The sequence below is a fragment of the Methylocystis sp. L43 genome, from assembly GCF_015709525.1.
Classification (GTDB): domain Bacteria; phylum Pseudomonadota; class Alphaproteobacteria; order Rhizobiales; family Beijerinckiaceae; genus Methylocystis.
In genome coordinates, this window is sequence record NZ_JADNRA010000034.1 from 1 (window position 1) to 54,877 (window position 54,877).

A 54,877-nucleotide genomic window follows, 5' to 3' on the forward strand; every position below is an offset into this window, starting at 1 on the left:
CGCCGCCACAGCCGACAGTCTCACGCGCCATCTCGCCTGGCTCGACAAGGAGATCGAAGCGCTCGAGGACGGCATTCGCGCCGCCATTGCCGCCGACGAGTCCTTGCGCAAAGCCGAGCGGCGTCTGCGAAGCGTGCCCGGCATTGGTCCCGTCGCCGCCGTCACCTTGTTGGCGCTGATGCCAGAACTTGGGCGCCGCTCGCCAAAAGCCATTGCGGCGCTCGCAGGGCTTGCGCCCTTCAACAACGATAGTGGAAAGCGTCGTGGTCAGCGCATGATCAAAGGCGGGCGGACGCGTGTGCGCAAAGCCCTCTACATGGCGGCGCTGGCCGCCGCCAATTCGAAGACGCGTTTGGGCGATTTTGCCCGCAAACTACGCGCCGCCGGAAAACCGCCAAAACTGGTTCTCATTGCGCTCGCACGAAAAATCCTCGTTATTCTCAATGCCATCTGCCGCGAAAATGCGTCCTTCGCATGCTAACCAATACACAGTTGCCCGATCGCGCGCGTTGCGCGCGTCGGCAATGACATCCGAGCCGTGCAAAGAGAATCGTGTCACGCGCGAATTGCCGACATTCGCTCGCTATCTTCGCGACAATTCGGTCAGCATTCCGCGCAGCGGCTGAAAGTCGAAGCGCACCTCATGGCGCCCTTCCGGAATCGCGACGGCCCGGAACATGACATTCGCGCGCAGAATCGGCGCTTCCACGCCGTCGAGGTTCGCGAACCACCACGGATGCCAGACATCGTGCAAAACAAGCCAGCCTCCGCCCGGAGGCGCGCTGGCCTCGGCGACGACGCGGTCGTTCTCGTAGGAGAGGATTTTCGCCGTCGCCGGCGGCGCATTTTTGCGCGTATGGCAAATCGGCGGCGTCTCCAGGAGCACCGTCTCGCGATAGTCCGCCTCCGGCCACTCGCCGCTCTTCGTCATCGCCGCGAAATCGACGTGGATGGCGCAGGTTGCGAGTATGACGCGCGGCATGGCGCGGGGATTTTCGTAAATGTGAACGTCGCCGATGCGCGTGAGTTCGACGAAGTCGCCCGACTTGTAATTCTCATCGATCTCTTCAATGGGCACGCCGGTCGCGATAAATCGCAGGCCGAGCATGTCCGACAGGATTGAGCGATAGGCAGGATAGAGCTTGGAAAACTGGCGCTGCTCGGGAAGCGCAAGATGATCTCCGGCGCCGGTTACGTCTTCGAAGAGCCGCAGCCGGATGGGATTGTAACCGAGAACATGATCGAAGCCGTGGACGAGCGACGCGTTCGGCCAATGAAAATCGATCGCCGCAAGTTCGACGCGGTCGCGACGATCGGGCCCCGCCGTCTCCTTGAGCTTCCCGCGCAGATAGGCGATCACCGGATCCTTGCCGTCGACCCGCAAGGCGTCGAACTGTTCAGGCGGCAAGGCCGTCGATTCATTTGGTCCATTGCCGATCGTAAGATCGACGCTCATCAGCGTGGCGACCGCGGCGAGCAGATAGGGGCCGCGCAGCAGCCTGTCGCGAGTCGCGAGGATTAGCGCGATAGCGAGCGCGGCAAAAATCGCGCTTGTCGCGAGCGGCCAGGAGGCTTGGTTGAGATGGCCCTTCACGCCCGCGACAAGCAGCGCGACCGCGAACAGCGCGGCGACGGCGCCGATAAGCCAAGCCGTACGCGGCGTGGCCTCGCCCCGCTCAACGAGATTGAAGCCATAGCCGGCGAGGATCGCGAGCGTCGCGCCGAGCAAGAATGTCGCGTCGGCCGGCCGGCGCCAGAGGTCGACGCCCGGCAGATGATAGAAGAAGGCGAAGACCGGCGTGTAGCGGCCCAGGGCGTAGAGGGCGAAAAACAGCGCGGCGGCGGCGAAGAAGCGGATTTCCTTATTCGACAGGAAGCGCCTGCCCAGCGCCGCGATCAACGATACGAGCGTCAGTTCGCCCATGTAAACATTGGACATGTTGCGCGCGAGGTAAAGGTCGCGCTCGCCGACCGGGGGGCCCCAGAAGTTTTTGAGCGGGCCGTCCGTTCCGAACATATTGGCGGAGATCAGCGTCCAGAAGGAGCCCGGCGGCAACGAGCCCTTGAATGCGCCGTCGAGATCGATCTCGGGTCGGTTCGAATGCGCGGCGAGCTCCAGCGTGAACGCGAGCGGCACGGCGATGATCGTCAAACCGACAAGCGCGCCGGCCGCGAGCGGCGTGACCGCGCTGAGTTTGGGCGATTCATCGGTAGCGACGCGATAGGCGGCATAAGCGGAAAGCATCAGCACGCCTAGGAACGCGACCTGGTCCCGTCCCAGCACCAGCAGTGCGGCGGCGGCGCCAGCCGCGGCGCCGTACAGCGCCGAGCGCCGATCGAGCCCCCGCGCCAGCAGCCACAGCGTGACCGGCAGCCAGGCGAGACTCATGATCTGGCCGACATGCTGAATGCGCCATGCCGCCGAGCCGCCAAAAGCGAACGCGAGCGCAGCGAGCAATCCTCCAGCGGCGCTCCAGCCGCGATCGCGAAAATAGGCGATGAGCGCAAGGCCGCCCATGGCCAGCATGGCGAAGACGATCGCGTCGGCCAGGACGAAGGACGGCTCGGGAACGAGCGCCGCCGCCAGCAGGAAAAACGGAGAGAAGATCAGCGATTGCGGATCGGCGATCTGCGGCATCCCCGCAAAGACGTGCGGCGTCCAGAACGGCGACTGGCCGCTGTGTAGCGCATGGGCGAGAAAGGCGAATTGCGGAAAAAAATGCGCTTTCGCGTCCCAGGGAATGGTGACGCGCCCGGAAAGCCAGGGAAAGGCGAGCGCCAGCGCGCAGACGAGGAAGAACGCCGCCGCGAGGGCGTAGGGCTGACCTTCCGGGCGGCCGGCGCTTCTACCGATTCGTTGCATGGCCACAGTTCTAGCGGCTCCAGGCCGTGGCTCAAAGCCGCGCTTCAGGCGCCCGCCTGAGGCCGAAGCGCGCAGCGAGCGCGTCGATATCAACCGCCGCACGGCGCTTGTCATCCGATTCCAGCAGGAGGCGCAACCCCATGCCGCGCAGCATGTCGATAAAGGCGATGATATCGGGGTCGTCGGCCGTCCGGCCGAAGAGCGGCGCGAGCTGCTCGGCCACGCCTCGGGCGTGCGCGGCGAGCGTCGCGCGAATATCCGATTGGTCGCTTACCTGAGCCACAACGCTCAAGAAGAAGCGCATCCTGTTGCGCTCGAACATGAGCGCGCGCACCGCTTCGACAGGATCGACGTCGCTTCCGATCGAACCGCGCTTGGGCTTATGCGCCTGCGCATGCGACGCCTCGAGCGTCGCGGCGAGCAAATCCGTCTTACGCGGAAAATAATAGGTCAAATGCGACTGCCGCAGTCCGGCCGCAGCGGCGACGCGGGTTTGGGTCAGCGCAGAGACGCCTTCCTTCCTCAGGATTTTGAGCGCAGCGTCCAGAATGCGCTGACGCGCGCTTTTTTCCACCATCGCCATTCGCGTTCATTCAACCTTCGCCGCGCCAGCGTCGTATCAAAAAAAACGCGCCGCGGAAACGCCCCCGATGCTTGCGTCCAATTTGGTGTTATACCAATTTCACGCAGCACGCTGACGTTGGAGAGGATTGATGAGATTATTTCTTATTGGGATGATCAGCGCGGCGGCGTGCCTGAGCGCGCGCGCCGACGACGGATCAGAGGCGGCGCGGCGCCTGCTCTTCGAAACGTTCGACAGGCCTGAAACGCGCCTTTTCGTAGATGCTGTCGTCGTGGAAGGCGACTCCGCCGTCGCCGACTGGCGCCAGGGCGAACTCGGCGGCCGGGCGTTTCTTACGCGCAAGGGCGATGCGTGGAGCATCTCGCTTTGCGCCGGCGACGCCTTGAAAGACAGCGCCACGCTGGAAAAGCTCGGCGTTTCGAAAGCAAATGCTGAGGCGCTTTCAAAACGGCTGGCGGCCGAGGAGACGCGGCTCTCCTCCGACGTCGTCGAGCGTTTCTCCCGATTTGACGGCATGGCCGCCGTCGAAGCGGATGGGAGCCATTCGCCGCTCGACCCGCATCACAAGCCCATTCCCTGACTGTCGCTCACTGTTGCGGCGGAGCAACAGCACGCGAAAATGCGTCTCTCAGCCTGACCGAAGCGTTGCCGCGCCAAGTTTGGTATATTACCAATATTGAGGTTCGGCGCTCTCGCCGCCCCTCCTTTCACGCCTTCGGCGAGACGCAGCCACAAGGATCCGAGACAAGATGGCGGCCCTTGCGAGAACGCCTCGCTCGATGATTTTGCGGCGCATCGGGGTTCTTTGCATCGCGCTGCTTGTCGCGCTCGCGGCGGTTTCATCCTCGGCGCCGGCGCATGCCGCGCGTCCCGGGACGGCCGTGCACTGTCCGGACACTTCCCAACCTGCGCCGACGAAGCATCCGTGTGGCGGCGAGCAATGCTGCTCGCTCTGCGGTCACAGCCAGAAAGAGCTGGTTTTTCCCTTTTTCGCGTCCGTATCTGGCGCCATCGCCTATGCGCCATCCCGCGCCGCAAGGCGCGCGTTCTGCGCAATTCAGACGCCGGTCATAAAAAACGTCCGCGCACATTCGCGCGCCGCGCCGCGCGCGCCGCCCCGCTTCTCCTGATCGCGACAGTCTTCCCTTAACGATCACGCGGCGAGACGCCGCTCAGGAGATTTCCATGTTCCGGACCGGTTTGCTGCGCGGCGCCTGCGCCGTCGCACTCGTTCTTTCGCTCGCGGATTCGAGCGCCTTTGCGCAACAGAGTCTGCCGACCATCGACATCGGCGGCGCCAAGCCGCGCGTCGTCGGACACGGCGGCGGTCGCGCGCCGTCTACGGCGACAGCGCCAGCCGCCCCCGCCACATGGACGCAAACCGGCGGCGGCGGCTCGCTCACAGTGCCGTCAGTCGCCCAGCAACGCCGCGAACTCGAGCGCACCGTCGGCTCGGTCGCCTTCGTCGACGCCAATACGCCCGAGATTCAAACCCGCTACGTTCACGATCTGCGTGATGCGCTCAAGGACGTACCCGGCGTCTATGTCGAAAGCCGCTATGGACAGGAACTGCGTCTTTCGATCCGCGGCTCAAATCTGACGCGCGACTTCCATCTGCGTGGACTGGAGCTGCTGCAGGACGGCATTCCGATGAACTACGCCGACGGCGGCGGCGATATGTATCAGATCGATCCCAAATATTTTCGCGCGATCGAAGTTATGAAAGGCGGCAACGCCCTCGCCTATGGCTCTTCGACGCTCGGCGGCGCCATTAATTTCATCTCGCCCACCGCCTATACGGCGCTCGCGCCGAACATGGCGTCGCTCGAGGGCGGCAGTTATGGGACCGTGCGCGGGCAAGCGCAGATGTCGCGCATCATCGGCAATTTCGATTTTCTCATCAACGGCACGTTCACCCATGCCGACAATTACAGAAAACATTCGACGACCGACTACACGCAGCTCAACGGCAATCTCGGCTATCGCTTCTCCAATGATCTCGAGACGCGATTCTATTTCGGCGTCTATGACACGTGGCAGTTGCTGCCGGGACAACTCAATCAGTTCGACGCGCGCAACAATCCGCGACTGTCGCTGCCGCCGTATCCGCCGGGTTTCGGACCGGACGGCTTTGGCGCCAATCAGGCGCGCAACGTCAAGAACTGGCGCATTTCGAATAAGACCACGATCCTGAGCGAGTTCGGCCGCATCGACCTCAACAGCTGGTACACGCACAATTATCTCTATCATCCGATTTTCGTGGTCATCGAACAGGAAGGCGGAACCTGGGGATTCACGCCGCGCCTCACCTCGAATTTCCTCGTCGACGGCCATCCCAATGAACTCATCCTTGGCGGCCGCGCCTGGGGCGGATCGTCGAGCGATAATTGGGCCGACAACTACAATGGCATGCGGCTCAATCCCTATGGCGGGATCCCTGCGAATTTCGCCAATGCGCAGTTCTCCTTTCCGCCCTATTCTTTCAACGGACTCGCGCAATTTGGCGCGGCGAATTCCTGCTTTGGCTTCTGCGGCCTGTTCATCAATCCCGGATTGGATCCGCGTCTCCGGAATAATCGCGCGACGGCGCTCAATCTCGAAGCCTATTTCGAGGACCGCCTGCACATCACGCCGCAGCTCATCTTCATGTTCGGCGCCAAGCTTTTCGCCGATACGCGGCGCTACGCGGTTCTCGGCGGCATTCCCTTCGAGCCTGTTCCCGGCGTTTCGGACCAAGTCTACCGCGGCATCGTGCCCAAGGTCGGTCTGATGTACGAACCGACGCCAGACATTCAGTTCTTCGCCGACATGACCGGAAGCCGCGACGTGCCGGACTTCATCGACCTCACGCAAGGCGTGTTTCCGCCGCCGCGCGACGGAACGAAATTCACGCCGCTCGCGGCGCAGAAAGCCTGGACCGGGGAGCTCGGCGCGCGCGGCAGATGGGACCGCTACACCTGGGACGTGACCTTCTACCATTCGGAACTGCAGGACGAACTCTTAAAATTCACCACCAATCCCGGCCTCGGCATTCCGGCGACGACCTTCAACGCCAAACGCACCATGCACCAGGGCGTCGAATTCGCTGCGAGCGCCGAACTCTTGCGCGATATTTTCGCGCCGGATGCGGGCGACGCGCTGAAGCTGTCGCAGGTCTGGACCTGGAACGATTTCCGCTTCGTCGGCGATCGCGACTTCGGCGACAATACGCTGGCCGGCATTCCGCGCCACGTCTTGCGCACCACGCTGTCCTATTGGCGGCCCGACGGCCTCTATCTGGCGCCGCAGATGGATTGGGTTCCGGCGGGCGCTTACGTCGACTACGCCAATACGCTGCAGGCGCCGGGCTATGTCTTGCTGGGCGTCCAGGCGGGCATGAAGCTGCCCTATGGTCTCTCGTTCTTTGTCGAGGCGCGCAATCTGACCAATCGCCACTATATCAGCGACGTGACCACGATCGTCGACGCCCGCGGTCTCGATCCGCGGGTCTTCTATCCGGGCATGGGGCGGGTGATCTACGGAGGCTTGCGCCTCGCGTTCTAGCTCGGCGAGTTTGGGCGATCGGCGCGACGAGCCATATATAGGGCTGGCGCGCCGGCCGCCTTCGCCGGTCCGATCAGGGCGCAATCCTTGTCGATTGACACGACGCTGGAAAATCTCGCCGCTGGGCGGACAAGCGCGCCGATGCTGCGCGTCGAGGGCCTGCAAAAATCCTATCCGACGCCGCAGGGCCGCATTCCCGTGCTGCGCGGCGTGGACTTCACGCTCGCCGCCGGCGCCAGCCTGGCGCTGACCGGCGAATCCGGCAGCGGCAAGAGCACGCTGCTCCATCTGGTCGGCGCGCTCGACGACGCCGACTCCGGCGAGGTCGTTCTCGACGGCGTCGCGCTGACGCGGCTGTCGGAGAATGCGCGGGCCGCGATCCGGCGGGAGAAGATCGGCGTCGTCTTTCAGCAGTTCAATTTAATCCCGAGCCTGACCGTCGGCGAAAACTTAGGTTTCCAGGCGCGACTTGCTGGGCGCTACGAACCGGCGTGGCAGGAAGAGCTCACCGCCCGCCTCGGCCTTGCGACGCTCGCCGCTCGCTATCCCGAGGAGCTGTCCGGCGGGCAGCAGCAGCGCGTCGCCATCGGCCGCGCCCTCGCCGTACGCCCCAGGCTTCTGCTCGCGGACGAACCGACCGGCAATCTCGACGAAGCGACCGGCGACGCCGTCATGGCGCTCGCGCTCGACCTCGTCGCCGCGACCGGCTGCGCCTTTCTGATGGCGACGCACAGCGAACGCCTCGCGGCGCGGCTGCAACGCCGCGTGCGGCTGGAGGCCGGTCTTCTGGCGACGCAATGAAAGAGACGCTCTGGACGCTCGCCGCGCTGATCAGCCACTGGCGCCGACGGCCGGGCAATCTCGCGACGCTCGTGCTCGGCCTCGCCATCGCCACGGCGCTCTGGAGCGGCGTGCAGGCGCTGAACGCTCAAGCGCGCGACAGTTATGACGCCGCGACGAACGCGATTTCGGGCGGCGGCGCAAGAACGCTCGTCGCCGCTCGCGGCGGCCTGTTTGACCAGCAGCTCTTCGTGAGACTGCGTCGCGCCGGCGTCGACGTCTCGCCATTGCTGGAAGGCGTCGTCCGAATTGGCGAAAAGAATATCCGGATCATTGGCGTCGAACCGCTGTCGCTGCCGCGCCGCTCGCCGATCGCCGACAGGCGGGCGCGAACGGATGTGATCGAAGATTTCTTTTCCGGTCCGGGCCGCGGCTTTGCCGCGCCGCAGACCTTGCGCCGGCTCGATCTCGCCGAGGGGGCGCAGCCACGAACCGAGCGCGGCCAGCAACTGCCGCCGCTTGCGGCGCTCGCCGAAGCGCCGCCCGGCGCGGTCATCGTCGACATCGGCGTCGCGCAGCGCCTGCTCGATCGACCCGGTAAACTCTCGCGTCTCGTTATCCTCGATGAGGAGATATTCGACGAGGCGCGGCTTAAGCCAATCGCCGGCGATGCGCTGCGGCTGGTCGCGCCGGATGATGATAGCGATCTCGCCCGCCTGACCGACAGTTTTCACCTCAATCTCACCGCCTTCGGCTTTCTTGCGTTCCTGGTCGGACTGTTCATCGTGCACGCCGCTTACGGCCTCGCCTTCGAACAACGGCTGGCGACGCTGCGCACCCTACGCGCGCTCGGCGTTGGGCCACCCCATCTCGTCGCGGCGATGGGCTTCGAAATCGCCGTCCTGACGCTCCTCGCGGGAGGCGCGGGCGTCCTCGGCGGTCACGCCATCGCGCAGGCGCTTCTGCCGGATGTCGCAAAAAGTCTCGAGAGCCTCTACGGCGCGCAAATCTCCGATCGCCTTGCGCTCGATGCGCGCTGGTGGCTCTCCGGCCTCGCGATGGCGGGCGCCGGCGCGGCGCTTGCGGCGGCGAGCGGCTTGACGAAAGCATTGCGGCTGCCGGCGCTGTCGTTGGCGCGTCCCATGGCCTGGCGCGGCGCGCATCACCGCTATCTGCGACGGCAGGCGGCGCTCGCGGCGCTTGCCCTTATCGCGGCGGCCGGCGCATACGGCTTTGGCGAAGGACTCGCGTCAGGCTTCGCGATCATCGGCTTGGCGCTTCTTGCCGCGGCTCTTTTCTTGCCCGTTGGACTTGCCGGCGTCCTGGCGCTCGGCGAGCGTTTCGCGCGCCGGCCGCTCGCCCGCTGGTTCTTCGCCGACGGACGCCAGGAAATTTCCGGTCTTTCGCTTGCGCTAATGGCGCTACTGGTTGCGCTTGCGACCAACATCGGCGTCGGCGGCATGGTCGAGGGCTTTCGCCAGACGTTCGATCGCTGGCTCGACGCGCGCCTCGTCGCCGAGGTCTATTTCGAGGCGGCGACGCCCGCCGACGCGCGCGACATCGAGGCGTGGGCGCGCACGCAGCCCGACATCGCCGCGATCCTGCCTATCTGGCGCGCGAAGACGCGCATCGGCGGATGGCCCGTCGACGTCCTCGGCATGACGCCTCACGAAACCTATACGGCGCATTTTCCCTTGCTCGACGCCACGCCGGACATGTGGACGGCGCTGCACGCGCAGGACGCCGTCCTCGTCAGCGAGCAATTGGCGCGCCGTCTCGGTCTGACGGTCGGCGAGACGCTCGACATACCGACGTCGGGGCGAGACTGGCCCGCGCGCATCGTCGGCGTCTTTCCCGATTACGGCAATCCGAAGGGCCAACTGCGCATCGATCACGAAAAGCTGACGCGCTATTTCGACGACGCTTCCGGCGTGCATTACAGCCTGCGCGTCGATCCGGGCGCCACGACGCGCGTCATCGAAAACATGGAGCAGCGCTTTGGCGGAAAAATCACGCGCATCGTCGATCAAGCGGAAGTCAAAAAGCTGTCGACGGACATTTTCGAGCGCACATTCGCCGTCACGACGGCGTTAAACACGCTCACGCTGATCGTATCCGGCGTCGCGCTTTTCGCCAGCCTGCTGACGCTCAGCGACATGCGGCGCGCCCGCATCGCGCCAGTTTGGGCCCTAGGCGCGACGCGGCAAAAGCTCGCGGCGCTGGAAATGGCGCGGGTCGTGGCGTTCGCCGCCGGCGCCGCGGCTTTCGCGATCCCGCTTGGGCTGTTCATGACTTGGTGCCTTGTCGCGATCGTCAATGTCGCCGCCTTCGGATGGCGACTCCCGTTCCATATGTTTCCGGCGCAATGGCTTGTGGTTTCCTGCATCGCGCTCGGCGCCGCCGTCTTTGCGGCGATGATTCCCGTCGCCAGGCTCGCCCGCGCCGCGCCGACCGGCCTGCTCAGGGTCTTCTCGAATGAACGCTAGGACCCCGAAGGCTTCTCCCGAACGAAGCTCGGCCATTTCGAGGCGATCCGCGCTTCTTCTCGCGCTGTCGTCGAGCGGCGCGCTGGCGCAGGGTTTTGGCGGACTTGGCGCGACGGCGCCCGGCTTTGCGATTCCCCGACCTGGAACGCAGCTCGCTTTTCCAAGAGACCACGGCGCGCATTCCGATTTTCGCACCGAATGGTGGTACGTCACCGCAAATCTAAACGGCGATGACGGCGCCGCATATGGCGTGCAGTGGACGCTTTTTCGCTTTGCACTGCAGCCGAACGCGGCGCGGGCCGGCTGGGAGGACCGCACCATATGGATGGGCCATGCGGCCGCGACGAGCGCCAATGAACATCTCTTCGCGCAGAAATTCGCACGCGGCGGAATTGGACAGGCAGGCGTCGAGGCGGCGCCCTTTCGCGCCTATCTCGACGACTGGGTCCTTGAAACGCGCGACGATTCCGCTGACGCCGGAATCGAGCGGCTGCGCGTTTCCGCGGGGGACAGAAATTTCACCTATGCGCTCGACCTGACAGCGTCGGGGCCGGTCGTATTGCAAGGCGAAGCCGGCTACAGCCGCAAATCCGAGGCTGGACAGGCGTCCTATTATTACAGCCAGCCGTTCTTCACGGCGCAAGGCTCTGTCGCGCTCCATGGCCGCAAAATGCAAGTCTCCGGCCGCGCCTGGATGGATCGCGAATGGTCGAGTCAGCCGCTGGGCCCCGATCAAAAAGGCTGGGACTGGTTTTCGTTGCACCTCGAGGGCGGCGCCAAGCTGATGCTGTATCGCATGCGCAGCGTCGAGGCGGCGTCGTTTCTCTTTGGAAATTGGATCGACCCCGAGGGCGCAACGTCGATGCTCCCGCGCGACGACATCGTGCTCGAGCCTTTGGAGACGACGCGCATCGCTGATCGTGACGTGCCGATCCGCTGGCGCGTGAAGATCAAAAGCCGCGGCGTCGACGTCATCACGCAGCCTCTAAACCCGAGAAGCTGGATGGGAACCGATTTCGCCTATTGGGAAGGTCCGATCCGCTTTACCGGTTCGCACAGCGGCGAGGGCTATCTTGAAATGACGGGCTATTGAGATTCCGCGGCTGTGCGAAAAAAGTTCATAAGAACGCCTCGCGTGTCGCGAAGCTTCTTCAAATGCACGGCGGCGAGCTCCGACAGCCGCCGTTCGCCCGCCCGCGTGATGACGACGAGCGATCTACGACGGTCGGTCGGGTCGGTCTTCCGCCTGACAAGCTTCGCCTGCGCCAGACGCGAAACCAGCTCCGCCGCGCTGTGATCGCGAATCATCAGCTGCTCGGCGAGTTCGCCGACGCTAATGTGTTTTGCGCCGCGATAGGTGCGCACCACCAGAAGCGCCTGATACCATTGAACGGTCACGCCATGGTCCGCGGCGACCTGTTCGCTGAAGGCCAAAAACCTTCGCAAGGCGGAGCGAAATTGCGCGAGCGCGGCCAAGTCGTCTTCACTTGGCGCCTTGCGTGGGGTCCCTTGCGGCTGATCGCAGAGAGTCAAATGAAACCCCTTACTTCCCGAGTCGTTCTCGCGCTGGGCGACTCATTTGGAGTGAAGAAATAATGCTCGCGCGGCGCCGACAGGTCAATTCCGGTCAGCGTCAAAGCGCGCTTATAATTGCGCGATGAAGTCGTCAATCTTTGCAAAAAAAGCACTTGGATCAACGGCTTCTCCTCTGCTGAGGCGCGCAAGCGCCGCCCGACGACGCGGCGAGTGCGGCGTCGAATAGTCGCGAACCGCTTGCAGCCATCCAAGACCGTCGAGCGGATCGACATAGTCGATCGCGTCGCCGCCGACTTCGCGGAAGGCCTCGATGTCGGAGGCGACGACGGGCGTTCCCGCCGCAAGCGCTTCGGCGACGGGCAAACCGAAGCCTTCTGCGAAAGAGGGCATGAGCAGCGCACGGGCGCCGGCAAGCAGGCTACGCAGTCCCGGCGTGGAAAGCCCGCCTGCCTCAATGACGTGAGGGCGCAAGGCGGCGCTTCGTTCCAGCATTTCGATCGCGGCGGCGCTGAGCCAGCCCCGCTTGCCGACGATGATGAGCTTCGGCGGAGCGGGATCTCGCGCCAACACACGCCAGACGTTCAGCAACGTCGAAAGATTCTTGCGCGGTTCGATCGTGCCGCAAACAACGAAATAGTTGACGCCGTCAAGCGCCGCCGGCGGCTCGGCGCGCGAAGAAAAGACCGGCGATACGGGCAAGCGGGCGACGCAGATCGGAAGTTCCGGCCTTCCGCATTCAGCGGCGAATTGACGAAGGCGCCCGGCGACGGCTTGCGAACCGACGACGGCGCCTGCGCCGTAGCGGCAGACATTGCTCATGCGTCTGGGGTGCAGCATCGCTTCTCTCGCGCGAAAGAACTCCGGCGCCTCAATCGGAAGGAGGTCGTGGACGAAGAAGACAGGCTTTATATCCGGCCGCGCTGTGAGCCAGCGCACATACCAGCTTCGATCGACGAGAAATTGCGTGACGTTGAAATAGATCGCGCCGTGCGGCGCCTCGCGCGTTGGCCTTCCAAGATAAGGCGCCCAACGCCGCATCGCATGCCAGTTCCGCTCAAGGAAAGAGAGAGTCGGCGCTCTTTTGACGCGCGTCATCGCGGCCTGAGCCGAGCCGTTGGACAGAAGCGCCGCGACGACGGCGCGATAGACGTCGTCCTGTCCGGCGTCGCTGTCTTCGCGCCAGAGACTTTCGACGCCTTCGATTGTCTCGAGCGCGCTGTCGGGGTCGGCAAGGCGCGGGCCGACCGCCGTGCAAATGAGCGCCCCTCGCTGGCCTTGGTCGCGCGCAAGAAAATGCCTGGCGAGCGCGAAATCGACGCGATCAATGCCATTCGGCGCCGCATTCAGCGCGCGTGTCACGATCCGCGTGACGTCATAGATGACGGGGCTGCGCGCCGCGTCAGTCGCCCTCGCCGTCAGTTGCGGCACTTCGTCTCGTCCAAACGACATCGCCACATCTCTATCGCGTCATTGGCCTCTCGAACGGCGCGTTCCGTCTCTCGTTCGAGACACTCGCGATAGCGAAAAACCATTTTCGTAAAGAGCTGCATCTCCTCGTCGCACGCGGCCATCGCCAATGCGGCGGCGGATGTCTCGATGCAGGTGGGGCGTGACGGCGGCGCGCAATAGGTGAAGCCGCGCATGGCTTGCGCGGCGAGCGGCTGCGCAGGCGTCAGGAAAGCAGCCGCGGTCGCAAGCGCCGCGCTGCACATGCTCATCCCGGAGAGCCGCATCGAACCCACGCCGGTTCTAAGAGCGTCTCCCGATCACATGCAATCATGTGATCGATAAGGCATCGCTCAAAGTCAAAATGCTGGAGCAGGATCTTATCGAAAAAATCGGTCACCTTTTTTGGAACCTGCTCTACGCGCCGCGGCTGGCGAACCAACGCACCGCATCCGCCACCGCATCGGCTGGCGGCCGCGTCTTGTAGCCAAGCGTGCGGCGCGCCTTGGAATCGTCGAAGAACATGCGTTTCCCTGAAAGCCGCAAGCTCTCCCGATTGAGAAACGGCTCCGAACCGGCGAAGCGCGCGACGATTTCATTGGCGTAGGCGAGCGGCATGAGCGGCCAGCGCGGCAATTTCGCCCATGGCGGCGGCCGCCCCGTGATGCGCGATATTTCAACGAGCAGGTCGCGCAAAGTCAGATTCTCGCCTCCAAGAATATAGCGCTCGCCGATCTCGCCGACTTTCATCGCGGCGACGTGGCCTGCGGCGACGTCCTCCACATGAACGATGTTGAGGCCAGTGTCGACATAGGCCGGCATGCCGCCGCGCATCGCCTCGCAGACAATCCTGCCGGTTGGCGTCGGCCGGACGTCGCCGGAGCCAAGCGGCGCAGAGGGGCACACGATGACGGCAGGCAGTCCTTCATCCCGGATCATGCCTTCGACCAGCCGCTCGGAAAGGACTTTGCTGAGCTTGTACGCGCCGATCGCCCGTTCTGGAACCAACCGGTTGGATTCAGTGCAGGGCGCCGAATCGGGATCAAGCGTCGCGACGCTGCTCGTATGCACGACGCGCTGCACGCCGGCCCGCAGCGCCTCGCGCATGACGATCTCCGTCCCGCTCACATTGACGCGCATCACCGGTTCTGGATCGGGAGCCCAAAGGCGATAATTCGCTGCAAGGTGAAAGAGAGAGGAGACGCCGGCCATGGCGCGCCGGACGCTCTCGCGATCAGTGACGTCGCCTTCGACGATCTCGCAATCCGACGGCACATTGCCGCGCGGACTCGATCCCCGCAGGAGCGCGCGTACGCAGAATCCTTCCGCCAGCAAATGTCGCGCGACGGCGCCGCCGATGAACCCGCTAGCGCCCGTGACCAGTACCGTTCCGCGAGAACCCATGCCCCTTCCCTGCCCCAGCGCCAGCGTCCCCAAAGAACTCAGGCTCCTTCGCTTCTCTTTGCTGATGGAATCGACCGACCTTGCCGCTTCACGGAAAACGGGCGGCGACCCACTGAAGTCTGGATCGCGCCATGCGCCCGTCAGCGGCCGTCAGTTCGTGGCAGGCTCTATCAAGCTCTGATCATCCACGTCCAACATGGATGGCTCCAACATGGATGACTCGTGCGCCGCCAATACTGGTTGAAGCGATTCCACGAATTCGCGCTCCTCGCGCTGCATCCGCGTAAGATCCTTCTGTATGACGACGACGAAACCGAGGAAGGTCAACCCCGACAGGCCGCCAATCACGATATCCAGCACCGCGAAGCCATAAGCCTGCCCCGTCACAACGCTGGGTCCGAGCAAGGCCGCCAAAAGCGCCCAACACGCGACGAGGAGTCGAAACTCCGTCGCGCCCATGCCGCCATAAGACAGCCGGTGCACCCGCTCCGTGACGACCCTCAGATAGGTGTAGGAACTCATCAGAAGATAGAGCGAGAGCACCAGCAGCGACGAGCCGACCGTGAAATAAGGCGATACGCCGAGGCCGACGACGATCAGAGTCTGAGCGATGAGATCGGACGAATGGTCGATGAAGTAGCCATAATGCGGCCGTTCGATTGATCGATGCCGCGCCAGCGTGCCATCGAGAGAATCGCCGAACCAGTTGAGAAACAGGCCTCCAACGACCAGGACGAGAAATCCGTTGGACCAGTGACAACCAATGAAGCCGAGCAGAGTCAGGCCCGCGCCGCACAATCCGATCGCTGTTAGATGATCCGGGGTCGCCCAGTCTGGCAAACGCCGCACCAAAGCCAACAGCACAGCGCGCTCTTTGAGCGCGAGAAAACTTTGGTTGATGCGCTGATTGGCCACGACAACCCCTCAAAAGCGTTCAACAAGTCAGCGTCTGCGCAATTCCCGACGACGCTCAAGCGAACAACCGATCATATCCCAGCCATGTTACGGATGAAACAGGCAAAACGATGACATATTCAGAACTTAACCGGCATTAACCCAAAATCAAAAGCTGTAATGCACCGGCATTTTTGGTCTCGATTGCGAAGCAAGCATTGTGCCTATCAGTACAAAACTCGGGTGACGGCGACGCCCTGAACTGCGGGTTGCCCAAGAGTGCCGACGAGTTGCATCAGCTTGCTGATGTCGGAGAACGGCGCGTTGCTGACGTAAAGAATGTCTTTGTCGCGAATGGCGAAGCGTCGCGCCGCGAACAGCGCTGCGGGTTCGCGGAGATTGAGATGATAGGCGACCGGCACCAGGCCAAGCGAAAGCAGACGCGGCGGGACCTGCGGATATTCACGCGCGAGACTTGCCGGCTCGTAGCGCAGAATGAAAACCCCGTCGGGGTCGGCGCGTGAATCAGTCAGGCCGCCCGCCCTGCCGATCGCCTCTTCGAGCGTGATTCCGCGCGCGTCGAATGCCACGACGGCGTTGGCGCCGGTCGCGCCCATGACGGTAAAGGTCTGCGGCGTGCGCTCGACGGTCAATATGTCGCCCGGTCGCAAATAGATGTCTTCGCGAGGGTTGACGAGCAGCGCTTGAATGGGCGCCCGCGCCGTGCGGTTGCCGCGCGTCAAGGTCACGAAGGTTTCGTGGACGGGCGAGCGATAGCCGCCGGCCGCGGCGATAACGTCCATGATGCGATCGCCGCCGAGCGTGAGCGGAACGCGCGAACCATTGGAGACTTCGCCGGTGACCGTGACGGCGTTGGTGATGTTGCGAGTCACATTGACCACGACCTGCGGTTCAATCGCCTTGCCGCGAAGCCGCTCAATGATGGCCGACTCGACTTCCTGCTGATTGCGGCCAGCGACTTGGATGCGGCCGGCGTAGGGCACGGTGACCGAACCGTCGCGCCCGACCATCTGGTCCGGAATCGCGGCGGATCGAGATCCAGGGCTCATCCGATCCGACACGGACGAGGAGAACAATCCGCCGGAAGCGGCCTCCCAAACCGTGATTTGAACCGAGTCGCCGATTCCGATCGCCTGGGCGGCGGCAGGCCGGTAATCGCCAAAGTAGCCCCTCAACGTCGGCGGCGCACGGCGGGCGAGCACGCCCAGCGAATTTGCGTCGATCTCGACGAGCCCGAAGCTCGGCTCCGGCGTCGTCAAGGTCGGCGCCACGCTCTCCACAATGTCCTTGCGAGACGGACCTGCGGCGGGAAAAATCGAGCACCCCGCCAGCTGCAATCCGAGAGCGAGCGCGAGGCAGAGCCGCAGCGGGGGGATGAATGCAATCGTCAAAGTCGCTCCAATATGCGCCCGCCGGCGCGAATTATTAAAACAGAAGAGGGAGCCTCCCAGAGACGCCGGGAGCTTGTGCGGGCATAGGCAATATGCCGGCTATATGGCGGAAATGCCACCAGTTTTCCGAATGATCGTAAAAATTTTACCAAAGCGTGCGGATGGTTAATTAAACTCGAGAATCGCCGCTTTTCAATCAGCTTCCTCGAATGTTCTCAGCGAGAGCGCGCGAACGCGGGCGTCTGGGAGACGCTCGAAGTCGGTCGCGTTGTGGCGCCGGCCTTCGGCGCCGCGAAACACGAAAACGCCGCCTCGCGTCACGATCAGATCGTTGTAGCGCAGGGTGGGATCGTCAAGGACCGCCATGAGCGGCTCCAAAGAGGTCGGCGCGCCAATCTGCGTTGGCCTTTCGACGCGCAGCTCGGATTCCGCGCGCGCGGCGAAGGCTTCATAGCGCTGCCTCGCCGCTTCGACTTTCAGACGCCAGGCCGTATCGGTCGCGGGCGCGTCTCTCGCTTCAAGAGCTGAAACAGCAAGGGAGCCGGCGCGTGCGCTGGCGCCTGCCCCAACGGCTCCAAGCAGAATTCCAATGACTGTCATTGTCAGGAAAGCGGGGCGCATGAAAGTAAATGCGCTCGCTTGGCGAAAGTTCCGCGCCTGCGTCGGCGCGACTATTCGTCTCTGCTTTGCGCCGCGGAAGCGGACGCGGCCGCGATCCGGCGCCCGTCCTTGAAGAGCTTGCCGAACAGGCCGAGGACCGCCACCAGCGCCAGCCCGATCACCGCGACGTCGATCGCCGGCAGGGGATCGTGCTGACTTGCGGGAACGCCGAGCGCGATCGCGGCAAAAGGCCAAAAGGCCAGAAGTATACGGAACTCCGTCACGCCCAGACCGATGTAGGCCATCTGCTGAACGTGGCGCGTCGCGGCGCGAATGTAGCCATAGGAGGAGAATAGCAAATAGCAGACGAGCACCGCCGCAGCAGCGCGCAGCGTCAGAAACGGCGAGAATCCGTAGGCGGCGATGAGCAGTATGTGCGAGAAGAGTTCAGAAACGTGATGCGACATGCCGGCGCCCGGCAGTTCGCCGCCGCGCAGCCGCGCAAGCGGAAGATCCGTCGTCAGGCCGAACCAGTTGATGAACATCGCCGGCGGCACGAGCCAGACCAACTCAGGCCACGAGCGGCAGCCGACCAGCGCAGCCGCAGCGAGCGCCGCGCCGACCGCGCCGATCATCGACAGATGCGCAGGCGTGATCCAACGTGGCTCGGCGCGCGCCATGCGTTGGACCAGGCGTTGTTCCGCGGCATAGAGGAAGCTCTGCCCGCGCCCGGGTGAACCGCCAAATAGCCGATTGGCCACCTCGCCAAAATTCATGCGCGCACGCCCTTAATTCTACGTGTCGGAAACGGCGCCGCAGCCGTCGACAATCTCAACATGCTGAAATCTACGCGCTTGCGGCGCTACTGCAAGTCGCCGATGATCTAGGGCCCTGGCGCCGCATTCAATCTGTCTCAGAAAATTCCCTCAAAACTTTGGCAGAGTTCGGCAGCGAGCCGATCCGGAGACCCTTATGTCGGAAAAGATCATCGTGTCGAGGGATCGCGGGGTGCTGCGCCTGCTGATGAACCGCCCCGAAAAGAAGAACGCTCTTGATCGCGATATGTATCGCGCATTGACCGCCGCTCTCGAAGCGTCGGCCGGCGACGAGACGGTGCGCGCCGTCGTCTTTTCCGGCGCCGGCGGGAATTTTACAGCCGGCAATGATCTCGCCGACTTTCGCGACTTTGCGCCTGACGCAGAGACGTTTCCCGCGCTGACCTTCGTTCGCGCGGCGGCGGCCTTCGAGAAGCCGCTCGTCGCCGCCGTCAGCGGCGACGCCGTTGGAATCGGCGCAACCCTGCTCTTCCATTGCGACCTCGTTTACGCCAGCCCAGAGGCGCGTTTCAAAATGCCGTTCATCGATCTCGCGCTGCCGCCGGAGGGTGGCGCCAGCCTGCTGGTCGCACAGCGGTTCGGAATGGCCAAAGCGTCCCAATATCTCCTGCTCGGCGAGAGTTTCGACGGCGCGGAAGCCCTCCGTCTCGGCCTTGTCAACGCTCTCGCCTCCCCGGAAGACGTCCTCGACCTCGCGATGGAGGCCGCGCGCCGCCTGGCGGCGAAACCCCACGAAGCGCTTCTCGCGGCGCGGCGGCTGATGCGCGGCGAGCCGAAGCACATACTGGCGCGCATCGACGCGGAAGCCGCGCTTTTCGCCAAGGCGCTGACGTCGCCCGAAGCGCGCGAGCGCTTCGCCGCCTTTTTCGCTTCGAAGTCGCGTTAGCCTTCAGCGCGGCGCGACCTGCGCCGCTTGCGTTGCGAACGCGCTTCTCCCAAATAATAGGTCGGACATACGCGCCCGCGCCGACAAAGGGCGGGCGCTCACATGGGCTGATGGGAAAATTATGCGCGATCCTTACGACGTTCTCGGCGTGCCCAAGTCGGCGAGTCACGCCGAAATCAAGAAGGCCTATCGCCAGCTCGCCAAGAAATTCCACCCCGACCGCAACAAGGACGACACGAAAGCCAAGGAGCGATTCACGGAAATCAACTCCGCCTATGAAATCGTCGGCGATGAGACGAAGAAGGCGCAGTTCGACAAGGGCGAGATCGGTCCGGACGGGAAACCCCGCTTCACCGGCTTCGAAGGTTTCGGCGCGGGCGGCGGCGCTGGTCCGGGCGGCTTCACCCGCGGCTGGCGAACGGGCGGCGCTCCTGGCGGCGGCGCGCCCGGCGGCGATCAGCATTTCGAGTTTCACTTCGGCAATGAGGCGCCCGGGGGCGGCGGGCGCGCGGGCTTCGACCCTTCGGACCTCTTCGCCGATCTCTTTGGCGCCGGCGGACGCCGTCGCGCCGGCCCGCAGCCGACCCGTGGCGACGACGTCGTCGCCACCGCCACCGTGCCGCTGGAAACGGTCGCGCACGGCGGCTCGGCGCGAGTCATTCTGCCCAGCGGACGCACGCTGGAAGTCAAAATTCCGGCGGGAATCGAAGACGGCAAGCAGATCCGGCTGCGCGGCCAGGGCCAGCCCGGCTCCATGGGGGGCGAACCCGGCGACGCGCTGATCACCGTGAAGGTCGCGCCCCATCCGCACTTCAAGCTGGATGGCCGCGATTTGCGGCTGGAGCTGCCGGTCACTGTTTATGAAGCCGCGCTCGGCGGACGCGTCGAGACCCCGACGCTGGATGGCAAGGTGGAGCTAAGCATTCCTCCGCACTCCAATAGCGGGCGCGTGCTGCGGCTGCGCGGCAAAGGCCTTCCGGCGACCGACGGCAAAATAGCCGGCGACCTCTATGTCTCGCTGAGGATCATGCTGCCGGAAACGGCGTCGAGCGATCTCGACGCGCGGATGCGCGAGTGGCGCGACGCGCAGCCCTATGATCCGCGCGCCAAAATGTCTTGAGGTCCTCGATTATTTGACCTCGGCGGGCGTCGTCGCGACTGCGGCGGCGGCCGCCTCGGCGGCGGCCTGCATCACGTCGGGCGCCAAGGCGCCAACGAGCACGAAGGCGAAGCCGCCAGCACGCCATTCTATGACCGAAACGCCTTGGCCGCGCTGGCCCGCCGGCGCGGCCAGGGCCTCCGCCCGCTCGAAATAAAGACCAACCCGCCCGCCATCGTCGCGCTCATAGACGAGAAACGCCGCCGGCGCCGCGACGCCGGGCGCGACGCGTCCGCCAAGCAGCCGCAATCCGACGCCGCTCAAATCCGGCAGGCGTGAAAACCCCACGCGCTCCTGAAGCCACGCGAGAAGTTCGCCGCGCCGGCTGGCCTCGACCTCCACGGGTCGCGGGTCAAGAATGTAGGTCGCGTAGGTCAAGCCGGCCCGTGCGGCATAGCTCGTGGCGGCGATGGCGCGCGTCGTCGGACTTTGCGCCGGGGGCCGGCTTGCCAGAAACAGCAACGCCGCCGCGGCGACGGCCGCTCCGGCGATGAGCGTCAGCAGCGTCGACGCGAGCGCCTGGCGCCGGCGGCTGGCGCGAATTTCATCGAGCTTGCGCGTCGGACGCGGCGCCGCGCCGGGTCGCCCCCAATGGATGGCGCCGGTTTCGATCGGCCCCTGACCGGCGGGCGGGGCCGGCGGGCGGGCGGCCGCCTCCCGCAGCGACGGAGGCGGCGTCTCGAGCGCCACCGGCTCGAAAGCGGCGCGCAGCGCCGCATTCTGTCGCCGCCAGCCTTCAACGAGCGCGGCGTCCTCGGGATGCTGCAGGAGATGGTCTTCGACCTTGCGCCGCCGCTCGGGGTCGAGTTCGCCATCGACGAGGGCGTGCAAATCGGCTTCTTCGATCAGGGCCGAGGGCGTCATCGGCGCTACTTCACGACCCGCAGATGCGAAGCGGCGCGGCGGGCGCCCTCCGACGACGCGACGGGCCGCAAACCCTCGGCGCCGAGCGTCGCGCGGGCGCGCATCAGACGCGCCAGCGCCGTTTCCCGGCTCGCGCCGACGATGCGCGCGGAGGCGTCATAGCCGAAGCCCTCGAGCGAAACGAGCAGCAGCATGGCGCGCTCGTCGAAGCAAAGACTTGCAAGCCCATGTACGACCGGCGGGGGGCGCGACGCTGGACCTGGCGCATCTGCGAGCTTTTTCTGAGCCAGCGCGACGAGCGCCGCATAGGCTTCGATTCGCGCTTCGGCGAGATCGGCGGGGCGCAGCTCGCGGGATCGGATCCGCGCGCCGACCGACTGCAGCGCGCTTTGCACCAGATCGTCGGCGATGGCGGGACCCGCGCCGGCGCAGAGCGCGCGCGCATAGCGTCTCAGGGCCGGAGTCGCTCCGCCCAGATCCGCTATGATATCGGCTCTTCTGCCCATGCGGCCCGCTCCGCTCGGTCTTCTCGCCAGTCTGCGAAGCCAATGACGTTTCCTATCGAATGATAGGGCATCGCCGCGCGATTGGCTATGCTTGGCCGCTCCGGCGCGTGCGATTTCACATCCGCCGCCGCCTGTGGCGCGAGGGTTTCCTTTGCGCCCAAAGCACGCTAAACGGCGCGAGCCGCCGAGCCCTTCTTTGCCCAGGATATAGACACGCATGACACAGCAAGCTGCGCCTGCCGCCCTTTTCGCCGGATTGCTCAAGGGCAAGAAGGGGCTCATCCTGGGCGTCGCCAATAATCGCTCGATCGCCTGGGGCATCGCCAAGGCCTGCGCCGACGCCGGCGCCGAAATCGCGCTCACCTATCAGATCGAAGCGCTGGAAAAGCGCGTGCGGCCGCTGGCGGCGGACATCGGCGCGACGGTCGTCGGGCGCTGCGACGTCGCCGAGCCGGAGACGATGGACGCCGTCTTCGCCGAGATCGAGAAGCTTTGGGGCCGGCTCGATTTCGTCGTGCACTGCCTCGCCTATTCCGACAAGGACCAGCTCGACGGGCGCTATGTCGAGACGACGCTGGAAAACTTCCAGATGTCGCTGAACATCTCCTGCTACTCCTTCACCGCGATCGCGCAGCGCGCCGAGAAGCTGATGACGGACGGCGGCTCGCTCTTGACGCTCACCTATTACGGCGCCGAGAAATGGATGCCGCATTACAATGTGATGGGCGTGGCGAAGGCGGCGCTCGAGGCGTCGGTGCGCTATCTCGCCGCCGATCTCGGCGTCAAAAACATTCGCGTCAACGCGATTTCGGCCGGGCCGATCAAGACGATGGCGGCCTCGGGCATCGGCGACTTCCGCTACATCCTGCGCTGGAACGAATATAATTCGCCGCTGCGCCGCGTCGTGACGATCGAGGAAGTCGGCGAGACGGCGGTCTATCTGCTGTCGCCGATGGCGCGCGGCGTTTCGGGCGAAGTGCTGCATGTCGACGCCGGCTATCATGTCGTGGGCATGATGAATCCGAGCGCGGCGCCGAAAATGGCGGATCTGCTGGCGCTGCTGCCGCAGCAGAAGTGAGGGAATTCGCCGCGTCTTGCCCGCGCTTGTCGCGGGCATCCACGCCGAGCAGAAAAATCCTTTCAGCGCTTTGGCCAAGTCGCTAGAATTGGCCTATGACGAAACTGCTTGAACAGGCCTTCGAGGCGGCCCGTAATCTTCCCCCCGCCATGCAGGACGACATGGCCCGCGTCATCATGGCGATGACGGGCGACGAGCTGCCGGTCGTGCAGCTCACGGCTGAGGAAGAAGCCTCGTTTGACGAATCTCTGGCGCAGGCCGAGCGCGGCGAGTTTGCGACAGACGATCAGATTCGGGCCATCTGGGCGAAGCATGGGCTGTGAAGCTCCGCTATACGCTTCGCGCGGCCACAGAACTCGAAGAAGTTCTTTCTTTCATTGATGTACGCTCGCCACAGGGGGCACGCAGCGTCAAAAGCCGAATTCAGGCGATGACGGCTCTCCTCTTGCAGCATCCGCAAGCGGGCCATCTGACCAGCAAAAGCGGCATTCGGCGCATGGTCGTCTATCCATACCCCTATCTGATTTTCTATCGCGCCACAGAAACCGAGATTATTATTCACGGCGTACGCCACAGCGCCCGCCGCCCCTCGCCGCCGAAGTCCGAGGAATGAATCTCCTACCCCGTCGGCTCCGCAAATCCCCGTTGCCGTAGCAGCGGCTCCACCGTCGGCATCCGCCCGCGAAAGGCCACATAGGCGTCCGCCGCGTCCTGCTTGCCACCTGCGGCGTAGATGTGATCGCGCAGGCGCTGCGCGACCTCGGGCGCGAAGGGGTCGCCCGTCTCCTTGAAGGCCTCGAAAGCGTCGGCGTCGAGCGTTTCGGCCCAGAGATAGCTGTAATAGCCCGCCGAATAACCGTCGCCGGAGAAGATATGCGAGAAATGCGGCAGGCGGTGCCGCATGACGATTTCCGGCGGCATGGAAATCCGCGCGAGGCTGTCCGCCTCGAAGGCGCCAGCGTCGAAATCCGGCCCGACGCTTTGCGCGTGAATGTCGAGATCGACATGGGCCGAGGCGCAGAACTCGACCGTCGCGAAGCCCTGATTGAAATGGCGCGCGGCGGTGATGCGCGCGACGAGATCATCGGGAATGGGCGCGCCCGTTTCGGCATGACGCGCGAATTTTTTCAGCACCGCCGGCTCCAGCAGCCAGTGCTCGTAAAGCTGCGAAGGCAGCTCGACGAAATCGCGCGCGACATTGGTGCCCGCGACCGAAGGATAGGTCACGTCGGACAGCATGCCGTGCAAGCCATGGCCGAATTCGTGGAACAGCGTGCGGGCGTCGTCGAGGCTGAGCAGCGTCGGGGCGCCGTCGGCGCCTTTGGTGAAATTCATCACATTGACGATGATCGGCCTGGTTTCGCCAGCGAGCTTGTGCTGCGCGCGGAATTCCGACATCCAGGCGCCGCCCCGCTTCGACGGCCGCGCAAAATAATCGGCGAGGAACAGCGCGACATGCTTGCCGTTGCTGTCCAGCACATCGAAGGCGCGCACATCCGGATGGTAGAGCGGCAGGCCCTTCTGCTCGACGAAGCGCAGGCCGAAGAGTTTTTGCGCGACGTCGAACGCCGCGGCGATCATGTTGTCGAGCATAAAGTAGGGACGCAGCGCGGCCTGATCGAGATCGTAGCGCTTCGCGCGCACGCGCTCGGCGTAATAGCGCCTGTCATGCGCCGCGACGGTGAAATTCGCGCCCTCTTCTTCGACCATCGCCTGGATCAGCGCGCGCTCCTCGGCGGCGCGCGTCAGCGCCGGCGCCCAGACGCGACCGATCAGTTCGCGCACGGCGGCCGGCGTCTTCGCCATCGTGTCGTCGAGTTTGAACGCGGCGAAACTGTCGAAGCCGAGCAGCTTCGCGCGCTCTTCGCGCAATTGCAGGATTTCGCGGATGAGCGGGCGGTTGTCGGTCGCGCCCGCATTCTCGCCGCGGCTCGCGAAGGCGCGAAACACCGTTTCGCGCAGATCGCGCCGCGTCGAGCTTTGCAGAAAGACTTCAGCGCTGGAGCGCGACAGCGTCACGCCATATTTGCCGGGAGATCCACGCTCCGCCGCGATGCGCGCGGCGGCGGCGCGAAAGTCCGGCGAGAGGCCGTCGAGATCGCTTTCGTCGAGCAGCAGCAGCCATGACGATTCATCGGCCAGCACATTCTGCGAAAACTGCGTCGAGAGGCCCGCCAGCCGTTCAAGGATCGCCTTGAGGCGCGCCTTGTCGACGTCGTTCAGCTTCGCGCCGGCGCGCACGGAGTTCTTGTAGGTCAGCTCGAGAACGCGGCGCTGCTCCGGCGTCAAATCGATGGCCCCGCGCGTCTCGTAAAGCGCTTCGATCCGGCGAAACAGCCCGGGGTTCATGGAGATGTCGCTGGAGTGACGCGAAAAGGCGCCGGCCATATCGCGCTCGATCGCCTGCAACTCAGGCGTCGTGTCTGTGGTGGTGAGATTCCAAAACACCGCGCCGACGTCGGTCAGAAGGCGCCCGCTGCGCTCCAGCGCGCCGATGACATTGTCGAAGGTCGGCGGCGACGGGTCGTTGGCGATGCCGTCGATTTCCGCCTTGTGCTCGGCGAAAGCCGTTTCGAACGCCTCGCGAAAGTGCGCGGGCTCAATCGCATTGAAAGGCGGCAGACGGAACGGGCCGCTCCAGGCCGTAAGGAGAGGGTTATCCATGACAGTCTCTTCGCAAAATGCCGACCAGCGGCGGCGTGGCCGGCCGTTACACCCCCGCGGGCTTGCCCACCACCGTCACCAGCAGATCGCCGTCGCCGAGGAGCCGCTTCGCGCCGCGCTGACAATCCTCCATCGTCACCGCGGCGATTCGGCCATTGCGTTCGTCAAGGAAGCTCGGCTCGAACCCATCGAGCTGCAGATTGACGAGCTGGCTCGCGATCTTCGTCGAGGTGTCAAAGCGCAGCGCATAGGAGCCGATGAGGAATTTCTTGGCCTTATCCAATTCGTCTTCGGTCGGACCGTCGGCGACGAAGTTTCTGAACTCTTCCTGGATCACGCCGATCGCTTCGCCGGCGCGCTCGTTCTTGGTCGCAGCGGCGCCGATCAACATCGGGCAATGGTCATATTCGTTGAGATGCGAATAGACCGAATAGGCCATGCCGCGCTTTTCGCGCACCTCGCGGAACAGCCGCGACGTGAAGGTGCCGCCGCCCAGAATGTGATTGGCGACGACGACGGCGTAATAGTCGGGATCGTGCTTGGTGATCGACGGGCGTCCGAAACGGATCGTCGATTGCGGCACGTCGAGTTCGACGACTTGGCGCATGCCGACATTGGCGACTTCAATCTCCGGGACGGGCGCGAGATCGTTTTGCAGCGCGAGGCCGCCGAACGTCGCGTCAAGGAGTTCCGAAAGCCGCGTCGCGTCGATCGCGCCGACGACGCCGATCTTGAGATCGCGTCTCGCGAAGAGCCGCTCGCGCAGGGCGATGAGGTCTTCGCGCGTGAGCGTGTCGATCGACGCAAGATCGCCGCGCACCGGGCGCCCATAGGGATGGTTCGGGAAGGCCGCTTCGCGGAAAGCTTTCGACGCCATCGAGTCGGGGTCATTGGCGTCGCGCTTCAATTCCGCGGCGAGTTGGCTGCGCACGCGCGCGACGTCGCCGGCTTCGAGCCGCGCGTCGTTGAGCGCGAGCTTTAAGAGGCCGAACGCCTTGTCGACATTGCGCGAGAGAGTCTGCAAATGGCCCGAGATCGCGTCGCGATCGGCGCCAAAGCCAATATGAATCGCGAGATCGTCGATGGCGCGATGGAAGCCGCGCGCGTCATAAGGGCCGGCGCCTTCATCGAGCGTCGACGCGAGCAGCGTCGCCAGTCCGGGCTTCTCGCGAGGATCCTGCGACGCGCCGCCGGGAATCGCGAATTCGAGCGCGACGAGCGGCACGGCGTGGCTCTCTACGAGCCAGGCCTCAAGGCCGGCCGGCGTCGTGATCCGCTGCACATGTTCGGCGCGGGAGGCGATGGTGACGATGGGCGCGTGAGCGGTCATTTCAGTTCCTAACGGAGGTCGGCGGTAGGTCTTGGGCAGTCGAGTTAGGCGTCGGCTTTACGCCGACAACCTGACGCGATCGCCGTCTCAGGCCGGAAGCAGAAAGCCCGTAACGGCCCTGCGCTTGTCGAGCCATTTGCGCGCGGCGTTTTGCACGTCGTCGGCCGTCACCTTCTCCATGCGCTCGGGCCAGGCGACGACGTCGTCGATGGTGAGGCCGGTGGCCAGCGCCTCGCCATACCAGCGGGCAAGCGAGGCCTGGCTATCCTGCGCGTAGATGGCGTCGGCGATCAGCCGGGTCTTGGCGCGCTGCAAATGCTCCGCGTCGATCGGCTCTTCGGCGAAGCGTCGCAGCACGCGATCGATCGCGACGTCGAGATCCTGGAGCGAAACATCCGGCGCGGGCGTCGCATAGACCCAAAGCCGCGTATCGTCGACGGCGGAGCCCATGTAATATGCGCCGGCGCCGACCGCGACCTGCTCTTCGACGACCAGCGTATCATAGAGCGCGCTCGTTGCTCCGCCGCCGAGCATATAAGCGAGCGTCTCCAGCGCCTCGGCTTCGCCGGGCTGGGCGGTGCTGTAGGACGGCACGAGATAGACCTGCTCATGCGCCGGCTGCTCGACCTTCTCATCGCGCAGCGTCACCAGACGGTGGGCGCGGTGCGGCGGCTCCTGCGCGCGGGCGCGCCGCGGCGGCGCGGCCTGCGCGGGAACCTTGCCGTAGGTGTCCTTGGCGAGACGTTCGACCTCGTCGGCCTCAACGTCGCCGGCGACGATCAGGATGGCGTTTTCCGGCGTATAGAAGCGTTGATAATAGGCGAGCGCATGCGCGCGACCCAGCCCCTCGATCTCGTGATTCCAGCCGATGATCGGGATGCCGTAGGGATGATGGGCGAAGAGCGCCGCCTGTACGGCCTCGTCGAGCTGCGCCGACGGATCGCTGTCCGTGCGCATGCGGCGCTCTTCAAGCACCACGTCGCGTTCCGGATCGACGACGTCGTCGGTCAGGACCAGATTGCGCATGCGATCGGCCTCGAACGCCATCAGCGTGGCGAGATGCTCCTTGCCGATGCGCTGGAAATAGGCCGTGTAATCGTAGCTGGTGAAGGCGTTCTCCTGGCCGCCGAGTTCGGCGACAAGATTAGAGAATTCGCCCTGCGGATGCTCCGCCGTGCCCTTGAACATCAGATGTTCAAGAAAATGCGCGATGCCCGACTGGCCCAGCGGGTCGTCGGCGGCGCCGTTTTTATACCAGACCATATGCGTGACGACAGGCGTTCGCGCGTCAGGGATGACGACGACTTCCATGCCGTTGTCGAGCGTGAAGCTCGTAATGCTCGCGCGCGCAGGCCCCGGCGCGGCTGCCCCGGGCGCAAGCGAAACGGCTGACGCCTTCGTCTCAAATGACATGAACGGCCTTTCCCGCGGCGTCCGCGCCGCGTCTCGGAGAGTGTCTCTCCTATATAGGCCGTAATTTAATTCTTGTCGTTGTCCGAGCTACCGCGCAGGAATTGCGGCATGACGGCGCTGAAATTGGAGAGCATATCGCCGCCTCGCGTGTCCGAGGCGGCGGCGCTGTAGGCGCCGGTCGCATGGGCCCCGCCGCCTCGCATGTCTGGGGCGGCGGGGTTGGCGGCCGAGGCGCTGGCGGCGGGTTTATCCGCGCCGCCCCGTCCCCAGCTCAACGGGTTCCACCAGGAGCTCTTCTTGGCGACTTCTGTCTCGCGCAGATTATTGAGGTCCTGCGTTGGCCGACGGTAGCCGGGAGGCGGCTCCGTCAGCATGACGCGGCTCGGCTCCTCGACGGCGGGCGCGGGCGGTTCAGCGCCTGATCCAAAGGAAAGCACCCGCGCAAACACCCCCGGGCGCGGCGCCTCCGGCGGCGCGTTCGGCACCCGGGCGTAGCGGTTGACGTTACGGCGCCGCTCGGCCGATAGCTCGGCGGGCCATTCGCCCGACCGGGCGCCCCGCTCGCGCGGCGGCGGGAGGTCGCCGGCGCTCGGCGGCAAGACGAGCTTGGGCCGTTCGCTATAATCGATTTTGCCGGCGCCCTCGTCCGAAGACGCGCCGACCATCTCCATCATCGCCGACCATGTGGATTTGTCGTCACCGGCCAGAGCTGGCGCGGCCTGGACCGCCGCGAGACCGGCGAGAGCGTAAAGGGCGCAGCGCTGCGACTGAGCAAGCTTCATCTGTCGGACTCCATTCGGGCTCCGGTTATATGCGGCTACATGGACGCGACTTATTGGCGATTTAGTGGCGAAGGCTGGGCCACGCTCGACCAGAGCGCAATCAGGTTTCGGCGCGCCGCTCCTGGGGCAGGAAAAACCCCTCAATGACCAGCAGCGCCACGCCCGCCGTAATGAAGACATCGGCGAGGTTAAACACGTAGTTAGCCAAAGGTCCGACGGGCAGGCTGGTGTGCAGGTAGAAGAAATCGGCGACCGCCCCCCGGGTGATGCGGTCGGCGGCGTTGCCGAGCGCGCCGCCGATGATCAATCCCAGCGCCACAGCCGTCGCGCGGCTTTCCGTGCGCACCATCCAGATCGCCAGTCCAGCGATGATCGCGCCCTGCATCGTCAACAGCGCGAGGCGGGTCAAGGTTTCGTGGGCAGGAAATAACGAATAGGAGACGCCATAGTTCCAGGACAGCAAGACGTCGAGGAACGGCGTAAGGCTCATCGGCGGCCGGGCGGCGACGTCAAATATATTCAGCATCCAGAATTTATGCGCCTGGTCGAACGCCAGAGCGGCGAGCGCCGCGGCAAGGCCGAGCGCGCGGGGGGAAAGTCTGCCAGACAAGCGTGATCTCCATGACGCCAACGCATCATTAATGCGGATCAATGCGAAAAAGAAAGCGCCCGCGCTCATGCGACGAGATCACTGGGCGACAATGATCGGTCCTTCCGGCTTGGGCCCAATCGTCAGGCCGCGCTGTAGCTGAACGACAACAGAACCGAAAAATTCTGCGCCTGCCCCCAACTTGACAGCGCTTGGCCTCGCCCATATCTGTGTGGCGCCTGTTGGCACTCATCTCACGCGAGTGCCAACAAGCCTTCGCATATCCCTTTTTGGCGGGCCGAACCCGTCAGGTCAGAAAAGGAAAGATTCACAATGACGTTCCGTCCCCTCCACGACCGCGTCGTGGTCAAGCGACTCGAAGGCGAGGAAAAAACCAAAGGCGGCATCATCATTCCGGACACCGCGAAAGAGAAGCCGCAAGAGGGCAAGGTCATTTCCGTCGGCCCCGGCGCTCGCGACGAAAACGGCAAGCTGAACCCGCTAGACGTGAAGTCCGGCGACCGCGTGCTCTTCGGCAAATGGTCCGGCACCGAAGTCAAGATCGACGGCGACGACCTGCTCATCATGAAGGAAAGCGACATCCTCGGCATCGTCGACTGACTCGACGCCGCCGTTCGCTTCCAACCCCCAGGAGAATTGTAAATGGCTGCAAAAGACGTCCGTTTCTCCACTGACGCCCGCGATCGCATTCTGCGCGGCGTCGAAATCCTCAACAACGCCGTTAAGGTCACACTTGGTCCCAAGGGCCGCAACGTCGTGATCGAGAAGTCCTTCGGCGCGCCGCGCATCACCAAGGACGGCGTCACCGTCGCTAAGGAAATCGAGCTTGCCGACAAGTTCGAAAATCTCGGCGCCCAGCTCGTCCGCGAAGTCGCCTCCAAGCAGAACGACCTCGCTGGCGACGGCACCACCACCGCAACCGTTCTTGCCGCCTCGATTGCCCGTGAAGGCGCGAAGGCTGTCGCCGCCGGCCTCAACCCCATGGATCTGAAGCGTGGCGTCGACCTCGCCGTTGACGCCATCGTCGCCGATCTCAAAGCGCATTCGAAGAAGGTCACTTCGAACGACGAGATCGCCCAGGTCGGCAAGATTTCGGCCAATGGCGACGACTTCATCGGCCAGGAAATCGCCAAGGCGATGCAGAAGGTCGGCAATGAAGGCGTCATCACGGTCGAGGAGGCGAAGAGCCTCGAGACCGAGACCGACATCGTCGAGGGCATGCAGTTCGATCGCGGCTATCTCTCGCCCTATTTCATCACCAACGCCGAGAAGATGATCGCCGAACTCGACGATCCCTACATTCTCATCCACGAGAAGAAGCTGTCGACTCTGCAGCCGTTGCTGCCGATCCTCGAGGCGGTGGTGCAGACCGGCAAGCCGCTGCTCATCGTCGCTGAGGACATCGAAGGCGAAGCGCTGGCGACCCTCGTCGTCAACAAGCTGCGCGGCGGCCTGAAGATCGCCGCCGTCAAGGCGCCCGGCTTCGGCGATCGCCGCAAGGCGATGCTCGAAGACATCGCCATCCTCACCGGCGGCGAGTTGATCGCCGAGGACCTCGGCATCAAGCTCGAGAACGTCACGCTCGCCATGCTCGGCCGCGCCAAGCGCGTGCGCATCGAGAAGGAGAACACGACGATCATCGACGGCGCCGGCGAGAAGAAGGACATCGAGGCGCGCATCGCCCAGATCAAAGGACAGATCGAGGAGACGACCTCGGACTACGACCGCGAAAAGCTCCAGGAGCGTCTGGCGAAGCTCGCGGGCGGCGTCGCGGTGATCCGCGTCGGCGGCGCGACCGAGGTCGAAGTCAAGGAGAAGAAGGACCGCGTCGACGACGCCCTCAACGCCACTCGCGCGGCGGTCGAGGAAGGCGTGTCGCCGGGCGGCGGCGTGGCGCTGCTGCGCGCCATCAAGGCGCTCGACAGCGTCAAGGTCGGCAATCCTGACCAGCAGACCGGCGTCGACATCGTCCGCAAGGCGATCCAGGCGCCGGCGCGCCAGATCGTCGACAACGCCGGCGGCGACGGCGCCGTGGTGGTCGGCAAGCTGCTCGAAGCCACCGAATACGGCTACGGCTTCGACGCGCAGAAGGGCGAGTATGGCGATCTGATGAAGCTCGGCATCATCGACCCGACCAAGGTCGTGCGCACCGCGCTGCAGGACGCCGCGTCGATCGCCGGTCTGATCATCACCACCGAGGCGACGATCACCGAAGCGCCAAAGAAGGAAGGCCCGCCGGCGATGCCGGGCGGCGGCGGCATGGGCGGCATGGACTTTTAAAGTCCGCGCGCTCCGTGAACAAAAAAAGCCCCGGGCGAAAATCCGGGGCTTTTTTGCGTGCCGGTCTCATTGAGCGGTTACGGACCCGCCGTTCCGGGCGCGGTGATCTGCGCATGTCTCTTCGCGAGGATCTGCGCCGGGGTGATGTTCGCGGTCGCGACCTGCAATTTGTTGCGCCAGCCGCTGATGATCTCTGCGTCGCCGCGCATCATCGCCTCAAAGCCATCGATCGCCACTTCTTGCGCGGACGCCTTTTGAGACCGTCCGACCTTCGTGTCCATCAGATCGGCGCGCTCGAAGAAATCGGTCGCGGTCACTCCCGGCATGAGGCAGGTGACGGTGACGCCCGAATCCTTGAGTTCCTCGCGCAGCGCGAAGCAGAAGCTGTTGAGAAAAGACTTCGTCGCGTTGTAAACGGCCTGATACGACCCCGGAATGAAGCCGGCGATGGAGCCGGTGACCAGAATGCGTCCCGCGCCGCGCGCCCGCATGTCTCGCGCGACCTTGTGAAGCAGATAAATCGTGCCGGTGATATTCGTGTCGAGCACATGCCGCTCGGCCGAGAAGTCTTGATCGAGAAAGCCGCGACCCAACCCGTGTCCGGCGTTGGCGAGAAGCGCGGCGATCGGGCGTCCGTCAGCCGCGGCGCATAACCGGTCGACGCCATCCGTTGTGGAGAGGTCAGTTTCAACCTCGGTCACATTTGCCCCAAGCTCCCGAAACCGAGCGGCTGCGCCATGAATTTCGGGGCGATCGGCCGCGATCACCAGATCAAAGCCCCGCCGTGCGCAGATCAGGGCGAGTTCGTAGCCAATCCCGGACGAAGCCCCCGTCACCACGGCGAGCGGTTCCTGCGAAGTCTGGTTCATTTTCACGTCAGCGGCGCCGCGCGAAGCCGACGCCGATGCTCCTACAGCCGACCTTCTGTCAGGCGGCCTTTCGGTTGATCCGCCCTTCGGCGAGCGACGAGAGCTTTTTGTCCGCGTTCTTTTCTTCGGCGAGCGTTTCCGCGAGAAGCTGCGCGCAGTCCTCGCGGCCAAGCTCCTTCGCCCAGGCGACCAATGTGCCATAGCGCGTGATTTCATAATGCTCGACGGCCTGAGCGCTCGCGATCAGCGCGGCGTCCAGCACTTCATTGTCGGCGGTTTCGCCCGAGACCTCATCGGCCTCTTCGAGGATGCCGTCGATCGCCGGGCAGTTGACGCCCTTGGGAGTCACGCCATGCAGCTCGAACACTTTCTCGAGCCGGCGCACCTGATTTTCCGTCTCGCCAAGGTGCTGCTCGAACGCTTCTCTCAGCCGCGGATCGGAGGCCTTCTCGACCATATCGGGCAGCGCTTTCAGGATCTGGTTTTCAGCGTAGTAGATGTCGCGCAGCGTGTGCACGAACAGATCGTCGATCGTCTTGATGTCCTTGGAAAAGAGACCCATCGTCCCGCTCCGGTTTTTGCGATGTGGGGAGCCCGCGGGCCGCAGGCGTGCAGTGGAACGCCGCCGATGCGCGAATGTTCCCCCTGCAGGCGGAGAGGCGCGCCTGAACTCCCAAAGGTCCGCGCTCGGCTCGGCCGCGCCTGCCCTGCGCGTCGGGTCGCCGCAGCTTTCCGAAGCTTCAAGCCGTTGCCCTATGGCTTCCGCTCGTTTAGCATCAGCTTCGCACGCGGGGTCACGCGCGCGTCAGCAAGAATCGGGAGGAGCGAAATGGCGAGCTTGCGCACGCCGGCGGAGTCGAACGGCGACTGGGCCGAGCATCTAAGGACCTACAATACATTCTTGTTGCTGCTGAAGATCGGCGCGGCAAGCACCGCGGTCCTGCTGCTCCTGCTGTATTTCTTCGTCGCGCGCTAGGTTCAGAGCCTCCGCTTTTTGCCGCTGTCGGCGACGCTGGCGGCGACGGTTTTTCCACAACCGGAGTTCGTTATGCGCATCGCCGTATTGGCTGAAACGGATAAATCCGAGCCGCGCGTCGCGGCCACACCCGAGACCGTCAAGAAATTCATCGGGCTGGGCGCCGACGTCGTGGTCGAGGCCGGCGCGGGCGCCGTCGCCGGCTTCTCCGACAGCGACTACGCCGCCGCCGGCGCGACGATCGCCGATGATGCGGCGGCGGCGCTGACTGGCGCCGACGTCGCGCTGCGCGTGCGCCGTCCTTCGGCGGCGGAGCTTCGCGGCGCAAAACCCAATCTCGCGGTGATCGCGATCATGGATCCCTTTGGCGCGGGGGCTCAGCTTGCCGATCTCGCCAAGAGCGGCGCGATCGCTTTCGCCATGGAGCTCATGCCGCGCATCACGCGGGCGCAAACCATGGACGTGCTGTCGTCCCAGGCCAATCTCGCCGGCTATCGCGCCGTCATTGACGCGATGGCCGAATATGGCCGCTCCTTTCCGATGATGATGACCGCCGCCGGAACCGTCCCGGCGGCGAAAGTCTTTATAATGGGCGTCGGCGTCGCCGGTCTGCAGGCGATCGCCACGGCGCGGCGCATGGGCGCGATCGTCACCGCCACCGACGTGCGGCCGGCGACGAAGGAGCAGGTCGAATCGCTCGGCGCGAAATTCATCGCCGTCGAGAACGAAGAGTTCAAACAGGCCGAGACCTCCGGCGGCTACGCCAAGGAGATGTCGCCCGAATATCAGAAGGCGCAGGCCGAACTCGTCGCTGCGCACATCGCCAAGCAGGACATCGTCATCACCACGGCGCTGATTCCCGGCCGGCCCGCGCCCAAGCTCATCTCGGCGGAGATGGTGCGCTCCATGCGGCCTGGCTCGGTCATCGTCGATCTTGCGGCCGAACGCGGCGGCAATTGCGAATTGACCAAGCCCGGCGAAACCGTGGTCGTCGACGGCGTCAAGATCCTTGGCGCGCTCAATCTCGCCGGCCGCATGGCGTCGACGGCGTCGAGCCTCTACGCCAAAAATCTGCTGGCCTTCGTCGAGACGCTCGTTTCGAAGGACACCAAGCAGCTCGCCATCAATTGGGAAGACGAACTGGTGAAGGCGACCGCGCTGACCCGCGACGGCGCCGTGGTCGACGAGCGTTTTAAATAGCCGCCTGCGCGCATATCAAACTAAGGGGCGTTAAGCGATGACCGACTCTACGCAACAATTGCTCGAGAAGGCGCAGGCGGCGGCCGAGGCCGCCCGCCACCTGGCCGAACAGGCGCAACACTATTCGGACGAACTCGCACACACGGCCGCCGCGGCGGCGGCGCACGGGCTGGCCGGCGGCGCGATTGATCCTTTCGTCTTCCGCGTGGCGATCTTCGCCATGGCGGTCTTTGTCGGCTATTACGTCGTCTGGTCGGTGACGCCGGCGCTGCATACGCCGCTGATGTCGGTCACGAACGCGATTTCCTCCGTCATCATCGTCGGCGCGCTGCTCGCGGCAGGCGTCGAAGGCATGACCGCCGCTGAGGCTTCGGGCTCCTGGTGGGCGAACGCCTTCGGTTTCATCGCGGTCATTCTCGCCAGCGTGAACATCTTCGGCGGCTTCCTCGTCACCGAACGCATGCTCTCCATGTACAAGAAGAAGGGCTGAGGCCATGAGCGCCAATATCGCAGCCCTTCTCTATCTCGTCGCCGGCGTGCTGTTCATCTTCGCGCTGCGCGGCCTCTCCTCGCCCGCCACCTCTCGCGAGGGCAATCGCTATGGCATGATCGGCATGGCGATCGCCGTGGCGACGACGCTGCTGACGCATTTCCCCTCCTTCGGCGGCCTGCTGATGATCGTGATCGGCGTCGCCATCGGCGGCGGCGCGGGCGCTTTCATCGCCCAGCGCGTTCCGATGACGAAGATGCCCGAACTTGTCGCGGGCTTCCACGCGCTGGTCGGCTTGGCGGCGGTGCTTGTCGCGGCCGGCGCCTTTTTCGCGCCGCGCGCCTTCGGCATCGGCGACGCGAATGATATTCACGCCGGCAGCCTCGTCGAAATGTCGCTCGGCGCGGCGATCGGCGCGATCACCTTCACCGGATCGATCATCGCCTTTCTAAAGCTTTCCGAACGCATGACCGGCAAGCCGATCCTGCTGCCGGAACGCCATACCATCAACATTATGCTTGGCGTCTCCCTGCTGGCGTTGACGGCGCTCTTCGTCGGCACGCAGAGCGGCGTCTGGCTGTTCCTGCTGATTCTCGCCTCCTTCGCGCTGGGCGTGACGCTGATCATTCCGATCGGCGGCGCCGACATGCCGGTGGTCGTCTCCATGCTCAACTCCTATTCGGGTTGGGCGGCGGCCGGCATCGGCTTCACGCTGGGCAATCTCGCGCTGATCATCACCGGCGCGCTTGTCGGCTCGTCGGGCGCGATCCTCTCCTACATCATGTGCAAGGGGATGAACCGCAGCTTCATCTCCGTCATTCTCGGCGGCTTCGGCGGCGAGGTGGCGGGGCCCGCTGGCGGCAAGGAGACGCGCAACGTCAAGCAGGGCTCGGCGGAAGACGCCGCCTACATCATGCAGAACGCCGGCAAGATCATCATCGTGCCGGGATATGGCATGGCGGTCGCGCAGGCGCAGCATGCGCTGCGCGAAATGGCCGACATGCTCAAGGAGGAAGGCGTCGACATCAAATACGCCATCCATCCGGTCGCGGGCCGCATGCCGGGCCATATGAATGTGCTGCTCGCCGAAGCCAATGTGCCCTATGACGAAGTGTTCGAGCTCGAAGACATCAACTCCGAATTCGGACAGGCGGACGTCGCCTTCGTCATCGGCGCCAACGACGTGACCAACCCCGCCGCCAAGACCGATAAGACGTCGGCGATCTATGGCATGCCGATTCTCGACGTCGAAAAGGCGAAGACGGTTCTATTCCTGAAACGCGGCATGGGCTCTGGCTACGCCGGCGTCGAGAACGAGCTGTTCTTTCGGCCCAATACGATGATGCTGTTCGGCGACGCCAAGAAGACCGTCGAGTCGATCGTCAAGTCGCTGGCGCACTAACGTCTCTTCAACGACCCGAAACAAAACGCCCGGGAGTTTCTCCCGGGCGTTTTGTTTTGCGTCCATACCGCCGCCCTCGAAGCGGAGTCTCCGCGAAGCAGGATTGGTCCCGCTTCGCGTTCGGGACTACTCCCAGTTCCAGGCGACCGGCTGGAGCCAGCCGCCAAATTCTGGCCAGGCTTCGTTGCCGGCATAGAAAATGCCCGGCAGATTCTTGCCCGTGCCATATTCGTACTTCGCCGAGAAGATGAAGGTGCGCTGCGGGAATGGATGGAACAACGCGAACTTGTAGTTGTTCACATTGTCGATGCCGGCGTCGAACGACCATCGGTCGCTGTATTTGTAATGCGCGTGCAGATCGACAATGAAGAAGCGATCAGACGAGCCAAAGATGCCGTGCACGAGATCATTGTTCGCGAGCGTGCGCCAGATGCGATCCTGCCAGCGCATCGCCACCGTGAACGCCCAGCTGTCATCCGGGCGATAGGTGGCGCCGAAATTCCAACGCCATTTCGGCACGCCCGGCACGTTCTTGCCCGCGACCGAAAGCGCCCAAGGGAATTCAAAACTTGTGCCGAACGGCGAGGTCGCCGAGGGCGCTGAAGGCTGCCAGCGACTGAACGAGATGACGCGCGAATTGACGTAAGTGACGCTGCCGAACAGCTGAAGCCCCTTATAGTAGACGTCGTCCTTCTGCCAGGCGAGCTCTGCGCCGCTGTTACGAATGCGGTCGACGTTGATGTTGGCGTTGGTCTGAAAGACCGACCCGGGCGCAAAAGTGGCGTTGGAGATGATCGCGTCGCGCGCTTCTTCATCGAAGAGCGACAGCCGCGCCCAGCTGTTCGGACCAAGACTGCGCTGAAAGACGATCTCCTTGGTCAGCGCGGTCTCGGGACGCAGATTGGGGTTGGGATTGGTGACGAATCCCGTTGCGCCCGGCGTTGCGGTGAGATTGTAGAGTTCGCGCACCGTCGGAAAGCGATTGGCCATGCCGACATTGCCGGTGATCGTCCAATATGGATCCGCCTCCCAGCGCAGCGACGCCTTCGGCGACACGCGCGTGGAATAGAGATTGGGCTGGAAAATCGGCAACATGGTCCCAAGCTGCGCCGAAGAGCCGGTGGCGGCGGCGTTCAGACCGCCGAGGAGCTGATTGTATCCGTCGGAGGCTTGCCAATGCTCGCCGCGAACGCCGAGAGTCAGTTTCAGGTCGGGCCGCAGGAGAATCGCATCCTGCGCCCAGAGCGCCTGCGTACGCGTCGTGCCGCTGCCGACCGACTGGACGACGCCATACGACGACGCCATGCCCGCCCCCCAATTCGTCGTGAGCCAGATCGGATTGTTCGAGTGATATTGATCCCCGTGTATGCCGAAGCTGATGTCGTGCATGCCTTCGGGGCCGTCCGGCCGAAAAATGCCCTTCAGATCGAGAAGCGTCCAATATGTGCCGGTGAAGATCGTGTCGCGACCGGTCTGCGTATAACCTCCGAAGGGATTGATCGCAGTCGAGGGCACGCCGCTCCAGGCCGAACGCGAGGAGCTGTAGGGGTAGGTGAAATGCGAGGCGGAAAGCTCGAAGTCGAAAACGCCCTGCGTATTTGACTTAAGCGCCAGGGAGTTGACCAGGATCGTCTCCTGATAGCGTAGATTGGCCGCGCCGAAGCCCTGCAGAGTCGTTGTAGAAAGCGCTGCGGGCCCCGAAGGCGGCCCAAAAACTTCGTTGCGTCCTCCCGACAGATAGTTCAGCGGCCAGGACACGCGATCGCTGTTGAACACGCCGAGCGTGTAGACGCCGCGGATCGTCGGCGTGAAGTCGTAAGCGACCTTCACCTTGCCGTTGATGAAATTCTCCTCCGAGATCGATCCCGAGCCGACGATCGACTGCGGCACGCCATAGACGTTCTGGGAGAAGATCGCGCCTGGATAGGGATAGAAGCGTCCGGCGTTGATGAAAGAAATCGGCTGATTGTTGTTCCAGGCGTAATTCAGCGCGACGAAATAGGACAGATCACCGATTTTATCGCCGATGGTCAGCGCCGTCGTTGTCGTCGGCAGGCCGAGCTGAGCGCCCCACCACGCAAAGTCTTGCACAGCCACGGTCTGCTTGGCGGTGACTTCGAGATGCTCCGGCATGCGCGTGGTGAATTTGATGACGCCGCCGATCGAATTGCCTGGATACTGCGCCGCATAAGGCCCGTAGAGGTAGTCGACGCGTTCGATCTCTTCCGGCGAAATAAGCCCCCAGCGCGGCTGGCCGTCGGTATGTCCGTTGGAGATAAGCTGGCTGATCAACAGGTCGTCGACATAGACCAGAGCGCGCGCGGACGAGAGGCCCCATGTGCGCGTCTGGATCATGCCCTCGTTGCCGCCGCGCAGTTTTCGGATGAACAGGCCCGGCACATATTTGAGCGCATCCTGGCTGTCGACGATGTTGATCTTCTCTTTGATGTCGCGGCGCGTGACGCTCGCGACCGTGTTGGGCAATTGCCAGCGCTGAACGAAGGCCGGCTTGCCGTCAGGAAGCGTCGCCGACCAAATTGAGACAGGCACGGGCGCGGGCGCCGGAGCCGGCGCGACATTTGTCGCAGCGCCTGGAACGCCGGTCGTCGGCCGCCTGACAACGCCGCGACGTTGACCGCCGACGTCGATCGTCGGCAGCGACTGCTGCGCAGCGGCGCGCGTCGCGTAAAGTTCGGAAAACGCAAAGATGGCGAGAGCGCCGGCGGAGACGCCGCGCAGGAGAGAGTGACGAGACATGAAATGCTTCCTTCTAGCGCCGGTCAAGGCGGCGCGACTGACCTGAACGGCTTTCGCCGTCGTAACGTTCGGCAGATCAGACGAAGGAAGGAGGTCCGCGCGGAGGGGCGCTGCGGTTTGGCCGCGACGGGACAAACGCCTGCGCCGGCGGCGCCCGCGGCGCGAGATTGTGTTCGACGCCCCGGATCGCAAAAACGGCGTCCGAAGGCGGCGGCGCGCTCCAGCCGAGTTGGCAGAGCGCGCAAGAGCACCCGTCGCGGTCCGTGTTGTCCAGAGGCGCTTGATCGGAACCGCCCTGCGCCACAGGCGATGTGTTCGCCAGCGAATGGCATTTCGCGATCGGCGCGTTCGCCGCGTCAACGGATCTCGACGCCATCGCCTCGCAAGGCGATACGAGCCTCGCGACGAGCGCAAGGAGAGCGAGGAGAGCGAGGAGTTGGCGAATGCGCATAGGCTCTTGCGAATTCGACGTCATTAACTTTAGCGACGCCGTAATCGCACATGAACCGGTAAACCGAGACTTTCCAAGCCTGCGCGCGTTGTCAAAGGTTAAAAAATCAACTAAGAGACATTTATGTCACAGTTGCGCGCCATGCGTCGGGAATTCCGCGCGGCATTCGCCGTCGCGGCCGCTTGCGCGCTGATGTTCTCACTTCTTTTATCGGGCGCGACGCGGCCGGCGCACGCATTCGCGGACCAAGGCGGAATCGCCTGCGATCATGCCGCCTATGTCGCAGGCCTGCACGCAAACGCCGCGCAGAAGGGGGGGGCGACGCAGCGCGACGGCTCTCCAACGCATTCTAAGCATAGATGCCCGGACTGTTGCCTCAGCGTCCATGCCGCGCCGGCCGTTCTCCCAGAACGCGTCGCTTCGGCGTTGCGGACCCCCGCAGAGCGCCCTTCTGAAATTCGGCATTGCGGCGTCGCCACGCAGCCGCCCGAGAGTTTCGCCGCGAACGGCGCGAATGGCGCGCGCGCTCCACCCTCAATTCATCTTACCTGAATTGCGTTAGACTCCGGGCCGCGCCGCGCAGGAGTCTGATTGCGGGCTTTCGCGGCCTCTCGTCTCGCTAAGATATAATAAAACAAAGGCTGACGCTTCGCCTGCGCGATCGCCGCAAGCGCGTCCCAATGAACGAGTGAGTGAAAATGGATTACAACACGCTTTCCCCTCTCGCCATGTTTCTCAACGCCGGTCCTGTCGGAAAGGCCGTCATGGCGCTGCTGCTGCTCGCGTCGATCTGGACGTGGGTGCTCATCGTCGAAGGCGTGGTGGCCGTCACCCGCATCACCAAATCCGCGCGTTCGGCGCGCCAGGGCGGAGACGTTGGCGTTCTCGCGCCGGTCGCCGAAGCGGGCCGCGAAGCCTTTGCGCTCGATCTGCCGGATGAAACAATCGGCGACAAGCGCGCCCGCATCGCCGACCATATGAGCCGCGCGGCGCGCGAGTTTTTGACCAAGGCGGAGGGCGGCCTGCCCAATCTCGCCGTCATCTCGTCGGTCGCGCCCTTCGTCGGCCTTTTCGGCACGGTGTGGGGCATCATGACGAGCTTCGCCGGCATCGCTCAGTCGCAGGACACGAGCCTTGCGGTCGTCGCGCCGGGCATCGCTGAAGCGCTTGCGGCCACCGCCTACGGACTTGCCGCCGCTATCCCTGCCTCGGTCGGCTACAACCGCATCGGCGCCGCCTTCGCGCGCGTCGGCCAGCAGGTCGCGCACTACATTGAAGACGAGGCGCTGCTGATGTGCAGCGGCCATCAGACGCGCGCGCGTCGTGAGCGGGAGGCTGCGTAATGGGAATGCCCTCACGCCAGCGCCAGAGCGCAACCGAAGGCCTTTATCAGCCGCTCGCCGATATCAATGTGACGCCGCTCGTCGACGTCATGCTCGTGCTGCTGATCATTTTCATGATCACGGCGCCTTTGCTCGCCAAGGGCGTCAAGGTGAATCTGCCGCAGGCGAGCGCCGCGATGCCGATCAACCAAAAAGACCCCATCGTCGTGACGGTGGGCAAGGAGGGCAAGATCGCGCTTGGCGCGGACGAGCTCTCAGCGGAGGCGCTCATCGACGGCATCAAGGTGATGATGGGCGACGACCAATCGCGCGTCGTTCATATCCGCGGCGACACGGAAGCTGTTTATGGCGAGGTGGTCGCGGTGATGGATAAGCTTGCGACGAACGGCATCACCCATATTGCGATCATGACCAACTCGCGCAGCAAGACCGGCGCAGGCGTCAAAGCCGCGCCCGGCCGCGCCGCGCCTGCCGCGGGCGCTCTGCCCGCGCAAGCTCCGGCGGCGCCCGCGGGAGCGCTGAAATGACCGATTTCGCGCTGAGTCCGCAAGACATGGCGCGAGAGGGCGACCACCACCCGCCTTCGGGTCCGGAGCCGGTCAAGCCCTCCTGGCTGCGCTCGGTGACGACCGTCCTCGTCATCGCGGCGCATGTCATGGTCTTCGGCATACTTGCCTATTCGGCGAAGCCGACGGCGGTATCGCTCGACTCTGTCAGCATGGACCTCGTGCCGGAAGGCGACTTCTTCGAGCAGGAGGAAGTCGCCGAGGCCGACGACACGCCGCCGCCCGAAGCGGTCGAGGAGCCCGACATCGCGCTTCCGCCGCCGGTGGTGATGGCGCCAGACGCCGTGCCTCTGCCCGCCAAGAAGGAAGATGTCGACAAGGTCAAGAAGAAGGTCGAGCAGCAACAGGTCCAGCGCGCGCAGCAACGCCAGGAGGCGCAGGCGCGTCGACGCTACGGCGCGCCCGAGGGACAAGCCGGGAATTCAGGCGCATCGCAGGCGACGTGTCTTGCCCATATCGCCGCAGCGCTTCGTCGCCATACGCCAGGCAATACCAGCCTTGGTCCCGGCAGCGCGAGCGTGACGTTCCACGTCAATGCGGGCGGCGGTCTGTCGGGCATCTCGGCTTCGGGGTCGACTCCGGCGCATGCGGCGCTCGCGCGGCGGATCGTGTCCTCCGCACGCGGACCCGGCATGTGCAGCTCGGCCTTCGTGAGCCAGGCTTTCGCCTTCCATTGACGCGAACGGCGGCGGACGCTCGCGCCCGCCGCCTAAGATCGTTCCGGACATTGGGGGCCTGATGATGCTCGCGCGACTGCTTACCATCGGCGCGGCGCTCGCCGCTTGCGCCGCGCATGCCGAGGACGCCAAGCCCGCGCCCACGGCGCCGACGCCAGCACGAACCGCAGCGCCAACGCAAACCACAGCGCCGACGCGCGCCGCTGCGCCAAAGCCCGCCGTGCCTGCGACGACCGGGGGCGTGGCAGCCCCAGCCGCGGCTCCGGCGATGTCGGAGAGCAAGTTCCTCGGCGTGCTCTACACGGCGATCGCTAAGCAAACCCCTTCGGAAAGTCCTGCCGGCGACGGCGAGGTGACGGCCAGCTTTCACGTCAACGCGCAAGGCAAGATCGACAAGGTGACGATCGACAAGACGACAAGCCCAGCGCTCGCCGAGACGGTGAAGAAGATCCTGTCGAGCGTCGAAGCGCCCCCGCCGCCGGGCGGATCGATGGATGTGGGACAAACGTTCAAGTTCCGCGCAACGCCGAAATGAGTCGATCGCGCCGTTCAAAACTCTCGGTCCGTGGCTGAATTGAATCCATGCGCAAGAGGCCCGCGCATGTTTATCGAAGGAGAAGAAAATGCGGCATACTTCTCGACTGACATTGAGTCTTTCTGCATTGGCGTTCATTTGCGCGCTTGGCGCGAGCGGACCGGCGCGCGCGCTCGATGAGGCGCAAAAGCCCAAGGCCGAAGACAGCGCCGAACCGAAGCGCGAAGACAGCAAGGATATGAAATCCGAGGAAAAGACCGAAAAGCGCGAGGAGAAGACCGACGTCGGGCGCGAACAGAAACCGAAGGCCGCGCGGGACGAGAAGGCCGCCGATAAAAAGAAACATGCCGACAACAGCGCCTATCTGCGCAAGCTCGGTCAGCTCATCCGGGCGCGCTCGCCGGGCACGACAAGTCTCGGCGAAGGAAGCGCCGTCGTTCGCTTTCGTCTTGGCGCTGCAGGCGCGCCCAATAGCGTCGCCGTCGTTTCAGCGTCGACGCCCCGTCACGGGCAATTGGCGCGCTCCATCGTCTCGGGCCTGCGGGCGCCGCCGCCGCCCGGCGGCTCCTATGACGGCGTGCAGAGTTTCAGATTTCACTAGAGAGACGCCCTTGCGCCTGCCTCGAAAAGCGTCCGCCTTGGGCCGCAAACAGGAGAGAAGAATGAAGCGCATCGCCTTTGCCCTGCTCGCCGTTTGCGTCCCCGCTACGCTGACCGCGCAAGAAGCGCCGCGAAGTTCCGCAGACGCTCCTAAGGACGCGGCGACGCCGACTCAGTCAGCGCCGCCGGCCGCGATGAATCACCATCCCGCCGCCGCCTGCGCCGAGGCGAAGGTTGACTGCGCGGCGACCGCCGTTCCCGCCTTTGCGAAGGACGGACGGCTGTGGGTCGCCTTTTCAGTCGGCAAGAGCCTTTACGCGGCCGCCTCTTCGGACAATGGCGCGACGTTCTCCGCGCCGACCGCGATCGCCACGGTCGGCGACGGAATGATCGACGCGCATGGCGACGCGCGCCCGAAAATCGTCGCGCTCAAAGACGGGACGCTGCTCGCGAGCTATACGACGCGGCCCGACAAGCAGATGATCGGCACGATCTTCACCGCTCGCTCGACCGACGGCGGCAAGACGTTCTCGACGCCGCAGGCGCTTCTGGCTGAGGGCGGCCAGCGCTTCGACAGCATCGTCGTCAATCGCAAGGGGCGCATCTACGCCGGTTGGCTCGACAAGACGCATGCGCTCAAAGCCAAGGCGGAAGGCAAGGAGTTTCTCGGCAGCGGCGTCGCCTTCGCCTATTCGGACGATGGCGGCAAGACCTTCAAAGGCAAGTCGATCCTGATCGATCACGCCTGCGAATGCTGCCGCATGTCAGGCGCGCTCGACAAGGACGGAACGCCGGTCTTCGCCTGGCGACAGGTGCTAGATGGCAATGTTCGCGACCATATGGTCGCCAAGCTTTCCGCGGACGCCGCGCAAGCGACGGCGACGCGCGTGTCCGACGACGATTGGGCGATCAATAGCTGCCCGCATCACGGACCATCGATCGCGATCGACGCCGCCGGCGATTGGCATGTGGTCTGGTTCACCAAGGGCAAGAAGCGCCAGGGGCTCTATTACGCGCGCAGTCTCGACGCGGGCAAAAGCTTCTCGGAGCCGGAGAAATTCGGCGACGACGCGCGCGCCGCCGGACATCCGACGCTGGTCGCGGCCAAGGGCCGCCTGTATCGCGTCTGGAAGGAATTCGACGGCGCGACGACGACGATCGCCATGCAAATGTCGCGCGACAACGGCAAGAGCTGGAGCGCGCCGCGCGTCGTGGCGCAAACGCTGGACGCCTCCGACCATCCGGAACTCATCGCCCATAATGGCGCGGCGTATCTATCGTGGTTGACGCATAAGGAAGGCTATCGCCTGACGCCGCTGCCGCGGGATGAAAAAAGCGCGGCGGCGCCGCAGTGACGCCAATTCGGATGGGCGCTGCCTTGTCATTCGCGACGCGCGCGCCGCGCGTGACTGGTAATCCAGAAACGATCAACGGCGCCAGCTTGATCGCTCTCGATTCCCGGTCGGGCCTGCGGCCTGCCGGGAATGACAAGAACCATAATAGTTCAGTGGGACTTCGCCGAATGCGCCTCATGTCTTTCGCCCTCGTCTTTGCGCTTCTTGCAGGAGGAGGCGCCTTCGCGATGGACTTCAAGCCCTACGGCCGCGGCGGCTTCAGCCAATTGACCAAGGCCCATGCCGGCAGGCCGCTCATCGTGCATTTCTGGTCGGTGACCTGTCCGCCCTGCCTCGTGGAATTGCCGCAATGGGCGAAGATCGCCGCCGAGAAAAAGGGCTTCGACGTCGTCTTCGTCAACACCGACGGCGACGATGACCGCGCCCGCGCGCAGGCGCGCATCGAGAAGGTCGGGCTTTCGAGCGCGGATCATTACGGCTTCGCCGACGACTTTGTCGAAAAGCTTTATTTTGAAGCGGACAGCGCCTGGCGCGGAGAATTGCCCTTTACGGCGCTCGTCGCCCCTGACGGCGGCGTCGTGACGGTGACGGGCGCGGTCGACGATCCGCTCATCGTCGAATGGCTGGAGAAGCGCGTAGCCAAGTGAAGCGGCCGCTTACCAGCGGCCTCTCGCGTAAAGCACGCCGAGCACGATGAGAAGCGCCAGCAATTGCAGGCCGACGCGCCAACGCATCAGCTTCTGCGAGCGGGCCGGCGCGCCCGCGCCGCCGCGAAACATATTGATGAAGCCGGCGACGACGACAAGAATCACCGCCGCGACGGCGACGACGACCAATAGATTTGAAGAACTTGGCATGAGCGGCGCTTCTCCCTACTCGGTGCGCTGTAGAGAAGCGCGCGCCCGCGGGCAAGGCGTTTATCGCCGCAGCAGGCGCTGCAGATAATCGAGCTCTTCCTGCGGGCGTTCAGGCTGACCGAGCCTGCGGCGCAGCTCCTCCTGCACGCGATGGGCGCGCTGCGCCGGCGGCAGGCCGAGCGGATCATATTTCCCATAGGAGTCGGGACGATTGCCGTCGCCGGGCGCCCGCCCGAGCGGATCGCGGCCCTTGCCGCGGCGCCCGCGCCTGCCCGGGCTTCCACCCTCTTCTTCGGCGTTTTGGTCTCCCTCGCCGCGCATCTGCTGCGCCAGCCTGTCGGCGCCTTTACGCAACGCCTGCACGGCGCGCCCTTGCGCGTCGACCGCCCTGGCGCCGCCTTCGCCGGCCTTGCCGAGCGCATCCTCCGCTTCCTTCATCGCGCGGCGCGCGTCGTCGAGTTCTTCGGCGGCTTCGACGCCGCCCTCGCGCAGCGCGTCCTGCTGGCGCTCAAGCCGCTCGCGAAGCGCCTGCTGGCGCTGGCGCTCGGCGCTGAGTTCGTCGTTCTGCGGCTGCCCCTTCTGACGATGGCCGCGCGCGCCGCGCGATTCAATATCGCTCGGCGCGTTCATCCCCTGGAAGGTGTCGTCGCGCAATTGCTGCTCTTCGCGCGACAGCTGATCGAGGTCGCTGAGCGCGCGCGCCATTTCGCGCCCGCGCCCGCGGCGCTGGCCCGCGCCCTGCGCCGTCTGCACATTTTCGAGAATGTCCTGAAGTTCATCCAGGAGCCTTTGCGCCTGCGCCATGTCGCCGGATTTCAAGGCCCGGTTCATCTCGTCGAGCATCGCCTGCAACTCGTCCGGCGTGACGGTGTCGCCGCCCTCCTCCGACTCCTGACGCGGCGAACCTTCCGGCGGCAATCGGCTGCCGAGCTGCTGAAGGAATTTATCGAGCGCGGCGCGAAGCTCCTCGGCGCGATTGGCGATCTCCTGCTCGCTGTCGCCGCGCGCGATCGCATCCTTCAATTCGCGCTCCGCCGCGCGCAGATCGCGCTCCGCTTGGGAGGTGTCGCCCTCTTCCAGGCCGAGCGCCATCGCCCACAGCATGTCACAGACGCCGCGCAATTCGTCGTCGCTGCGCGGACCCTCGAGACCGCGGCGCGCCTCACGGAGTCCGAGATGGACGGCGGCAGGCGTATCGAAAGCTTCCGGCGCGATTGACAGCGCCTCGAGCGCCGCGCGAACGCTTGCGCGCGAATCCGGTTCCAGCGCGAGGATGCGCCTCTGTTCGGCGAGCGCGCGCGCCAGCGGCTTGACGAAGCGGCGCTGCGGCAGAGTCACGTCGATCGATTCAGAAGCGCCTTCATTGTCCGCGGCGTCCTTGGCGACGAGGCGCATCGCGAGCTTCGCGCCGCCGAAAGGACTGTCGGCGAGATCGATTGTCGCCTTGGCCTCGCCCTGACCGCCGCCGCCGGGCGGCAAAGCGAGCGCAAGACGCGGCGGCTCGTAGAGCGCGCGCCGCGCGCTGGGCGGGCCGCTAAAGACCGCTTCGGCGCCGACGACGCCGTAATCGTCCGTGGCGCGGAACGCGAGCGTCATCGAGCCCCGAACATTGTTGCGCGGCTTTTCCGTCAGCGCGATGGTCGGCGGCTTGTCCGGGATCGCCGCGAGATCGAAACGCCGACCGTCGGAAAGCGACACGCGCGCCGCGCCAGAGAGTTTGAACGCCTGCTCTTTCGACGCCCCCTTTTGCGCGTCCTCGGCGGCAGCCTGCGCGGCGGCCAGTCCGCCGGAGACGGATACGCCAGAGTCTGGAGGACGGATGCGCAGCATCGAATTGACGGGCGCCTCGATGGGCGCATCGCTCTCCTTCGCCAGCACGATCGGCGGGCGCCCTGTATAGGCGGGCGGTTCGAGCCAGGCGTCGACGCGCGCGGCGGTCCCGAAGCTAGCGGACGTGCGCCAGTCGAAAGCGGCAGCGATTCGCGCGCGCTTTTCATCGCCCGCCATGAATCCGGCCGCAACCGCCGCGACGAGCGCCAGCGCGCGCAGCGCATAGGGGTCGCGCTGAGGGACGCGCGGATGCGGCGCCTCGATCGGCGTCTGCGCCAGCGCCGCCTCCAAGCGCTGGCGGTGCAGCGCCCAGAGCGCCTCGACCGCCGCGTCGGGGTTCGGACTGGCGAGCCGATCCTCGAGCGAAGACGCAGGACGCAGCGCGGCGTCGGCGCCGCGGTCCAGCCGTTCGAGCGCGGCTGCGCGATGCGGCAAGCCGCGCGCAGACTCCCGCGCGACGACATAGAGCGCGGCGAAGCCGAAGAGCGCCACGCCGCCGATGCGCGCCTCCAGCGGCGCAGCCTGCCAAAAGCCCAGCCAGGAGAGCGCCAAAAAGAACAGGAGAATCGTGGCGAGCGCCAAGCCGGCCCGCCAGACACGCTCGGCGATGAGCGCAAGCGCCGACCGGCGCAGCATCCCCTCAAGACGCGGCGAGGTCTTTGTCCCCGTGGGCGAATTCTGGTGCTGAAGCTCGTCCATTTATTCTCCGAGAGCGCGCCGATGACAATGGCGGTTTCGTTACGGGCAGACAATCTTGGCCGTAGGAAAATGGTCAAATTCAGCGCATTGGCGCATCAAGGGCGGAGCGCGCTAACATGCTGCATGATCCGCAAACCCAAGGGTGACGTCATTGGCGACGTCATTTCGCCCCCGATCGGCGATCTCGCGCTGCTGCCCGCGCCTGTCGCCAGGATCCGCGACAAGATTCTTGCCGCGACCGAGACTGGCGACGTCGAGGCGCTCCGCATTCCGATCGACTGGAACGAGACGCGCCCGCTGTTCGCCAAGAGCGGCGCCTTCAAGGCCGGAACCGATCCCATCGAGATTTTGAAGACGCTTTCCTTCGATCGCAAGGGGCAAGAAACGATTTCGCTCATCCGTTCAATTCTTGCGCAGCCCTTCGTCAAGATCGTCCGCGGACCGACGACGCTCTATGAATGGCCGGCCTTCGCGCGCCATCCGCAGGCCGCGGCCAATGAGGACGAGGCGCGCGCAAGGTGGCGCTGCGTGCGTTTCGCCGATCTTATGCGCTCAAATGCCGAAGGAAAGCCGCGCGCGACTCGCATCGGCGTCGGATCGGACGGCGTTTGGCACTACTTCTGGAGCGAAGACTAGAAGTTCGCCGAAGCGTTGGGAGACGACGCGGCGGCGATCGCCGCGCCCATTAGAGAGGCCGTTCGGCAGGTTGAACGCGACCGCTGGCTGCAAAGCATCAAGTCAGATTTCGCGCTCCTGCTCATGCGGCGCGGCGTGCGAGCGACCCTCGTCTTCGGCGCGCTTCAACTCTTCCGCCTCGTCGCCTTCGATCGCCTGCTCGGCTTCCTTCGCCGCTTTGTCGACCTTGCCGCTTTCGACGAATTTCCGTGTCGCGTCATTATACTGCTTGGCGGCGGTGCGGCTGCCTTCGCCTTCGTTCTTCGGCTGCTCGTCGTTCTGCGCGGTCATTGGGTTCTCCTGTGGCTTTTGTATTCGCGCTAGCTGGCGCGCTGTTCGTTGCGTTTGCGCGTTGCTGCGGCCTTTTTGGCGGAAGCCGATCGTTCCGAAGCGGGACGCGATGCGGAAGCTTCACCGCCGATCTTGCCGCCCTTGTGCGCCGCCGGATTGCCTGTACTCGCGCCGCGGCCGGACCCTGATTTCTTGCCGCCGCCGTCGTCCTTGTTCACGGTCGCCCAGGCGCGGCCCTCGGCGTCCTTCTCGGACACGCCGCGTTTCTCGTAACTTTCTTCGATGTGCTCGGCCTTGCGTTTTTGCTTGTCGGTATAGGCCGACTTGTCTCCCTGCGGCATCGCTCATCTCCTCTTGCGCGCAATCGGGAATGAGCGACTAACCGCGCGCGAGGTCGCAATGTTCCGCGGCGTCGCGCAAACTTTGCAAAAGGAGGATTAGAGCGCCGCGTGAAATCGCATCGGCGCGCCGCTGGAAGGCGTTACGAGTTCACCTTCCCACATGACCTTGGCGCCGCGCACGAACGTCCCGACCGGCCAGCCGACGACGTCCTTGCCATCATAGGGCGTCCAGCCGACGCGCGAGGCGATCCAGGAATTGCGGATCGTCTCGCGCCGCTTCATGTCGACGACGGTGAGATCGGCGTCGTAGCCGACCGCGGCGCGCCCCTTGCGGGCGATGCCGAAAAGCCGCGCCGGACCGGCGCTGGTCAGGTCGATGAAGCGCTGCAAAGTCAATCGGCCGGCGTTGACGTGATCGAGCAGCAGCGGAACGAGCGTCTGCACGCCCGTCATGCCAGACGGGCTATTGGGATAAGGCTTGGCCTTTTCTTCCAGCGTATGGGGCGCATGATCGGAGCCGAGCACGTCGACGACGCCCTGCGCCACGCCGCGCCAGAGGGCTTCGCGATGGCGCGCCTCGCGCACCGGCGGATTCATCTGCGCCAGCGTGCCGATCCGCGCATAATCGCTCGCGTCCATCGTCAAATGATGCGGAGTCACTTCGGCGCTGGCGATGTCCTTATGCTCGGCGAGCAGCGCGATCTCTTCTTGCGTCGTCACGTGCAGCACATGCACGAGGGCGCCCTTCTCGCGCGCGATATGCATGAGCCGACGCGTCGAGCGCACCGCCGTCTCGACGTCGCGCCAGACCGGATGCGACGACGGATCGCCGGAGATGCGCAACGACTTGCGCAGATTCAGCCGGTCTTCGTCTTCGCTGTGAAAGGCGGCGCGCCGGCGCGTATGCGACAGCACGTCCGCGATGCCGGCGTCGTCGGCGATGAGCAGCGAGCCGGTCGAGGAGCCCATGAACACTTTGATCCCGGCCGCGCCGGGAAGCCGTTCCAATTCGCCGAGGTCACGGGCGTTCTCATGCGTGCCGCCGACCCAGAAGGCGAAATCGCAATGCATGCGCCCGCTCGCGCGCGCCACCTTGTCGGCAAGCTCCGCTTCGCCCGTCGTCAGCGGATTGGTGTTGGGCATGTCGAAGACGCCGACGACGCCGCCCAGAACCGCGCCGCGCGATCCAGATTCAAGGTCTTCCTTATGCGGGGCGCCCGGCTCGCGGAAATGCACCTGGCTGTCGATGACGCCAGGCAGAATATGCAGGCCGCGACAGTCGATCGTCTCACCGGCCGAGGCGCGAGACAGATCGCCGATCTCGGCGATCTTGCCGTCGCGAAGGCCGACGTCGCGCGCGCCCTCCCCGTCCTGATTGACGAGCGCGCCGCCCGAGAGGATGACGTCGAAGATCTGCGGCATGGGGTGGCGCCTCGCTTGCGATGTCGTCGCGGGGTGGAGTTTTGTTGCTAATGCGCCAAAGGCGCGCGAGACTCAAGCAGCTGGCGGCGGAGGCGGAAGAGAGACATGACGACGGCGATTCTGCTCGATGACCGCGCAATCATCGAGGTTGCGGGCGAAGACGCAGGCAAGTTCCTGCATAATCTGGTGACCAACGACGTCGCCGCGCTCAAGCCCGGCGAGGCGCGCTACGCCGCGTTGCTGACGCCGCAGGGCAAGATTTTGTTCGATTTTCTGGTCTTTGCCGCGGGCGAAGGAGGCTATCTGCTTGACTGTCCGCTCGCCCTTGCCGCCGATCTCGAAAAACGTCTGAACATTTACAAGCTGCGTTCGAAAGTGACGGTGACGAACCGCAGCGGCCAATTTGACGCGATCGCCTTTCCCGATGAGACGGAGGCGCCGAAGGTCGAGGCCGTCGCCATCGCCGCCGACCCGCGCGGGCCGCTTGGATTTCGCGCCATCGCGGAAAAAGGCAAGATCCCGACGCAGGACGGGCGGAGCGCCTACGAGGCCCAACGCATCCATGCCGGCGTGCCGCTCGGCGGCGTCGATTTCGACTATGGCGGAACCTTTCCGCACGAAGCCAATATGGATCTCCTCGCCGGAATCGATTTCAAGAAGGGCTGTTTCGTCGGGCAGGAGGTGGTGTCGCGGATGAAGCATCGCGGCCTGGTGCGCAAGCGGATCGCGAAATATCGCGCGCTGAGCGGCGCGCCCGCGCCGGGCGAAGCGATCCGCGCCGGCGACGTTGAAATCGGCGTCACCGGCTCGCGACTAGACGGAGAAGGTCTCGCCATGATCCGTCTCGACCGTCTTGGCGACGCCCTGGCCGCTGGCGCGACGCCCGTGGCCGCGGGGGCGGATTTGTCTTTTGAGACTCCGGACAAACCGCCGACATAGTGACACGACGGCCGCCGCAGCAAAGGAGCGCAGGGGCGCCATCACGCCTGCCGGAACTTGGTCTTCTTGGAGTCTTTCTTGCCGAAGGAATGCACGTACCAGCCCACGCCGAGAGCGAGCGCGACGGTGGTGGCGACGGCGACAGCGGTCCAGGCGCGCAGAAACTCTTCGCCGACCGAGAAAGCGAAACGGGCGTTGTATTCCTTGCGGCCGTCCGGGCTTCGCGCCCGCACCAGAGCGACGTAATCTCCCTTTTTCTTGAAGTTGTGTTCGAGCTGGATCACCCCTGTCCGGAACTGGGCGGGAGGGAGATAGGCCTCGTTCGGCGCGACGTCATCGTCCCCTTTCGGGTCCGCTTCGACGATCCGGATCTCCACCATCATGTCGCGCAATTCGTCCTGCATCGTGTCGACCACGATGGTCGTCGGTCCGGTTTCGGGAACGTCCTCGCAGAACTGATCTCGCGATTGCGTCGGCTGATAGAAGGTGAAGGTGATGACGTTCGGGCCCATCTGGGCCGAGCATTCCCGGACTTTCTGGAACGCCTTGGCGGAATCCCTACGCACCGCCTGTGCGTCCGCGCGGGCGATCAAGCCGATCGCCGCGATGAGAATGAAGAAGAGCCTAATTCTGAACATGTCTCCGCCCGGCTTCGACAGGGTGTTTCGAAAATCGAGAATGCCGCATTTTTGGGCCTGCCGTCCATCGCCTCCCGACGCCGAAGGCGACGAGAGGCGACAAAATGAGCTCTGTCCTGGGAGTTTCTGCTCATTCCTCCCGCGCCGCGCCGTCGTTCGTCTGGAGGTCCGAACGCGGCGCGGCGCGAGAATCTTGAGCCTTACGCGCCCGTCAGCAGTTCGACGCCTTCCTTGCCGATGACGCGATGAATGTTCAGCAAGAGCTGGACGACAACGCCAAACACGCCGAGCGCCATCCAGCCGAAGAACACGAAGCCCCAATGCAGCGGCGCAACGAACAGTTCTTCCATGAACCAGAACGTGTGGCCCCACTCATTCAGGCCGACGTTCGGGATGATCATGAAGGGTCCGATCGAGACGATCAGATAGGCCACCGAATAGCCCTTCGAGAAGTAGGGGATTCGCGTCTTCGCATGGAAGAAGCAGCCGATCGCCAGAATCGAATAGATCGGGTAGCTCATGTAGAACTCGATGATATGCGACGGCGTGAAGTCCGTGTCGCGAATCACCGTCATGTGCCAAGTGCCGTCCTGCTCGGTGAAGAACGACGCGCCCCAATAGATCGCCGCCGCATAGACCACGAGCCACGCGGCATTATCCACGATGGCCTTCATTTCCTGCCGCGGCGTGACGGTCGACATGTCGCGAACGCGCGTCTTCCAGAGCCAGCCGGCGAGGCCGACGCCCGAGATGAGTTCAAGCGGAATTTCGGTCCACAAAATGCTCATCCAGTAGGTCTGGAACTCAGGCGCGAATGAATCGAGCCCGGCCCGCCAGCCGTAAATCTGCTCGTAGATGCGCACGACGAGATAGAAGCCGTTGAGCACCGCAAGCCCGATCCACATCCCCTTCAATTCAACGATCGGCTCGGCGCGATCAATCGCGCCTGCTGCCGATTGCGTGGTTATGCTCATTTGTCTCTCCTTCAGTTCGACCGAAAAATGACGATAATTTCTCGGCGGCCTATAGGATTGCGCGCAGAGCGGCTCTCTGCAGCGCGCTGGATTAGACATTGGTCGGGCTATATCGGACAGCGACAGCGCTGGTTCACAGGGAGGCTCCGATCTGGGCGCAAGGCGGGGCGTTTTGCAGTGATGTTGCGCTCGAGCGTTTAAGTGATGCGCCGATTATTTTTGGCGCGCTTGGACCCATCTCCGGTAGGCGCCTGGCGTCATGCCTGAATATCGAGAGAACGCGCGACGAAAACTGGCTTCGTCAGCATAGCCAGCTCCCGCCGCCAACCGCTTCACGGTATGCGCCGTCGTTTCGAGAAGGGTTCTCGCGGCTTCGAAACGAATGCGTTCGATGAAGCGCTTCGGCGTCTCGCCTGATGCGCGCTGGAGATAGCGGTGCAACGTTCGAACCGAAGTGCCGAGCGCACGCGCGAGGCCTAGCACGGTCAACGGAGAGTCGCCCGCCTGCCGAATAATGTGTTCAGCCTTCAATAGAAACGGGTCAGACGCAGCCAAATGACCAAGTGGAATGTAGTTGAATTGCGTTGACGGGACAGTGTCGACGACCGTGAAGTCGGCGGCGACCTTGGCGGCGGAAGCGCCATAAAGCGAACGTATCACATGAAGACAAAGATCTATCCACGACAGAGGGCCTCCCGCCGTGACGACTCGACTGTCCTCGATCAGTGAAGCGCCCCACAGAGCGTCGGCGCGTGGATACCGATCTCTCAATTCATCGTGTCGCCACCAGGTTGTCGTGCAGCGTCGACCATCGAGGAGGCCCGCTTCGCCAAGCAAAAATACGCCGCTGCATGAGCCGCATACCAGTGCGCCGAGCGCATGTTGGCGCCGCAACCATGCGGCCGCAGCGTCGATCGACGCTGTGCCGAGGAAGCGATCACCGTCGTCACAAAGGTAGCCAGGAACAATGACGGCGCTCGCTGGGATCGCTGTAATGCTGCTGTCCACTTCCAGTCGGCGACCGCTACTGTCCTG

At 64.4% G+C, this 54,877-nt stretch carries 55 protein-coding genes (1 of these 55 cut by a window edge); 26 read left to right on the forward strand and 29 right to left on the reverse strand.

Annotated features, from left to right (window positions below; translation table 11 throughout):
• A partial coding sequence (locus IYX23_RS14685; protein WP_196398847.1) for a transposase occupies window positions 1-481 on the forward strand: 481 nt, incomplete at its 5' end.
• Window positions 482-583: 102 nt separating this feature from the next.
• Here IYX23_RS14685 and IYX23_RS14690 read toward each other — a convergent pair.
• Both IYX23_RS14690 and IYX23_RS14695 read right to left on the reverse strand, forming a co-directional pair.
• Window positions 584-2,863 carry a YfhO family protein gene (locus tag IYX23_RS14690; RefSeq protein ID WP_196393754.1) on the reverse strand — a complete coding sequence of 760 codons (2,280 nt, stop codon included), beginning with the start codon at window positions 2,861-2,863 and terminating at the stop codon, window positions 584-586.
• Between the two features lie 31 nt (window positions 2,864-2,894).
• Window positions 2,895-3,446: a TetR family transcriptional regulator gene (locus tag IYX23_RS14695; protein ID WP_246716832.1), complete on the reverse strand. Its 552-nt coding sequence runs from the start codon at window positions 3,444-3,446 to the stop codon at window positions 2,895-2,897.
• A 130-nt stretch (window positions 3,447-3,576) separates the two neighbouring features.
• Here IYX23_RS14695 and IYX23_RS14700 point away from each other — a divergent pair, with 130 nt between their 5' ends.
• From IYX23_RS14700 to IYX23_RS14720, 5 genes are all read left to right on the forward strand, one after another.
• Window positions 3,577-4,026, forward strand: a complete 450-nt coding sequence (locus IYX23_RS14700) for a copper uptake system-associated protein (RefSeq protein WP_196393730.1) — start codon at window positions 3,577-3,579, stop codon at window positions 4,024-4,026.
• 605 nt (window positions 4,027-4,631) lie between these two features.
• Window positions 4,632-6,989 carry a TonB-dependent receptor gene (locus IYX23_RS14705; protein WP_196393729.1) on the forward strand — a complete coding sequence of 786 codons (2,358 nt, stop codon included), beginning with the start codon at window positions 4,632-4,634 and terminating at the stop codon, window positions 6,987-6,989.
• 141 nt (window positions 6,990-7,130) lie between these two features.
• Window positions 7,131-7,790 carry an ABC transporter ATP-binding protein gene (locus IYX23_RS14710; protein ID WP_196393752.1) on the forward strand — a complete coding sequence of 220 codons (660 nt, stop codon included), beginning with the start codon at window positions 7,131-7,133 and terminating at the stop codon, window positions 7,788-7,790.
• The gene (locus IYX23_RS14715; RefSeq protein ID WP_196393728.1) at window positions 7,787-10,255 is read left to right on the forward strand and encodes an ABC transporter permease; all 2,469 of its coding nucleotides are present in this window, start codon (window positions 7,787-7,789) and stop codon (window positions 10,253-10,255) included. The genes IYX23_RS14710 and IYX23_RS14715 overlap by 4 nt, the downstream gene beginning before the upstream one ends.
• Window positions 10,245-11,348: a lipocalin-like domain-containing protein gene (locus tag IYX23_RS14720; RefSeq protein ID WP_196393727.1), complete on the forward strand. Its 1,104-nt coding sequence runs from the start codon at window positions 10,245-10,247 to the stop codon at window positions 11,346-11,348. The genes IYX23_RS14715 and IYX23_RS14720 overlap by 11 nt, the downstream gene beginning before the upstream one ends.
• Here IYX23_RS14720 and IYX23_RS14725 read toward each other — a convergent pair.
• The 8 genes from IYX23_RS14725 to IYX23_RS14760 all read right to left on the reverse strand — a co-directional run bounded on the left by IYX23_RS14725 (window position 11,342) and on the right by IYX23_RS14760 (window position 18,323).
• Window positions 11,342-11,689 (reverse strand): MarR family transcriptional regulator, encoded by a 348-nt coding sequence (locus IYX23_RS14725; protein ID WP_246716835.1) that lies wholly within the window; start codon window positions 11,687-11,689, stop codon window positions 11,342-11,344. The two genes, IYX23_RS14720 and IYX23_RS14725, sit on opposite strands and share 7 nt — an antisense overlap.
• Before the next feature lie 210 nt (window positions 11,690-11,899).
• Complete coding sequence (locus IYX23_RS14730; protein WP_210330659.1) at window positions 11,900-13,240, reverse strand: glycosyltransferase family 1 protein; 1,341 nt, start codon at window positions 13,238-13,240, stop codon at window positions 11,900-11,902.
• Window positions 13,207-13,509 carry a hypothetical protein gene (locus IYX23_RS14735; protein WP_196393725.1) on the reverse strand — a complete coding sequence of 101 codons (303 nt, stop codon included), beginning with the start codon at window positions 13,507-13,509 and terminating at the stop codon, window positions 13,207-13,209. Before IYX23_RS14735 ends, IYX23_RS14730 begins: the two co-directional genes overlap by 34 nt.
• Window positions 13,510-13,654: 145 nt before the next feature.
• Complete coding sequence (hpnA, locus tag IYX23_RS14740; RefSeq protein ID WP_196393724.1) at window positions 13,655-14,641, reverse strand: hopanoid-associated sugar epimerase; 987 nt, start codon at window positions 14,639-14,641, stop codon at window positions 13,655-13,657.
• A gap of 150 nt (window positions 14,642-14,791) precedes the next feature.
• Window positions 14,792-15,556 carry a CDP-alcohol phosphatidyltransferase family protein gene (locus tag IYX23_RS14745; protein ID WP_196393723.1) on the reverse strand — a complete coding sequence of 255 codons (765 nt, stop codon included), beginning with the start codon at window positions 15,554-15,556 and terminating at the stop codon, window positions 14,792-14,794.
• A 206-nt stretch (window positions 15,557-15,762) separates the two neighbouring features.
• Window positions 15,763-16,947: a polysaccharide biosynthesis/export family protein gene (locus IYX23_RS14750; protein ID WP_246716836.1), complete on the reverse strand. Its 1,185-nt coding sequence runs from the start codon at window positions 16,945-16,947 to the stop codon at window positions 15,763-15,765.
• 192 nt (window positions 16,948-17,139) lie between these two features.
• Window positions 17,140-17,547 (reverse strand): hypothetical protein, encoded by a 408-nt coding sequence (locus tag IYX23_RS14755; protein WP_196393722.1) that lies wholly within the window; start codon window positions 17,545-17,547, stop codon window positions 17,140-17,142.
• Between the two features lie 71 nt (window positions 17,548-17,618).
• Window positions 17,619-18,323 carry a hypothetical protein gene (locus tag IYX23_RS14760; protein ID WP_196393721.1) on the reverse strand — a complete coding sequence of 235 codons (705 nt, stop codon included), beginning with the start codon at window positions 18,321-18,323 and terminating at the stop codon, window positions 17,619-17,621.
• Between the two features lie 196 nt (window positions 18,324-18,519).
• Between IYX23_RS14760 and IYX23_RS14765 the strand changes: the two genes are divergently transcribed.
• A complete protein-coding gene (locus IYX23_RS14765) occupies window positions 18,520-19,269 on the forward strand; it encodes an enoyl-CoA hydratase-related protein (RefSeq protein ID WP_196393720.1) in 750 nt (249 codons plus the stop codon).
• Window positions 19,270-19,390: 121 nt separating this feature from the next.
• Window positions 19,391-20,389: a J domain-containing protein gene (locus tag IYX23_RS14770; RefSeq protein ID WP_196393719.1), complete on the forward strand. Its 999-nt coding sequence runs from the start codon at window positions 19,391-19,393 to the stop codon at window positions 20,387-20,389.
• Window positions 20,390-20,398: 9 nt separating this feature from the next.
• Here the strand turns inward: IYX23_RS14770 and IYX23_RS14775 are convergent, their stop codons facing one another.
• Together IYX23_RS14775 and IYX23_RS14780 are read right to left on the reverse strand one after the other, a co-directional pair.
• Window positions 20,399-21,292, reverse strand: coding sequence for an anti-sigma factor (locus IYX23_RS14775; RefSeq protein WP_196393718.1), 894 nt, complete (start codon window positions 21,290-21,292; stop codon window positions 20,399-20,401).
• A 5-nt stretch (window positions 21,293-21,297) separates the two neighbouring features.
• On the reverse strand, window positions 21,298-21,798 hold the full coding sequence (locus IYX23_RS14780) for an RNA polymerase subunit sigma-70 (protein WP_196398858.1): 501 nt from the start codon (window positions 21,796-21,798) through the stop codon (window positions 21,298-21,300).
• A gap of 217 nt (window positions 21,799-22,015) precedes the next feature.
• Here IYX23_RS14780 and fabI point away from each other — a divergent pair, with 217 nt between their 5' ends.
• The 3 genes from fabI to IYX23_RS14795 all read left to right on the forward strand — a co-directional run bounded on the left by fabI (window position 22,016) and on the right by IYX23_RS14795 (window position 23,489).
• Window positions 22,016-22,876, forward strand: coding sequence for an enoyl-ACP reductase FabI (gene fabI / locus IYX23_RS14785; RefSeq protein WP_196393716.1), 861 nt, complete (start codon window positions 22,016-22,018; stop codon window positions 22,874-22,876).
• A gap of 95 nt (window positions 22,877-22,971) precedes the next feature.
• On the forward strand, window positions 22,972-23,199 hold the full coding sequence (locus tag IYX23_RS14790; protein WP_196393715.1) for a hypothetical protein: 228 nt from the start codon (window positions 22,972-22,974) through the stop codon (window positions 23,197-23,199).
• Window positions 23,196-23,489: a type II toxin-antitoxin system RelE/ParE family toxin gene (locus IYX23_RS14795; RefSeq protein ID WP_196393714.1), complete on the forward strand. Its 294-nt coding sequence runs from the start codon at window positions 23,196-23,198 to the stop codon at window positions 23,487-23,489. The genes IYX23_RS14790 and IYX23_RS14795 overlap by 4 nt, the downstream gene beginning before the upstream one ends.
• 5 nt (window positions 23,490-23,494) lie before the next feature.
• Here IYX23_RS14795 and IYX23_RS14800 read toward each other — a convergent pair whose 3' ends face one another.
• The 5 genes from IYX23_RS14800 to lspA form a co-directional block, all read right to left on the reverse strand.
• Entirely contained in the window at window positions 23,495-25,540 is a 2,046-nt protein-coding gene (locus IYX23_RS14800) for a M3 family metallopeptidase (RefSeq protein ID WP_196393713.1), read from the reverse strand.
• A gap of 46 nt (window positions 25,541-25,586) precedes the next feature.
• Entirely contained in the window at window positions 25,587-26,870 is a 1,284-nt protein-coding gene (locus tag IYX23_RS14805) for a pitrilysin family protein (RefSeq protein ID WP_196393712.1), read from the reverse strand.
• An 87-nt stretch (window positions 26,871-26,957) separates the two neighbouring features.
• Complete coding sequence (locus tag IYX23_RS14810) at window positions 26,958-28,283, reverse strand: pitrilysin family protein (RefSeq protein ID WP_196393711.1); 1,326 nt, start codon at window positions 28,281-28,283, stop codon at window positions 26,958-26,960.
• A gap of 65 nt (window positions 28,284-28,348) precedes the next feature.
• The gene (locus IYX23_RS14815; protein ID WP_196393710.1) at window positions 28,349-29,065 is read right to left on the reverse strand and encodes a hypothetical protein; all 717 of its coding nucleotides are present in this window, start codon (window positions 29,063-29,065) and stop codon (window positions 28,349-28,351) included.
• Between the two features lie 100 nt (window positions 29,066-29,165).
• Window positions 29,166-29,675, reverse strand: coding sequence for a signal peptidase II (lspA, locus tag IYX23_RS14820; protein WP_196393709.1), 510 nt, complete (start codon window positions 29,673-29,675; stop codon window positions 29,166-29,168).
• Between the two features lie 312 nt (window positions 29,676-29,987).
• Between lspA and groES the strand changes: the two genes are divergently transcribed.
• Window positions 29,988-30,275, forward strand: coding sequence for a co-chaperone GroES (gene groES, locus IYX23_RS14825; protein ID WP_014890807.1), 288 nt, complete (start codon window positions 29,988-29,990; stop codon window positions 30,273-30,275).
• A gap of 42 nt (window positions 30,276-30,317) precedes the next feature.
• The gene (gene groL / locus IYX23_RS14830) at window positions 30,318-31,955 is read left to right on the forward strand and encodes a chaperonin GroEL (RefSeq protein ID WP_196393708.1); all 1,638 of its coding nucleotides are present in this window, start codon (window positions 30,318-30,320) and stop codon (window positions 31,953-31,955) included.
• Between the two features lie 77 nt (window positions 31,956-32,032).
• Here groL and IYX23_RS14835 read toward each other — a convergent pair whose 3' ends face one another.
• Together IYX23_RS14835 and IYX23_RS14840 are read right to left on the reverse strand one after the other, a co-directional pair.
• Entirely contained in the window at window positions 32,033-32,824 is a 792-nt protein-coding gene (locus tag IYX23_RS14835; RefSeq protein WP_196393707.1) for an SDR family NAD(P)-dependent oxidoreductase, read from the reverse strand.
• 58 nt (window positions 32,825-32,882) lie between these two features.
• Entirely contained in the window at window positions 32,883-33,386 is a 504-nt protein-coding gene (locus IYX23_RS14840; RefSeq protein WP_196393706.1) for a ferritin-like domain-containing protein, read from the reverse strand.
• Window positions 33,387-33,653: 267 nt separating this feature from the next.
• Here IYX23_RS14840 and IYX23_RS14845 point away from each other — a divergent pair, with 267 nt between their 5' ends.
• From IYX23_RS14845 to IYX23_RS14860, 4 genes are all read left to right on the forward strand, one after another.
• Window positions 33,654-33,800 (forward strand): aa3-type cytochrome c oxidase subunit IV, encoded by a 147-nt coding sequence (locus IYX23_RS14845; RefSeq protein ID WP_196393705.1) that lies wholly within the window; start codon window positions 33,654-33,656, stop codon window positions 33,798-33,800.
• A 72-nt stretch (window positions 33,801-33,872) separates the two neighbouring features.
• Window positions 33,873-35,000 carry a Re/Si-specific NAD(P)(+) transhydrogenase subunit alpha gene (locus tag IYX23_RS14850; protein WP_196393704.1) on the forward strand — a complete coding sequence of 376 codons (1,128 nt, stop codon included), beginning with the start codon at window positions 33,873-33,875 and terminating at the stop codon, window positions 34,998-35,000.
• A 37-nt stretch (window positions 35,001-35,037) separates the two neighbouring features.
• Window positions 35,038-35,490, forward strand: a complete 453-nt coding sequence (locus tag IYX23_RS14855) for an NAD(P) transhydrogenase subunit alpha (protein WP_018406076.1) — start codon at window positions 35,038-35,040, stop codon at window positions 35,488-35,490.
• Window positions 35,491-35,494: 4 nt separating this feature from the next.
• A complete protein-coding gene (locus IYX23_RS14860) occupies window positions 35,495-36,892 on the forward strand; it encodes an NAD(P)(+) transhydrogenase (Re/Si-specific) subunit beta (RefSeq protein ID WP_196393703.1) in 1,398 nt (465 codons plus the stop codon).
• Between the two features lie 126 nt (window positions 36,893-37,018).
• Here IYX23_RS14860 and IYX23_RS14865 read toward each other — a convergent pair whose 3' ends face one another.
• Together IYX23_RS14865 and IYX23_RS20650 are read right to left on the reverse strand one after the other, a co-directional pair.
• Window positions 37,019-39,649 carry a TonB-dependent receptor gene (locus IYX23_RS14865; RefSeq protein ID WP_196393702.1) on the reverse strand — a complete coding sequence of 877 codons (2,631 nt, stop codon included), beginning with the start codon at window positions 39,647-39,649 and terminating at the stop codon, window positions 37,019-37,021.
• Window positions 39,650-39,725: 76 nt separating this feature from the next.
• Window positions 39,726-40,124 (reverse strand): DUF2946 family protein, encoded by a 399-nt coding sequence (locus IYX23_RS20650; protein WP_348643669.1) that lies wholly within the window; start codon window positions 40,122-40,124, stop codon window positions 39,726-39,728.
• 674 nt (window positions 40,125-40,798) lie between these two features.
• Between IYX23_RS20650 and IYX23_RS14870 the strand changes: the two genes are divergently transcribed.
• The 7 genes from IYX23_RS14870 (at window position 40,799) to IYX23_RS14900 (ending at window position 45,823) form a co-directional block, all read left to right on the forward strand.
• Window positions 40,799-41,443: a MotA/TolQ/ExbB proton channel family protein gene (locus tag IYX23_RS14870; RefSeq protein ID WP_196393701.1), complete on the forward strand. Its 645-nt coding sequence runs from the start codon at window positions 40,799-40,801 to the stop codon at window positions 41,441-41,443.
• Entirely contained in the window at window positions 41,443-41,970 is a 528-nt protein-coding gene (locus IYX23_RS14875; RefSeq protein WP_196393700.1) for a biopolymer transporter ExbD, read from the forward strand. Before IYX23_RS14870 ends, IYX23_RS14875 begins: the two co-directional genes overlap by 1 nt.
• On the forward strand, window positions 41,967-42,686 hold the full coding sequence (locus tag IYX23_RS14880; protein ID WP_196393699.1) for an energy transducer TonB: 720 nt from the start codon (window positions 41,967-41,969) through the stop codon (window positions 42,684-42,686). The genes IYX23_RS14875 and IYX23_RS14880 overlap by 4 nt, the downstream gene beginning before the upstream one ends.
• A 61-nt stretch (window positions 42,687-42,747) precedes the next feature.
• Window positions 42,748-43,221: an energy transducer TonB gene (locus IYX23_RS14885; protein WP_196393698.1), complete on the forward strand. Its 474-nt coding sequence runs from the start codon at window positions 42,748-42,750 to the stop codon at window positions 43,219-43,221.
• 88 nt (window positions 43,222-43,309) lie between these two features.
• Window positions 43,310-43,822: a hypothetical protein gene (locus tag IYX23_RS14890; protein ID WP_196393697.1), complete on the forward strand. Its 513-nt coding sequence runs from the start codon at window positions 43,310-43,312 to the stop codon at window positions 43,820-43,822.
• A gap of 61 nt (window positions 43,823-43,883) precedes the next feature.
• Window positions 43,884-45,176 (forward strand): sialidase family protein, encoded by a 1,293-nt coding sequence (locus tag IYX23_RS14895; RefSeq protein WP_196393696.1) that lies wholly within the window; start codon window positions 43,884-43,886, stop codon window positions 45,174-45,176.
• Between the two features lie 167 nt (window positions 45,177-45,343).
• Window positions 45,344-45,823, forward strand: coding sequence for a TlpA disulfide reductase family protein (locus tag IYX23_RS14900; RefSeq protein WP_246716837.1), 480 nt, complete (start codon window positions 45,344-45,346; stop codon window positions 45,821-45,823).
• Between the two features lie 9 nt (window positions 45,824-45,832).
• On the opposite strand, the gene IYX23_RS14905 is transcribed toward IYX23_RS14900, so the two are convergent.
• Together IYX23_RS14905 and IYX23_RS14910 are read right to left on the reverse strand one after the other, a co-directional pair.
• Complete coding sequence (locus tag IYX23_RS14905) at window positions 45,833-46,033, reverse strand: twin transmembrane helix small protein (RefSeq protein ID WP_196393694.1); 201 nt, start codon at window positions 46,031-46,033, stop codon at window positions 45,833-45,835.
• Between the two features lie 60 nt (window positions 46,034-46,093).
• A complete protein-coding gene (locus tag IYX23_RS14910) occupies window positions 46,094-48,562 on the reverse strand; it encodes a TIGR02302 family protein (protein WP_196393693.1) in 2,469 nt (822 codons plus the stop codon).
• Between the two features lie 123 nt (window positions 48,563-48,685).
• Between IYX23_RS14910 and IYX23_RS14915 the strand changes: the two genes are divergently transcribed.
• The gene (locus IYX23_RS14915) at window positions 48,686-49,198 is read left to right on the forward strand and encodes a hypothetical protein (RefSeq protein WP_196393692.1); all 513 of its coding nucleotides are present in this window, start codon (window positions 48,686-48,688) and stop codon (window positions 49,196-49,198) included.
• Between the two features lie 102 nt (window positions 49,199-49,300).
• Here the strand turns inward: IYX23_RS14915 and IYX23_RS14920 are convergent, their stop codons facing one another.
• From IYX23_RS14920 to IYX23_RS14930, 3 genes are all read right to left on the reverse strand, one after another.
• A complete protein-coding gene (locus IYX23_RS14920) occupies window positions 49,301-49,528 on the reverse strand; it encodes a hypothetical protein (RefSeq protein ID WP_196393691.1) in 228 nt (75 codons plus the stop codon).
• A gap of 29 nt (window positions 49,529-49,557) precedes the next feature.
• Window positions 49,558-49,869 (reverse strand): plasmid stabilization protein, encoded by a 312-nt coding sequence (locus tag IYX23_RS14925; protein ID WP_196393690.1) that lies wholly within the window; start codon window positions 49,867-49,869, stop codon window positions 49,558-49,560.
• Window positions 49,870-49,965: 96 nt separating this feature from the next.
• The gene (locus IYX23_RS14930; protein WP_196393689.1) at window positions 49,966-51,291 is read right to left on the reverse strand and encodes a dihydroorotase; all 1,326 of its coding nucleotides are present in this window, start codon (window positions 51,289-51,291) and stop codon (window positions 49,966-49,968) included.
• Between the two features lie 105 nt (window positions 51,292-51,396).
• On the opposite strand from IYX23_RS14930, the gene IYX23_RS14935 reads away from it, so the two are divergent.
• Entirely contained in the window at window positions 51,397-52,230 is an 834-nt protein-coding gene (locus IYX23_RS14935; RefSeq protein WP_196393688.1) for a folate-binding protein YgfZ, read from the forward strand.
• A gap of 41 nt (window positions 52,231-52,271) precedes the next feature.
• Here the strand turns inward: IYX23_RS14935 and IYX23_RS14940 are convergent, their stop codons facing one another.
• From IYX23_RS14940 to IYX23_RS14950, 3 genes are all read right to left on the reverse strand, one after another.
• Window positions 52,272-52,868, reverse strand: coding sequence for a hypothetical protein (locus IYX23_RS14940; protein WP_246716838.1), 597 nt, complete (start codon window positions 52,866-52,868; stop codon window positions 52,272-52,274).
• A 200-nt stretch (window positions 52,869-53,068) separates the two neighbouring features.
• A complete protein-coding gene (amoC, locus tag IYX23_RS14945; protein WP_196393687.1) occupies window positions 53,069-53,842 on the reverse strand; it encodes a bacterial ammonia monooxygenase, subunit AmoC in 774 nt (257 codons plus the stop codon).
• A 213-nt stretch (window positions 53,843-54,055) separates the two neighbouring features.
• Window positions 54,056-54,877 carry the 3' portion of a helix-turn-helix domain-containing protein gene (locus IYX23_RS14950; protein ID WP_196393686.1) on the reverse strand. The gene runs 153 nt beyond the window's last position, so only the last 822 of its 975 coding nucleotides appear in the window; its start codon lies beyond the right edge, outside the window; the stop codon is at window positions 54,056-54,058.

Bases quoted from the DNA above. Each gene is read 5' to 3' on its own strand.
- groL (WP_196393708.1), top strand. From the start codon at position 30,318: ATGGCTGCAAAAGACGTCCGTTTCTCCACTGACGCCCGCGATCGCATT.
- IYX23_RS14715 (WP_196393728.1), top strand. From the start codon at position 7,787: ATGAAAGAGACGCTCTGGACGCTCGCCGCGCTGATCAGCCACTGGCGC.
- IYX23_RS14770 (WP_196393719.1), top strand. From the start codon at position 19,391: ATGCGCGATCCTTACGACGTTCTCGGCGTGCCCAAGTCGGCGAGTCAC.
- IYX23_RS14765 (WP_196393720.1), top strand. From the start codon at position 18,520: ATGTCGGAAAAGATCATCGTGTCGAGGGATCGCGGGGTGCTGCGCCTG.
- IYX23_RS14885 (WP_196393698.1), top strand. From the start codon at position 42,748: ATGATGCTCGCGCGACTGCTTACCATCGGCGCGGCGCTCGCCGCTTGC.
- IYX23_RS14930 (WP_196393689.1), bottom strand. From the start codon at position 51,291: ATGCCGCAGATCTTCGACGTCATCCTCTCGGGCGGCGCGCTCGTCAAT.
- IYX23_RS14910 (WP_196393693.1), bottom strand. From the start codon at position 48,562: ATGGACGAGCTTCAGCACCAGAATTCGCCCACGGGGACAAAGACCTCG.
- IYX23_RS14895 (WP_196393696.1), top strand. From the start codon at position 43,884: ATGAAGCGCATCGCCTTTGCCCTGCTCGCCGTTTGCGTCCCCGCTACG.
- IYX23_RS14855 (WP_018406076.1), top strand. From the start codon at position 35,038: ATGACCGACTCTACGCAACAATTGCTCGAGAAGGCGCAGGCGGCGGCC.
- IYX23_RS14840 (WP_196393706.1), bottom strand. From the start codon at position 33,386: ATGGGTCTCTTTTCCAAGGACATCAAGACGATCGACGATCTGTTCGTG.
- amoC (WP_196393687.1), bottom strand. From the start codon at position 53,842: ATGAGCATAACCACGCAATCGGCAGCAGGCGCGATTGATCGCGCCGAG.
- IYX23_RS14835 (WP_196393707.1), bottom strand. From the start codon at position 32,824: ATGAACCAGACTTCGCAGGAACCGCTCGCCGTGGTGACGGGGGCTTCG.
- IYX23_RS14890 (WP_196393697.1), top strand. From the start codon at position 43,310: ATGCGGCATACTTCTCGACTGACATTGAGTCTTTCTGCATTGGCGTTC.
- IYX23_RS14865 (WP_196393702.1), bottom strand. From the start codon at position 39,649: ATGTCTCGTCACTCTCTCCTGCGCGGCGTCTCCGCCGGCGCTCTCGCC.
- groES (WP_014890807.1), top strand. From the start codon at position 29,988: ATGACGTTCCGTCCCCTCCACGACCGCGTCGTGGTCAAGCGACTCGAA.
- IYX23_RS14920 (WP_196393691.1), bottom strand. From the start codon at position 49,528: ATGACCGCGCAGAACGACGAGCAGCCGAAGAACGAAGGCGAAGGCAGC.
- IYX23_RS14875 (WP_196393700.1), top strand. From the start codon at position 41,443: ATGGGAATGCCCTCACGCCAGCGCCAGAGCGCAACCGAAGGCCTTTAT.
- IYX23_RS14940 (WP_246716838.1), bottom strand. From the start codon at position 52,868: ATGTTCAGAATTAGGCTCTTCTTCATTCTCATCGCGGCGATCGGCTTG.
- fabI (WP_196393716.1), top strand. From the start codon at position 22,016: ATGACACAGCAAGCTGCGCCTGCCGCCCTTTTCGCCGGATTGCTCAAG.
- IYX23_RS14695 (WP_246716832.1), bottom strand. From the start codon at position 3,446: ATGGCGATGGTGGAAAAAAGCGCGCGTCAGCGCATTCTGGACGCTGCG.
- IYX23_RS14710 (WP_196393752.1), top strand. From the start codon at position 7,131: ATGCTGCGCGTCGAGGGCCTGCAAAAATCCTATCCGACGCCGCAGGGC.
- IYX23_RS14705 (WP_196393729.1), top strand. From the start codon at position 4,632: ATGTTCCGGACCGGTTTGCTGCGCGGCGCCTGCGCCGTCGCACTCGTT.
- IYX23_RS14880 (WP_196393699.1), top strand. From the start codon at position 41,967: ATGACCGATTTCGCGCTGAGTCCGCAAGACATGGCGCGAGAGGGCGAC.
- IYX23_RS14790 (WP_196393715.1), top strand. From the start codon at position 22,972: ATGACGAAACTGCTTGAACAGGCCTTCGAGGCGGCCCGTAATCTTCCC.
- IYX23_RS14845 (WP_196393705.1), top strand. From the start codon at position 33,654: ATGGCGAGCTTGCGCACGCCGGCGGAGTCGAACGGCGACTGGGCCGAG.
- IYX23_RS14860 (WP_196393703.1), top strand. From the start codon at position 35,495: ATGAGCGCCAATATCGCAGCCCTTCTCTATCTCGTCGCCGGCGTGCTG.
- IYX23_RS14760 (WP_196393721.1), bottom strand. From the start codon at position 18,323: ATGAATTTTGGCGAGGTGGCCAATCGGCTATTTGGCGGTTCACCCGGG.
- IYX23_RS14755 (WP_196393722.1), bottom strand. From the start codon at position 17,547: ATGACAGTCATTGGAATTCTGCTTGGAGCCGTTGGGGCAGGCGCCAGC.
- IYX23_RS14720 (WP_196393727.1), top strand. From the start codon at position 10,245: ATGAACGCTAGGACCCCGAAGGCTTCTCCCGAACGAAGCTCGGCCATT.
- hpnA (WP_196393724.1), bottom strand. From the start codon at position 14,641: ATGGGTTCTCGCGGAACGGTACTGGTCACGGGCGCTAGCGGGTTCATC.
- IYX23_RS14905 (WP_196393694.1), bottom strand. From the start codon at position 46,033: ATGCCAAGTTCTTCAAATCTATTGGTCGTCGTCGCCGTCGCGGCGGTG.
- IYX23_RS14915 (WP_196393692.1), top strand. From the start codon at position 48,686: ATGATCCGCAAACCCAAGGGTGACGTCATTGGCGACGTCATTTCGCCC.
- IYX23_RS14690 (WP_196393754.1), bottom strand. From the start codon at position 2,863: ATGCAACGAATCGGTAGAAGCGCCGGCCGCCCGGAAGGTCAGCCCTAC.
- IYX23_RS14935 (WP_196393688.1), top strand. From the start codon at position 51,397: ATGACGACGGCGATTCTGCTCGATGACCGCGCAATCATCGAGGTTGCG.
- IYX23_RS14775 (WP_196393718.1), bottom strand. From the start codon at position 21,292: ATGACGCCCTCGGCCCTGATCGAAGAAGCCGATTTGCACGCCCTCGTC.
- IYX23_RS14925 (WP_196393690.1), bottom strand. From the start codon at position 49,869: ATGCCGCAGGGAGACAAGTCGGCCTATACCGACAAGCAAAAACGCAAG.
- IYX23_RS14815 (WP_196393710.1), bottom strand. From the start codon at position 29,065: ATGAAGCTTGCTCAGTCGCAGCGCTGCGCCCTTTACGCTCTCGCCGGT.
- IYX23_RS20650 (WP_348643669.1), bottom strand. From the start codon at position 40,124: ATGACGTCGAATTCGCAAGAGCCTATGCGCATTCGCCAACTCCTCGCT.
- IYX23_RS14800 (WP_196393713.1), bottom strand. From the start codon at position 25,540: ATGGATAACCCTCTCCTTACGGCCTGGAGCGGCCCGTTCCGTCTGCCG.
- IYX23_RS14900 (WP_246716837.1), top strand. From the start codon at position 45,344: ATGCGCCTCATGTCTTTCGCCCTCGTCTTTGCGCTTCTTGCAGGAGGA.
- IYX23_RS14805 (WP_196393712.1), bottom strand. From the start codon at position 26,870: ATGACCGCTCACGCGCCCATCGTCACCATCGCCTCCCGCGCCGAACAT.
- IYX23_RS14700 (WP_196393730.1), top strand. From the start codon at position 3,577: ATGAGATTATTTCTTATTGGGATGATCAGCGCGGCGGCGTGCCTGAGC.
- IYX23_RS14850 (WP_196393704.1), top strand. From the start codon at position 33,873: ATGCGCATCGCCGTATTGGCTGAAACGGATAAATCCGAGCCGCGCGTC.
- IYX23_RS14810 (WP_196393711.1), bottom strand. From the start codon at position 28,283: ATGTCATTTGAGACGAAGGCGTCAGCCGTTTCGCTTGCGCCCGGGGCA.
- IYX23_RS14730 (WP_210330659.1), bottom strand. From the start codon at position 13,240: ATGTCGTTTGGACGAGACGAAGTGCCGCAACTGACGGCGAGGGCGACT.
- IYX23_RS14780 (WP_196398858.1), bottom strand. From the start codon at position 21,798: ATGGGCAGAAGAGCCGATATCATAGCGGATCTGGGCGGAGCGACTCCG.
- IYX23_RS14870 (WP_196393701.1), top strand. From the start codon at position 40,799: ATGGATTACAACACGCTTTCCCCTCTCGCCATGTTTCTCAACGCCGGT.
- IYX23_RS14735 (WP_196393725.1), bottom strand. From the start codon at position 13,509: ATGAGCATGTGCAGCGCGGCGCTTGCGACCGCGGCTGCTTTCCTGACG.